Source organism: bacterium (assembly GCA_024228115.1).
GTDB lineage: Bacteria > Myxococcota_A > UBA9160 > UBA9160 > UBA6930.
Genome location: JAAETT010000465.1, coordinates 1 through 44,715, shown reverse-complemented (window position 1 = coordinate 44,715; position 44,715 = coordinate 1). Strand labels below are relative to the sequence as shown.

The 44,715-nt window shown below is 53.1% G+C and carries 55 protein-coding genes; 40 read left to right on the top strand and 15 right to left on the bottom strand.

Going from position 1 to position 44,715, the window contains the following annotated elements; genetic code table 11:
* The first annotated feature begins 376 nt into the window (after positions 1-376).
* The 15 genes from GY937_20205 (at position 377) to GY937_20135 (ending at position 20,403) form a co-directional block, all read left to right on the top strand.
* Positions 377-826, top strand: a complete 450-nt coding sequence (locus GY937_20205; GenBank protein MCP5059034.1) for a hypothetical protein — start codon at positions 377-379, stop codon at positions 824-826.
* 1 nt (position 827) lies between these two features.
* The gene (locus tag GY937_20200) at positions 828-1,268 is read left to right on the top strand and encodes a hypothetical protein (GenBank protein MCP5059033.1); all 441 of its coding nucleotides are present in this window, start codon (positions 828-830) and stop codon (positions 1,266-1,268) included.
* 289 nt (positions 1,269-1,557) lie between these two features.
* A complete protein-coding gene (locus GY937_20195; GenBank protein ID MCP5059032.1) occupies positions 1,558-3,726 on the top strand; it encodes a hypothetical protein in 2,169 nt (722 codons plus the stop codon).
* 83 nt (positions 3,727-3,809) lie between these two features.
* Positions 3,810-4,685: a hypothetical protein gene (locus GY937_20190; GenBank protein ID MCP5059031.1), complete on the top strand. Its 876-nt coding sequence runs from the start codon at positions 3,810-3,812 to the stop codon at positions 4,683-4,685.
* Positions 4,686-4,712: 27 nt separating this feature from the next.
* Positions 4,713-6,008 carry a phage major capsid protein gene (locus GY937_20185; GenBank protein MCP5059030.1) on the top strand — a complete coding sequence of 432 codons (1,296 nt, stop codon included), beginning with the start codon at positions 4,713-4,715 and terminating at the stop codon, positions 6,006-6,008.
* A gap of 11 nt (positions 6,009-6,019) precedes the next feature.
* Positions 6,020-6,409: a hypothetical protein gene (locus GY937_20180; protein MCP5059029.1), complete on the top strand. Its 390-nt coding sequence runs from the start codon at positions 6,020-6,022 to the stop codon at positions 6,407-6,409.
* A 117-nt stretch (positions 6,410-6,526) separates the two neighbouring features.
* A complete protein-coding gene (locus GY937_20175; GenBank protein MCP5059028.1) occupies positions 6,527-6,883 on the top strand; it encodes a hypothetical protein in 357 nt (118 codons plus the stop codon).
* Positions 6,880-7,578, top strand: a complete 699-nt coding sequence (locus tag GY937_20170; GenBank protein MCP5059027.1) for a hypothetical protein — start codon at positions 6,880-6,882, stop codon at positions 7,576-7,578. The genes GY937_20175 and GY937_20170 overlap by 4 nt, the downstream gene beginning before the upstream one ends.
* A gap of 12 nt (positions 7,579-7,590) precedes the next feature.
* The gene (locus GY937_20165; GenBank protein ID MCP5059026.1) at positions 7,591-8,067 is read left to right on the top strand and encodes a hypothetical protein; all 477 of its coding nucleotides are present in this window, start codon (positions 7,591-7,593) and stop codon (positions 8,065-8,067) included.
* A 619-nt stretch (positions 8,068-8,686) separates the two neighbouring features.
* Positions 8,687-12,910, top strand: a complete 4,224-nt coding sequence (locus GY937_20160) for a hypothetical protein (protein MCP5059025.1) — start codon at positions 8,687-8,689, stop codon at positions 12,908-12,910.
* A 74-nt stretch (positions 12,911-12,984) separates the two neighbouring features.
* Complete coding sequence (locus GY937_20155; protein ID MCP5059024.1) at positions 12,985-13,464, top strand: hypothetical protein; 480 nt, start codon at positions 12,985-12,987, stop codon at positions 13,462-13,464.
* A 9-nt stretch (positions 13,465-13,473) separates the two neighbouring features.
* On the top strand, positions 13,474-14,187 hold the full coding sequence (locus tag GY937_20150; GenBank protein MCP5059023.1) for a hypothetical protein: 714 nt from the start codon (positions 13,474-13,476) through the stop codon (positions 14,185-14,187).
* A 10-nt stretch (positions 14,188-14,197) separates the two neighbouring features.
* Positions 14,198-15,265, top strand: a complete 1,068-nt coding sequence (locus GY937_20145) for a hypothetical protein (GenBank protein ID MCP5059022.1) — start codon at positions 14,198-14,200, stop codon at positions 15,263-15,265.
* 3 nt (positions 15,266-15,268) lie between these two features.
* Positions 15,269-20,050, top strand: coding sequence for a hypothetical protein (locus GY937_20140; GenBank protein MCP5059021.1), 4,782 nt, complete (start codon positions 15,269-15,271; stop codon positions 20,048-20,050).
* Between the two features lie 80 nt (positions 20,051-20,130).
* Positions 20,131-20,403 (top strand): hypothetical protein, encoded by a 273-nt coding sequence (locus tag GY937_20135; protein ID MCP5059020.1) that lies wholly within the window; start codon positions 20,131-20,133, stop codon positions 20,401-20,403.
* Positions 20,404-20,779: 376 nt separating this feature from the next.
* Here GY937_20135 and GY937_20130 read toward each other — a convergent pair whose 3' ends face one another.
* The 15 genes from GY937_20130 to GY937_20060 all read right to left on the bottom strand — a co-directional run bounded on the left by GY937_20130 (position 20,780) and on the right by GY937_20060 (position 29,132).
* On the bottom strand, positions 20,780-21,250 hold the full coding sequence (locus tag GY937_20130; protein ID MCP5059019.1) for a hypothetical protein: 471 nt from the start codon (positions 21,248-21,250) through the stop codon (positions 20,780-20,782).
* 78 nt (positions 21,251-21,328) lie between these two features.
* Positions 21,329-21,856, bottom strand: coding sequence for a hypothetical protein (locus tag GY937_20125; GenBank protein ID MCP5059018.1), 528 nt, complete (start codon positions 21,854-21,856; stop codon positions 21,329-21,331).
* Complete coding sequence (locus GY937_20120; protein ID MCP5059017.1) at positions 21,853-23,004, bottom strand: hypothetical protein; 1,152 nt, start codon at positions 23,002-23,004, stop codon at positions 21,853-21,855. The genes GY937_20125 and GY937_20120 overlap by 4 nt, the downstream gene beginning before the upstream one ends.
* A gap of 138 nt (positions 23,005-23,142) precedes the next feature.
* On the bottom strand, positions 23,143-23,691 hold the full coding sequence (locus GY937_20115; GenBank protein MCP5059016.1) for a hypothetical protein: 549 nt from the start codon (positions 23,689-23,691) through the stop codon (positions 23,143-23,145).
* Entirely contained in the window at positions 23,688-24,905 is a 1,218-nt protein-coding gene (locus GY937_20110) for a hypothetical protein (protein ID MCP5059015.1), read from the bottom strand. The genes GY937_20115 and GY937_20110 overlap by 4 nt, the downstream gene beginning before the upstream one ends.
* A 10-nt stretch (positions 24,906-24,915) precedes the next feature.
* Positions 24,916-25,797 (bottom strand): PD-(D/E)XK nuclease family protein, encoded by an 882-nt coding sequence (locus GY937_20105; GenBank protein MCP5059014.1) that lies wholly within the window; start codon positions 25,795-25,797, stop codon positions 24,916-24,918.
* Positions 25,798-25,799: 2 nt separating this feature from the next.
* Complete coding sequence (locus GY937_20100; GenBank protein MCP5059013.1) at positions 25,800-26,006, bottom strand: hypothetical protein; 207 nt, start codon at positions 26,004-26,006, stop codon at positions 25,800-25,802.
* A 137-nt stretch (positions 26,007-26,143) separates the two neighbouring features.
* Positions 26,144-26,470, bottom strand: a complete 327-nt coding sequence (locus GY937_20095) for a hypothetical protein (GenBank protein MCP5059012.1) — start codon at positions 26,468-26,470, stop codon at positions 26,144-26,146.
* 373 nt (positions 26,471-26,843) lie between these two features.
* Positions 26,844-27,143 (bottom strand): hypothetical protein, encoded by a 300-nt coding sequence (locus GY937_20090; protein MCP5059011.1) that lies wholly within the window; start codon positions 27,141-27,143, stop codon positions 26,844-26,846.
* On the bottom strand, positions 27,140-27,280 hold the full coding sequence (locus tag GY937_20085; protein MCP5059010.1) for a hypothetical protein: 141 nt from the start codon (positions 27,278-27,280) through the stop codon (positions 27,140-27,142). Before GY937_20085 ends, GY937_20090 begins: the two co-directional genes overlap by 4 nt.
* Complete coding sequence (locus GY937_20080) at positions 27,277-27,504, bottom strand: hypothetical protein (protein ID MCP5059009.1); 228 nt, start codon at positions 27,502-27,504, stop codon at positions 27,277-27,279. The genes GY937_20085 and GY937_20080 overlap by 4 nt, the downstream gene beginning before the upstream one ends.
* Positions 27,497-27,745, bottom strand: a complete 249-nt coding sequence (locus GY937_20075; GenBank protein ID MCP5059008.1) for a hypothetical protein — start codon at positions 27,743-27,745, stop codon at positions 27,497-27,499. The genes GY937_20080 and GY937_20075 overlap by 8 nt, the downstream gene beginning before the upstream one ends.
* Positions 27,746-27,955: 210 nt before the next feature.
* Positions 27,956-28,183 carry a hypothetical protein gene (locus GY937_20070; GenBank protein ID MCP5059007.1) on the bottom strand — a complete coding sequence of 76 codons (228 nt, stop codon included), beginning with the start codon at positions 28,181-28,183 and terminating at the stop codon, positions 27,956-27,958.
* 303 nt (positions 28,184-28,486) lie between these two features.
* Positions 28,487-28,777 (bottom strand): hypothetical protein, encoded by a 291-nt coding sequence (locus tag GY937_20065; protein MCP5059006.1) that lies wholly within the window; start codon positions 28,775-28,777, stop codon positions 28,487-28,489.
* A gap of 19 nt (positions 28,778-28,796) precedes the next feature.
* Positions 28,797-29,132, bottom strand: a complete 336-nt coding sequence (locus tag GY937_20060) for a hypothetical protein (protein MCP5059005.1) — start codon at positions 29,130-29,132, stop codon at positions 28,797-28,799.
* Between the two features lie 2,367 nt (positions 29,133-31,499).
* On the opposite strand from GY937_20060, the gene GY937_20055 reads away from it, so the two are divergent.
* The 25 genes from GY937_20055 to GY937_19935 form a co-directional block, all read left to right on the top strand.
* Positions 31,500-31,784 carry a hypothetical protein gene (locus GY937_20055; GenBank protein ID MCP5059004.1) on the top strand — a complete coding sequence of 95 codons (285 nt, stop codon included), beginning with the start codon at positions 31,500-31,502 and terminating at the stop codon, positions 31,782-31,784.
* A gap of 214 nt (positions 31,785-31,998) precedes the next feature.
* Positions 31,999-32,208, top strand: a complete 210-nt coding sequence (locus GY937_20050) for a hypothetical protein (protein ID MCP5059003.1) — start codon at positions 31,999-32,001, stop codon at positions 32,206-32,208.
* 194 nt (positions 32,209-32,402) lie between these two features.
* Positions 32,403-32,678, top strand: a complete 276-nt coding sequence (locus GY937_20045; protein MCP5059002.1) for a hypothetical protein — start codon at positions 32,403-32,405, stop codon at positions 32,676-32,678.
* Positions 32,679-32,874: 196 nt separating this feature from the next.
* A complete protein-coding gene (locus GY937_20040; GenBank protein MCP5059001.1) occupies positions 32,875-33,294 on the top strand; it encodes a hypothetical protein in 420 nt (139 codons plus the stop codon).
* Complete coding sequence (locus GY937_20035) at positions 33,291-33,668, top strand: hypothetical protein (GenBank protein MCP5059000.1); 378 nt, start codon at positions 33,291-33,293, stop codon at positions 33,666-33,668. Before GY937_20040 ends, GY937_20035 begins: the two co-directional genes overlap by 4 nt.
* Before the next feature lie 4 nt (positions 33,669-33,672).
* A complete protein-coding gene (locus GY937_20030; protein MCP5058999.1) occupies positions 33,673-33,891 on the top strand; it encodes a hypothetical protein in 219 nt (72 codons plus the stop codon).
* Positions 33,892-34,215: 324 nt separating this feature from the next.
* On the top strand, positions 34,216-34,401 hold the full coding sequence (locus tag GY937_20025) for a hypothetical protein (protein MCP5058998.1): 186 nt from the start codon (positions 34,216-34,218) through the stop codon (positions 34,399-34,401).
* Between the two features lie 403 nt (positions 34,402-34,804).
* Positions 34,805-35,248: a hypothetical protein gene (locus GY937_20020; GenBank protein ID MCP5058997.1), complete on the top strand. Its 444-nt coding sequence runs from the start codon at positions 34,805-34,807 to the stop codon at positions 35,246-35,248.
* Entirely contained in the window at positions 35,226-35,480 is a 255-nt protein-coding gene (locus tag GY937_20015) for a hypothetical protein (protein ID MCP5058996.1), read from the top strand. Before GY937_20020 ends, GY937_20015 begins: the two co-directional genes overlap by 23 nt.
* Positions 35,452-35,811: a hypothetical protein gene (locus GY937_20010; protein MCP5058995.1), complete on the top strand. Its 360-nt coding sequence runs from the start codon at positions 35,452-35,454 to the stop codon at positions 35,809-35,811. Before GY937_20015 ends, GY937_20010 begins: the two co-directional genes overlap by 29 nt.
* 1 nt (position 35,812) lies before the next feature.
* On the top strand, positions 35,813-36,355 hold the full coding sequence (locus GY937_20005; GenBank protein ID MCP5058994.1) for a class I SAM-dependent methyltransferase: 543 nt from the start codon (positions 35,813-35,815) through the stop codon (positions 36,353-36,355).
* A 670-nt stretch (positions 36,356-37,025) separates the two neighbouring features.
* Entirely contained in the window at positions 37,026-37,352 is a 327-nt protein-coding gene (locus GY937_20000; GenBank protein ID MCP5058993.1) for a hypothetical protein, read from the top strand.
* Positions 37,312-37,701, top strand: coding sequence for a hypothetical protein (locus tag GY937_19995; protein MCP5058992.1), 390 nt, complete (start codon positions 37,312-37,314; stop codon positions 37,699-37,701). The genes GY937_20000 and GY937_19995 overlap by 41 nt, the downstream gene beginning before the upstream one ends.
* A gap of 455 nt (positions 37,702-38,156) precedes the next feature.
* Positions 38,157-38,474 carry a helix-turn-helix transcriptional regulator gene (locus GY937_19990; protein MCP5058991.1) on the top strand — a complete coding sequence of 106 codons (318 nt, stop codon included), beginning with the start codon at positions 38,157-38,159 and terminating at the stop codon, positions 38,472-38,474.
* Positions 38,471-38,824, top strand: a complete 354-nt coding sequence (locus GY937_19985; GenBank protein ID MCP5058990.1) for a hypothetical protein — start codon at positions 38,471-38,473, stop codon at positions 38,822-38,824. Before GY937_19990 ends, GY937_19985 begins: the two co-directional genes overlap by 4 nt.
* Positions 38,825-38,860: 36 nt before the next feature.
* Complete coding sequence (locus tag GY937_19980) at positions 38,861-39,484, top strand: hypothetical protein (protein MCP5058989.1); 624 nt, start codon at positions 38,861-38,863, stop codon at positions 39,482-39,484.
* A gap of 9 nt (positions 39,485-39,493) precedes the next feature.
* On the top strand, positions 39,494-39,736 hold the full coding sequence (locus GY937_19975; protein ID MCP5058988.1) for a hypothetical protein: 243 nt from the start codon (positions 39,494-39,496) through the stop codon (positions 39,734-39,736).
* 180 nt (positions 39,737-39,916) lie between these two features.
* Entirely contained in the window at positions 39,917-40,102 is a 186-nt protein-coding gene (locus GY937_19970) for a hypothetical protein (protein MCP5058987.1), read from the top strand.
* Positions 40,095-40,964 carry a hypothetical protein gene (locus GY937_19965; GenBank protein ID MCP5058986.1) on the top strand — a complete coding sequence of 290 codons (870 nt, stop codon included), beginning with the start codon at positions 40,095-40,097 and terminating at the stop codon, positions 40,962-40,964. Before GY937_19970 ends, GY937_19965 begins: the two co-directional genes overlap by 8 nt.
* Positions 40,961-41,968: a hypothetical protein gene (locus GY937_19960; protein MCP5058985.1), complete on the top strand. Its 1,008-nt coding sequence runs from the start codon at positions 40,961-40,963 to the stop codon at positions 41,966-41,968. The genes GY937_19965 and GY937_19960 overlap by 4 nt, the downstream gene beginning before the upstream one ends.
* Before the next feature lie 40 nt (positions 41,969-42,008).
* Positions 42,009-42,941, top strand: coding sequence for a hypothetical protein (locus tag GY937_19955; protein MCP5058984.1), 933 nt, complete (start codon positions 42,009-42,011; stop codon positions 42,939-42,941).
* Positions 42,942-42,962: 21 nt separating this feature from the next.
* Positions 42,963-43,316: a hypothetical protein gene (locus GY937_19950; protein ID MCP5058983.1), complete on the top strand. Its 354-nt coding sequence runs from the start codon at positions 42,963-42,965 to the stop codon at positions 43,314-43,316.
* Between the two features lie 2 nt (positions 43,317-43,318).
* Complete coding sequence (locus GY937_19945; GenBank protein MCP5058982.1) at positions 43,319-43,516, top strand: hypothetical protein; 198 nt, start codon at positions 43,319-43,321, stop codon at positions 43,514-43,516.
* A gap of 145 nt (positions 43,517-43,661) precedes the next feature.
* Positions 43,662-44,234: a hypothetical protein gene (locus GY937_19940; GenBank protein MCP5058981.1), complete on the top strand. Its 573-nt coding sequence runs from the start codon at positions 43,662-43,664 to the stop codon at positions 44,232-44,234.
* A partial coding sequence (locus tag GY937_19935) for a hypothetical protein (protein ID MCP5058980.1) occupies positions 44,235-44,715 on the top strand: 481 nt, incomplete at its 3' end.

Below are 44,715 nucleotides of genomic sequence, written 5' to 3'. Positions count from 1 at the left end.
TCTTTTTTCTGATGGACGGGGTTGAGTATAACATCCATCGGATAGCGGACGATACAGAGGTTCAGAGTCATGCGGATGTTCTTACCCATGGATGGGAAATCTTGAAGGGACCTACGGTGGATTGGCATTCCTCTAACTTTGACTATGTCTTCTACAGATACACATTGCCAACCCCGATGTTTCTGTTTCCAGGAGACAAGGTGGTGTGGAGAGTCAACGACGCGCTATCCGCCCTCGTGTATAAAGACCACCGAGTTTCGCTAAGGGGATGGGTGGAGGATTTCAAGTAGTGCCAACCCTCGGAACCACACACAGGCTCAGATATTTTCTGGTTGTGAATGGACGGGGCCGAGCTGGTGAGCGTGTCTACTTCAAGATGCGTAGGAACACCGATGGGAAGTTTCTCGCGTTGGACGGTCAGTCCTTCGTATCCGCACCCCAGAGCGTTCTGATGAGCGAGTTGGATCGTTCAGGATTGCCAGGAATCTACTACTACGACTTTGATCATGCCACCGCAGACAACACAGCAGATACCTACGTGGTTGTCTACGAGGTGGAGAATGATCTGATCGAATCCACATGGGAGGAAGTGGACTACTTTGGAGGGGTCAACACAGAAACGGTCATTGACGTGGAGGACTTTGGAGGCGTGCAAGAAAGACGAATTTACGACCGGCGTAACCGGGCCTTCAAGCCCCTCTATGCTGCTGCTTTTGGACTGAACAGGTTGCCCAAAACTAGGCGAATCCTGTCAGAAAAGAACAAGAGTACTAACCCAGTGTCCGGGGCTCAGTCCCAGGCCACCAAACAGAATCAGAGCTTCTAACATGGAACTCACAGATATCCTTGTGGCTTACTTACCTGCGGGGATTCTGGCCCTCATCCTGGGCATCTTGGCATGGAGGAATTCACGCCAGACAGAAGCCATCCTCAAGCACTACGGGAGAGAGATGGACGCAGAGCGTCAGGATAGACGCGCTTTGGTTGGGAGTCATCAGAACGATACGAAGGCTCTCCAGCGTGTCATCGAGAACCTTGCGTCTCAGACCACCACTACTCAACAGCTCTTTGCCATGAGGGGTGCGCAAGAGCCTGTGGAGATGCCTCCTAATGGAAGAGATCCAGAACTCGAGGACATGATTGCTATGGAGAAAGCTCGGGTCATGGCTCAGGAGACAGCAGATCACCGTGGCTGGCCCGTGGGAGGAAACCCGGAGACTCTAGCACCTGCGGATATGAGTTCTGCTGAGTACACGGGAGGAGATTAATGGCAGCCGTTACCATCGGAGCGCGTGACGGGCTTAGGGGAAACCAATACTACTACGAGCACATTGATGTGGCCATTGCGTCTAACTCGGGTGCTCAGTCCGTCACCTTCTCAACAGCCTTCACGAAGCTCCCCCACGCCTCTGTGATTGTTCCAAGGGGGGCAGCGGGAAGTTACTTCTATTCGTCTCTGTCAACGACTGGAATAGTTCTGAGGGTGAGCGGAGAGTCCGATTCGGACTACAACGGTCACACAATTCCGATCTTCTTGTTCGTGCATGAGAGATAACCATGGCTTTTGTCAGTCCGCTCCAGGCACGAGAGAACGCACGCCAGCGCAAGCTAGCGAGGAAACAAGCGCACACTGTCACACCAGAAGAAGCGGAGGCATACAACTTTGTTGAAGAGAGATGGAGGCCAACGGATACAGCCAAGCGAGCCCTTGAGAAGCAGTGGTTCATTAACATCGGATTTTTGGCAGGCTACCATTATCACTACTGGTCAGACCACTACGGTGGATTGGTATACCGTTCCGATGTACCAAGGTGGCGGATACGTCAGCCCTTTAACAAAATCATTGAGTATGTCGAGCAACGACACTCCACACTTCTCACTTCCACCCCTGAACTCAGGGTACGACCCAAGACTGCAGACGAGGACGATTTTCGTGCTGCCAACCTAGGAGACAAAGTCCTCAGGCACTATTGGGAATTCTCTGATATGGACTCCCAGCGCCAGGAGTTCGTGCGCTGGCTAGTCACCTGCGGGACAGCCTTCTACAAGGTAACGTGGGATGCCTCAGTCGGGGACATGGTGGATGTCCCTCAGTTCGATCAGAAAACCGAACTCCCTCTCTATGATCGAGATGGAACACCTATCACGAAGGCATACCATCAGGGGGATATTCGTACCGAGGTAGTCTCACCCTTCCAAATGTACATCCCGAACGCTGCCACCTGGGAGGATACCGAGTGGGCTATCCAGGTTACTGAGAGACCACTGGAGTGGGTCTACCGTCAGTACCCTGACAAGGCTGACCTGATTGAGAGAGAAAACGTCTCGAACATAGATGAGGCCCGTCACTACGAGAGAACTCTTCTCAACCTGATCGGACCTTCTGGGTTCAGGCACGGAGTAGAGAGTACCCCAGGAAAGGGAGAATTCGTCACCGTCAAGGAGATGTGGCTTAGGGCTGGAGGCTCCGAAGAATTCGAGGAGGGGCGCAAGGTAGTCATCGCGGGCTCTACAGTCTGTGAGAATGATGAGAATCCCTACGGAGAAGAACTCCCGTTCTGCATGGCCAAGGACATTATGATCCCGGGGAGGCTCTGGGGACAGTCGGTCATCGATCACCTCATCCCCGAGCAAAGGGTCTACAACAGGGTCATCGGAAAGTTCCTTGAGTGTCTCATCCTGCATGGTCATCCAAAGGTTCTCATCAACCGTCAGTCCAATGTGCCTGACTCAGCCCTCACTTCAGAGCCAGGAGAGAGAGTTGAGTACAACGGAGCCATGCCTCCCTCTTACATGAACCCCCCTGCGTTCGCGGAGTCTGCCTACAGGTTCCTCCTCGAGACCGTTGAGAGGGCCATGGACCATACTTCGGTGTCCTTCTCAGCCTCTCGAGGGATGGCCTCTCAGAGGATGAGTGGGATTGCCCTGGCTCAGCTCATCGAACAAGACGTGCGGGACATGACACCTCCTACCAAGCGGGTAGCCTACGCACACAAGGACTGGGGTAGGCAAGTCCTGAAGGTTGTTCATCCCATGGTGGGAGAGAACCGTATCCTACGGCTCTTCGGGACAGACAAGCGGTGGGAGGTTACTGAGTGGACGGGGGCGGATCTGAGAGGACACTCAGACGTATACGTGGACCCCTCATCCGCCATTCCCAAGAACAAAGCTCTCGCTCTTCAGATATCCGAGGTACTGGTCAAGAGCGGGATCAAGAACCCGATGGACCCTGCGGATAGAGCGTGGCTCCATCACTACCTTGAACTAGAAGATACTGCTCTGGCGTTCGATACGTCAGAGGTTGACGATAGATTGGCACGCCAAGAGAATTTGGCTGCGAAAAGAGGCTTCCCCTTACCGATGCCAAGGTGGCATGAGAACCACATCATCCATGTGGCTCTTCACCGAGAAGCCCTTCAGACTGATACCTTCCGGGATGACCCTCAACTCACGGCATTCCTTGAGCAGCATTTGCAGCTTCATCACATGATGATGATGGGGATGCAGCAGGCTCAGGGTAAGCCTGGAGAGAACGGAAAAGAGGAATCTCAGGAAGGTTCTTCAGCACCCTCTAGGGATTTGCGCGATCGAGGTGATACCAATCGTCAAACGAATCCTGATGGGGGTGCCCCTGGAGCAGCCCCGGCGCCGTACCCGGCAGGGCCTACGGCACCCATGGGGCCAATGCAGGGCATGGATACAGCTACCCGTACGGCTTTCCAGTAACGGGCGTGGGACCAACCGAGTGGCGTCCCTGAGTGACATACGTAAATTCTGACCAACCGATTGGTGTCAGGAGAATCTCAGTCATGGGTTTAGGAAACAGTAAAGAGATCGATCAAAAGATCGAAGAACTCGAGAAGCGTGTGGAGTCCGGAGAAGACGTATCTGAAGAGACCGAAGAGTCTTCCGAAGAAACTGAGAGTAATAACGAACCTCAGGGAGAAGAAACGCCTGAGGAACTCGATGTCTTTGGCAGGAAGGTCACTCGTGAGCAATGGGACAAGATGCTTGAGAACGATGAGAACGTGAGTGGCATGGTGGCTGCTCACACTCGTAGATCTCAGGATTTATCTCAGCGCGAGCGCGATCTCGAGAGGGCACGTTCTGACCTGGAGAACAAGCTACGAGAATTCGAGCATGTCAGGAGTCTTGCTTCGAACGATCCTGAAGCAGCCACGAGATATCTCGCGGGAGACCCTGAGGCAGCCACAGAGAAACAAGAATCTGATCTTCGGAATGAAGTCCGAGAGGTGAAGGAGACTCTTCAGGCGGAGCAGAAGCGCCGTGCGATGGCAGCCCTTCAAGGGACTGTCATCAAGAAATTGAAGAAGACCACTCACCTCAAGGATGATCCCGAGGAGCATGTAGAGGAAGTCTTGAAAGGGCTGTTCACTGATCGGTCTGTGAGCCTGGATAACTATACCCGGAAGGCTGATGAGCTTATTGAATCTCTGAACGAGAAGCAGAAGAAGCGAGAGGCTCGTATTCTCGCGAAGTACGCTGAATCCAAGGAGAAAGGTAAGCGCATGACGGTCCCGAAGACGGCTGATGCACGCAGTCCTACCCCCAAGGCTAAGGCTGCGGAGCGCATCTCCCCGAGACGGGATGGTTCAGTAGACTGGGACGCCGTGGACGAGAAAGCTGTAGCTTTCCTGGAAGAAAGAAACAGGAGAGAAGGCTGATGTCCATGGCCATTCAGGAGCAAAAGATTGGCAACTACCCTCAGCACGTTCGATGCTGTGCTGAAGGAAGTCTACCTTGGTCCGATCCGGGATGAGCTGAACTCCAAAGACACCGTCTACGGAATCCTTGATAAGAAGGATGATGAGGGCGGTCGTGAGATGGTCATTCCGGTACGCAAGACGCGAAACCAAGGGTTTGGCTTCATTGGAAGCACAGCGAACGTACCTGTTGCCGGGGCTCAAGGATACGAGGACCTGAAGATTCCCCCGAAGTACTACTACGGGCAACTGAAGGTCAGACAAGAAGTCATCAGTCAGTCTCGTTCATCCGCTGGTGCGTTTGCTCGGGCGATTCGCACAGAGGTGGAGGGACTTCCGATTGACATGAAGGATGACCTGAACAGGGTTATCCTTGGCAATGGTGACTGTGACTTGGCCCCCAGCGGTATCGCATCACATTCTACTACAACGATGACTCTCAGTGTTGCAGCAGAAGCCCGCCGGTTTGGTGAGCAGATGTTATGTGACGTCTGGGATGACAACGCAACGACTTCACACACAGATCCTACTGGCGTGTCTACGGATGACTCGATTCTCTATCAAGGGATAAGAGTTACAAATGTGGCAACGAACACTGGGATCATCACGTTTAACCAAGACGTGACTGTTGGTACTGCTACTCAGTACATGGTCGGTCGTGCGGGTGCGAGAACCCGAGATCAACGTCACGAGATGATGGGTCTCGATGGTGTTATCGCGGAAACGAACCCGTATCTCTACACGACTGCTGGTGTCACGAATCTCCAGAACATCGATAGAACCGCGAATGCTTGGTTCAACTCCACGATTCTGGGGAACGGTGGGACCAACCGTACTGTCTCTACTACCTTGCTTCAGCAGTCCATTGATGCTGCGAACATCAAGGCCGGTGGGAAGATCAATTGTTTCGTGACGACCTTCGGTGTTAGGGATGCCTTCGAGCAACAGCAGCTACTTCAGAAGCGCTATCCCAACACGATGAGGCTTCCTGCGGGCTACGCTGAGAACGATGATGCCATGGACTTCATCGAGTACAACGGCATCCCGATTGTTCCAGATAAGTTCGCGCCTCAGAACTCCATTCTTGCCTTGGACAAGCGTCTCGTTTATATCGCGCGCTTGGCTGACTTTGACTGGATGGACGAAGATGGCTCCATCCTCCACCTGGCTCCTACAGGTGAACCCGCCTATATCGCGATCATCTTCTTCTTCGGTGAGCTGGTGACTACAAAGCCAGGTGGCTGTTCGAAGATCGATGACGTTGAAGGCACGGACGTGGTCTAAGGAGGTGACCCATGGCTGATAATACTCCCTTTGCGATCAAGATCACTGGTTCTGGCAACTTCGTGAATCTTCGATTCGTTGAAGTTGTTATGAGCTGCGCTTCATCTGGAGGGGTTCTCGCTAGTGGGGGGGACCACGTTAGGCTCTTGGCAACTTCCTTTGGCCTTAACGATATCCAGTTGGTAGTGTCTGGTGGGCTCTTTGTCAGCAAAGCAGCTTATCAGGAGAGCCATGATATGTGCTTCATGGCTACGTACGAAGAGATATACAGTGGCACAACCAAGGTTGCTGATGCGTACCTGACGATCTGGGATGGTGGCGCTGCTGCTGGCCTGCCAACCTCGCAGTCAATGCTTGACAACGTGAAGGTGCTGGTTTTCGGTAACCCTGCAACTGGTTAGCTAGGAGATCTTCTCCCGCCCCTTCGGGGGCGGGGGAGGATTTTTACAACAATGCTCAGTGTCCAAACTCTTCTGTTCTATGAGAGTAATCATCCTTTCCAGTGGGTTCAGGATGAGATGCAACGCTACGACGAGGAACTACGTCTGGTCTTTGATCAACCTGATGAGCGCTGGAAGGTTGTCCGTCACGCTGGCAACAACCTTTGGTTTCCCGTCAGGGTCTGTCAGTGGGAAGACCGAGACTCCACCTACCGCCCTCCAGGACAGTGGCTCCTTCACTCGCTCTTCGATGGGCGTATCAAGGTGAAGACTCCCGAGGAGGCTGCCAAGTGGGTTCAAGCTCGCAGGAAGCGTGAGAAGGAAGCCAAGGCCAAGAAGGACGAGAAACGTGGTCAGACTATCGAGGAGATGGCAAAACACCACTATCCCTCCATGGAGAAGACTGTGGTCACTCATCCGGGGATGCCGTCATGAAGTTCTCTGAGATCGTCACCGAGGTGAACAGCTATCTTGGGCGTTCCTCCACGGTGAAAGGTTCCTGGGAAGATGACGAGATCAAGAATGCAATCAACTCAGCCCAAGGTGATGCTGAAAGGATCATAGACGGGGTCTACGAGTACTACTTCTTTGGGTGGAAGACCATTCAGGAGACGGATGATCAGACTGTCTACAACCTTCCTGAGGACTGTAAGAAGGTAGTTTCGCTCGAGCGTATCACGGACGATGCTTCAGCAAACCCTATCCCTTTCTTCTTGACAAAGATCCAACATACGCAGGCTGATCGGGAGTTCTATCAGTTCATCACGTCTCAGACTCCTTGGAGGAGATTCTCACCTCAAGCGTACCAACAGATGGGTCAGAGTCAGATTCGTCTGATGGTCCCGAGTGACTCTTCTAAGGGAGCTACTCTCCTTCTCACGTATGTTAGGATGCTCCAGAAGCTTGTGAGTGACAACGATGTGAGTGGGATCCCTGTCAATAACCACAAGTACCTGAAGTGGGCAGCCCTAGAGGAGCTTCTATCGAAAGAAGAGGAGGGTGGTGCGCGGATGGCCTACGTGACACGAAAAGTCCAGAAGGAAGAGACTCTTCTTGAGGAGCACGTCCGAAGGGTCAACATACAGGCACCGAAAACAATCAACTTCGTTGAGCCCTGGACGGCTCTCTAGGAGGTTCTTGGTATGGGTGTTATTGACGTCGTTCCAGACTACTTCACGCAGTCCGGGGCCATCATAGATGGTAGCGTAACTCCTGAGCTGATTATCTCTGGGAGAGGGGTCACGCACGTTGCCTTCGGTGTGAGCGTGACTGTTAACCCAAACGTGGCTTTCAATATGCACGTCCAGGCCAAGTACTCTCGTTCCAACACCGCATGGTACTACGGCGTGAGCCACAACGATGGTGGGAGCGTGGTGAATCACCTGATGAAGTTCACCACTACCAGCTTGGCTACCACGGTGCCAAACTACATCACGCCTACTCCTGACCCTGAGAGTGGGGCAGGGTCTGCGTACCCTCTTCAGTGGCAGTTATACCCGGTATGGGGGCTTCACTCGATGAGGTTTGAGTTTGCCAACGTGGGAGGTCTAGGCACCTTGAACGGAGCTACTGTCTTGAACCTGGACGCTGTCCTTCTTCGCTTGCCGTGGGGAGGTTGAGATGGCAGGAGAGATCACACCCATTGAGTCTTACTTTGTACAAAGTGGCACTACAGCTAATGCTGTCCATACCGATGACATCAGCGTTGCGAAGTATGGAGCCACTCATCTCCTTCTCGCAGCCCAGGTGACAGGTACGGATGGAAGCTCAGAACCCAATACTCCCATCTCTCTCTACATTGAGGGAAAGTACTCAACGAGTCAGACGGTTTACTACAATCCCGCGGTGACTGAGGACCCTGTGAACGTAGGTCTGATCAGGCATCGGTGGGGTCCTTATACTGCTACGATTCTCCAGGGAAGTGCTGCCTCGAGTGTTGGTGGTGCTTCTCACGGACCGAGTAGACTGATTGCTACCTTCAAGCCCATCACGACTCTGGGACTTGGAGGTTCTTTTCCTAGGCAGTGGGAGCCATATCCGATCTATCCTTTCCAGATTGTTCGCTTCGAGTTTTTTCTCAGTACGACCCTCAACGATATTGGTCTTGAGTTGACTCCTATCCTGATCCGTCTTCCTTGGGGTGGTTAAGTGGGTAACTGGATTCTTCATCCTCCAATCTCTCTCACGGGTGGGCTCAAGACTGTAGGGCCTGATGATTTGGTAGCCCCGGGTCAGGGAGTGGTCTACCAGAACATTGATACCTCCGATCAGACCTTCAAGAAGAGAGGGGGTCTCACGAGGATCAACACCACGGCCATACCCAAGTCTGCTCTGAAGATCAATCAGTTTTCTCCTCTGCTCATCTCTCATGACCCTATCGGTGACAAGGCTAGTACGGGTGACTTGAGCCTGGGGAACTTCTACACGATCGAACTGGTCTTCAAGCTAGAAGCGGACGTCAATCCATACGGGCGTGATTCCCTTGGTCTAAGTCAATTTGTGCTTCTCCAGAAGAGCGGGTACAAAGATGACCAAACATTCATCAACCACTTGAACCTGTTCATCACGGACTCGAATAATGGGAGTGCAGCAGAAGACCAACCTCCTGGAGCACAGGCAAGTGAGGGAATTTACAAAGTCTGGTTCTGGCAGACTATCAACGGGAATGCGGTCTATGTGAGCCCCTCGGATGCGGGGGGCTCTACCTATGTGGAGATTGTTCCGGGAGAAACGTATCACGTACTCGTAACTCGGTTCGAGGAAGCTGCTTCAAATGAGAAGATCCAGATTTATATCAATGGCAGTATCAGTGGGAGTACACTTCTCACGGGGACAGAAAGGACGAACGCTCCCGATGACAACGGGTTTCCTCTTCATGTGGGGTGGAACAACCACATCGAGGGGTGGCATGACAAGACGGGAGCCTCGAGCAAGGTACGTTCAGACATTCCCTTTGTCGGGAAGATTAACGAACTGCGGATCAGGAACGCGAAGGGCATCTACGGGCTCGATGCTTCCCCATCGAACTACTATGACGAGTATGGTGATAGGCTCATTCGTTCGGGGGATGGGACAGACGTGAACGTACAGGACGAGACGGGTGGATCAGACTTGAACATCTACGGGAGTCTTACTTTCTACTCTCAGATGAATGATGGGTCTGGGCTTCCCTCGATCACCAAGTCAGACAGTGGCCGGGCAGCTGACTACCGCTTGAAGAGTGGAATCAAGAGCTGTTCGTGGGACGATGCTTTTGATGCCTCAGACTCATGCGTTCGATTCGATGTGAACGATATGATCATCGTTCCCAATGCCTATCTCTATCGGACATCGGTGGAAGAAGCTACTCCCACTTTGGATGTCCAGGAGTTAGATAAAGCTACGTATCGGTTACGTTTTCAAACTCCCGCAAGCTTCATGGAAGACTCAGGGGCGGGAGCGGATGACCCCAATCCTCACTCAACGCTTCTCTATATTGCTGGGACGGTTGCTGATCTGGGTGGAGGTTCATACTGGGGAGGCCAGAAGAACAGAGCACCGAACACCGTGGCTGACACAGGGACCCAGTATCTTCAGGTGTGGCTGAGACTCCTCAGGCATGATGGGGTAGGGGCTCTCAGGCTGTGGTGGGGAGATGAGTCCAATGGTAGAGCCTTTGGTCTGACCAGTACTGCATTGGTTGAGGATACGGAGTACTGTGTATTCATCACGAAGGACTTTTCAAGTTTTCCTGCAACTATCAAGATGATCGTGGTGACAGATCCTGATGGGACTCCCACAGTTGAGACTCTGAGTAACACCGTAGCCACAGACGCGAAGTCAACTCCCAACGAATCTGAAGGAAACCTTCGGTACGTGTTCACTATCGGAGATGCTCCTGACTGGACGGACATCAAGGCTCCTGCTCTTACGAAGGATGAGGTGGTTGCTGCGGATGGATTTACTGTTCCGGACGTGGAGTCTGTTTCAAAGACAGACCCTAATGGGATAGTTCTTGAGAACAGATATCTCGAATCCGCAAGATATCCATTCTATGTGGATGAGGTCTCAGTCTTCAGTGACATCGTGGTGAACAACGACGATCAAGCAAAAGCACTTGGGATTCCTCTTCCAGCTACGAGGCTCAGTGCCTTTGGCAGGATTCTCTTATCGCACTGGAACTTCAATGCCGGGTCTGGAGACTTCGTAGAAGACCAAGGATCCTTGGGTAATCATCTCACCACGGAGGCCGTGTTTGATGACCTGACGGCTGGGTTCGCTGCTACCTTCATTGGTGGCGTCAAGTCTTCTATCAAGTATCAGTGGCCATACAGACCATCCTTCAAGGCAACAGACGATGTTCTCTATGGGGAAGCGCTGGTCACGTACGATGGGGGATCCCCCATCAAGTTCATTGCTGAGTACAGACGGGAGAATGCGGACAGTCTTATCCTCGTGGGAGTTCCTGGGGCCATCTACAAGCTCACGAGTTCGGACACCTTCGAGCTGATCAAAGAAGGGTTTGAGGGTTCCTCGGATCACTGGAAGGCTTTCGTCTATCTGGACTTTATGTTCATCATGATTCCAGGTGCTCCCATGCTGAAGTTCGTAGGGGAGAGAGGATTCTCAGCGGGGCTTGAAGCTCCTATCTACTCTACGGATTCTGCCTTTACCTTTGTGGACCATGCTCAAAATGCAACAGCTCAAGTATTTGGGCATAGGCGCATCAATCACTTTGAGGCGGATCATCCAACGGATGAAGGATTGGTTGCTGGGTCTACCTACAAGTTTGTCCTGACGTACTTTTCCGCTACTACCTCAGTGGAGAGTGCCCCGGGTCCCATATGTACGATCACGACTCAGGGGACCTCTGGAGATGCTACGAGAACGATAGTCCTGGCTCCTGGGGATCTCTCAACGAACGTCAACTACAACTACCGTTATCTTCCTGTGCCTCGAGACGAGCAGGTTACTCACTATAGGATCTACCGAACTGTTGCCAACGGAGGGACTTTTTTCTACGAAGACCAATTCCCGATTGGGTCAGATGTTCTCTACCTTCAGAGAGCAGATGGAGAGCTTGGGGAGAACCTGGACAGCTTCTTCAACAACAAGCCCCCTCAGGAGATCAAGGATGGGGTCCTTTACAAAGGAAGGGCTTTTTACACTGACGGGCAAAGAGTTTTTCTCTCACGCATCGGATTCCCTGAGTATGTTCCGACCACCTACCTGCTAGATATTGCGGATGACCGAGGCTCTGGCGTATCTATCAGGGGGCTCAAGTCCTACCGAGATAGGGTAATTGGTTGGACTGATCAAGGTTCTTCACTGTTCGTTGATCAGGGTTTCGATATCTCTTTGGATAGTCCTCAGGATCCTCCAGTCTCTCAAACACCCATGCAAGCAGATGACGGACTTGCCGGAAGATCCGCCATCACAGAGGTCACCGGAGTCGGAGTCATCGTAGCGGGTCAGAAGGGGCTGTACGCTACGACTGGAGAAGCTCCCCAATACTTCTCTGAGAACATCGAGCCTACGTATCAGGCTCTTGATCTGACCGAGGCTGATGGGTGGCAGATGATTCACTGGCTCAAGAAGAACATGATCTTGTTGGGTATCCCGGACTCGAGTGCGGATGCCACGAATCAGATCATCGTGTGGGATTATTCGCTTCCCCAGAGACCTTTCGGTATCTGGACTGTACCCAAGTTCTCTACGCTCCAGAAGATCAGAGACAATGCGGGTTCCGAGGAAGTTTGGGTGGGAGATGATTCTGGGTTCGTCTCGAGGTTTGATCAGGATGAGGACTGGGATGGTCTTCCCCTTGCTACTTGGAACGCTGGAACTACTCCTGTAGATCAGCCACTCACAGGAACATTATCAGTTGATGGTATTGAGGATGCTACCACGTCCACGTTTCAATTGGACTACAAATCAACTGGTCTTCCTGGAGGAGACCGCACAGGCAAAGGTGTGGGATTTCTGATCACTCTTATTGCTGGTTCGAACAGTGCAGCTGCCCTTGGAACTGTTTCTACCCGGTTGTGTACTTACTGGAATACGAGTGACATTACTCCGCCTCTCTACACATATCCGGTTGTCTCTCCCAAGTTTGACTTTCTCCCGAAGGCAGGAGATACCTACATCATCGGTGGAATTGACCTGAAGTACGAGTCCGGGAACCTCATCCTCGGGGATTCCTTCCGGATAAAGAAAAACCATCACATCAACTTTGAGCAGGTTGTCCAGTCTACCCTCACTGGAACGTACAACTTCCTCTACAAGTGGATCGAGGATTCTGGGTATCAGACCCTCACGGTGGACAATACTTCTCTTCGTGTATCACCGGGACCGCTTCTAGGGTCAGGTTCTAAGTTCAAGTTCAAGATAGAGGACAACAACGCGGTCAGGGGTGTGGAGATCCAGTATCTTGGGATCGGTTACTTCAGGAAGGCACGCCGGCCATATGTGGTTCCGACATGACAGTTTCAGAGACTATCCCTCGCATCAAGCCTATTGTCCCGAGCATTCCTCCAGGACCGAAGGGAGGACGCCCCTTGGCCATCACTGACATCATCTCACGGGTGCCATCCTTTGGACGTTCGTTTGTACGTGACAACGTCCCTCGTCATGATGATCCGATCGAGGCTCGCAGGCATGGGGACCTGCGGGAAGACCTCTCAGCCATGCAGCAAGCTGTGGATACGGTGAACAATCTGGGGATGCCGGCTGCTCCTTCCTTTCAGTTCATAATGCACACTGATGGGACTGGTACGGGAGAGACTGATGAATACTACAAGAGCATCACTCATGATCTTGGATTCACTCCCACCCGGTGGGCTTTTGTGTGGGATAACGAGTATCCTAAGTCTGTATCAACCATAGGCAATGGGAGACTTCTTGGGTGGCCCATTCCTCACGGGAGTCTCGGGGCGGGTGACCCTGACAATCTGTGGACTGATTCTACGGTGGCATTCAAGTATCTTGCGGACGGACAGCATCAGAGGACGGTGAGGATTGTTCTCTTCAGAGTATGAGGTTGTATCATGCCAAACGGCTGGATAGACGAGAAACGCGAAGAGAAGGACAAGCAGGGCAGATACGATGAGATGTTCGGTCCTGACTGGAGAAACTGGGGTGCTGAGAACTACTTGAGTGCTCTAGGAGAAGGTGAGTGGGGAGCTGGAGCAGAGAAAGGATCACGCGCTAAGAGGAGAATGGGTGGAGCTTCTGAAGAACTCCATGATTTCTGGGAGGAGTTCAAGGGTAGGCATGGGGGCATGGAACCCAGGCCCCACCACTTCGCTTATGCTGGCCTGAAGGAGTATCAACAGAATCCTCTCATCCGACAGATCTCTCGGTATCTTCGCGGAGATGAGATGAGGGACACTCTCACTGCCATGGGCACTGAGCAGGTGCGTAGGGCTGGCACTGAGAGGCGGAGGAGAACGGGTGAGGGTATCGCGAGGGCTGGCCTCGAGGGGACTGGAATGGGGACCGCTTTACAACATCTTGGTTCTTTCCAGGAAGCCCAACAGTTAGGGGACGTCTTTCAGCAAGCGGAGATGGCTCAGCTTTCAGCGAGACAGAATTGGGGTTTAGCTACTGCTCGGGATATGTCTGACCTCTGGGCTCGGTTGGCTAACACCTTTCTGTCTGAGGAAGGTTTGGCTGCTGGTGGTGAGGGAAGTGAAGGTTGGGCTGAGTTTGGTTCGAAGGCAGCAGAAGGCGCCATTGCTGCCTTGATTTCAGCTCTCTGAGGATAGAAGAATGACGAGTAAGAACTGGCGAGAGTTTCTGATGGGTGCTGCCTCAGGTGCTATTGGGGGTGGTGTGCAATATCTCCGAGACAAGCCCAGGCGGGACTACTACGAACTCATGACCCAGCTTACAGAGGAGAGGCTCGGTCGGAGCAGAGCAGCGGGTGAGCCTGTATCTCCCGAGGAAACCGAGTGGATGGATGAAGACCTTCGTCCTCTCTTTGGTGATGAAGTGAGTCAAGAGGAGCTGAAAGAAGCTCGAGATTATGAACTCAGAGCAAGACCTGGAAGACGGAAACAAGAGGCTGCCACTGAGCAGAAACAAGCACAGTACGATGCTTTGAAGCAGCAGTATCTTTCCCTTGGGTATACCGAAGAGGCAGCGGATATTCTTACTTCTCGTCTCTTGATGGGCGAACCAGTCAAAGGCGCAGAAGAAATGGGTATCTTGTTTGGTGAGCGAGATCCTGAAACTGGTCGTTTGCCATGGATGAGAGAGGCAGAGAAAACGAAGACGGAGGAAGGTGGCTTCCTTGATAGTGTTGGAGAAGCTCTCCGTTCTGCTGCGGATGCTGTGCTCCCTGAAGGAAGGTCAGTAGAAGATCAGATTGTAGAACTCGAGGGTAAGGTTGAGTTAGCTCTGAACAATCTTCTCGAAGGGGAGAAGAGTCCTGAAGAAATACAGCAAAGGTGGGCAGAGCAACAAGAGAAGATGAAGGAGATGTTACCCTACGAGAAACTTGAAACCCTCAGGAACTTCGAGAGGAGGCTTCGAACTTTTGGTACACGGACGTCTGAGGAATACATTCCAGGAGAGGATCAGACTGAAGTAGAGAGAGAGATGTTTGAGGCGTGGTCTGAACGTAATCCGCCATTGGGAGAGGAAAACCTTCCTTCGGTTCTTGATCGTGTAGGACCCTACGGACGAGGTGCTATTGAGCAATACAGGGAACTTCTTCGGAAACAACTTGGAAGAGAACCAACAGACTACGAGATCTGGGATGCTCTAGTGGAGGCTGGTATTGCGAGTAGAGAGGAGCAACCTCCACCACGATCCAAAACACGCCCACAGAGGTAGGCCATGGCTCAGGAAGACACTGGACTCGCTGCTCTCTTCGATGAGACAGACCCCCGCAAAAAGAGGCTTCTCGGGGAAGGGGAGGAGATGCACGATCTCTTCGGGAGTTCGTACGTCCCCGACAGAGAATCAGAAGCATTGATGTACAACTTCCTCAGGCTGGGTGGCCTGACCGATCCCTTCGTGACTGAGGAACACAAGGAACACCTTCGCCTCCTCGAGGAGAAACACCCAACCCTCTCCAAGGTGGGAGGGGTGGCAGGATTCGCTGCCTCCCTCGTCCCCTTCGTGAGAGGAGCGGGGATCCTCAGTAAGATCCCCGTAGCGGGACAAGCACTCTTCGGGGCAGGGAAGGCTGGACGAACGATTGCAGGAGCGGGAGGGTTCGGAGCAGCGGAGGCGGGAGCCCGTTACCTGGGCAGGGAGATTGAGGCTGAGCAATTACCCTCCGAGATGTTGACAGGGGCAGCCCGAGAGGCGGGCACCATGGCAGCCTTTTTGGGAGGCCACAGGCTCCTGGGGGCAGGAGCACGACGCGCTGTTGGCCGTCTCCCTGCAACTGCTGAGAGGCTCGCCTACAAGGCTGTCCCTGGCCCAGCTCGAGAGGCTGCGCTCGGTGGAACTCTCTTCGGGACCGCGGAGGCGGTCATGGGAGGAGACATCGAGTCCGGGATGGCAGCAGGGGCCATCTTTGGAGCCGTGACGCGCGGTGCCCGCTTCACCCGGGGGAACGCTCGTCAGGGTCAGGTGAAGGCTGCTGTCAATGAAGCTGTGGCTGAAGGTCTCACCCCCGAGAGCCCAGGTTGGATGAAGTTCCTCAAGGGACGGATGACAGTGGGTCCTCGCAAGTCCTTCTCGCCCCAGGAGATGAAGGACATCGCTGGCCACTACGATGCTGCCAACCGCATGATGAGCCAAGCTAAGGTAGCTGATCTCTCCATCCGGATGAAGGATGAGGAGGGTCTCTGGCAGGAGCGTGATAATGAGCTAAAGGCTGCCAGGGTAGCTATTTCCAAGCACGGACAGACGGACCAAGGCAAGAGAGGATCCAAGGATCGGAAGAATTGGGAAACCAAGCGGGATGAGCTAGACGCGGAGAGAGTTCGCTTAACATCCGAGGTTGAAGCGCTAGCCAAGCGGGCGGGGGAGGTGAACACTGAACTGAACGCAGCCCGGGCAATCCTCGGGAGAGATCCTATCCCTGGCCCCGAGGCTGTCAGGACCCCCTCAGAAGTGACCGAAGATGAGTGGGTCTCAGCAGTTATGGCTCGTGAGGATCTTCCTCCCGGAGAGATGAAGCCCTCCATCAGGGAGTTTGATCTACGCAAGGAGCACGCCAAGGAGATCTACGAAGCTCTCAGGCGCGGAGAGGAGGTCCCTGAGGCTGTCATCCGCTCGAGCACGGACCCTCGAGTACGCGGGTATGTGGAGGAGCTAGACCGTCTAGGACGTCCTGAGCGTGCCCCAGAGGAGCGCAAGGAACCCCTGGGTGTGGAAGAGGAGTACCGTCAGTGGCTTCTCTCGCAGCGAGAGGGGCGTGCCACTGAGGCTCTGGCAGTGGAGCAGGCGGAGCGCACCCGGAGGTTCCAAGAGGAATGGCTCGAGGCGGAGACTCGCAGGGGTCAGGAGGTACGCCAGGAGGCCAAGCGAGCCAAGGAGCGAGAAGTCTTTGAGAGGGTGGCTGGTAGGGAACGCCAAGAGCAGGTACGAGAGGAACTCCGCCGGGCTGGGGCTGAGAAGAAACCCCTCGAGGTTGTCACCGAGCTGGAGCCCCCAGGAAAGCTTCCTGTTCCGCTCCAAGCCCTTACCGACAACCTGATTAGAGATGCGAGCGGAGCCAAGAGATTCGGGCTAGAGTGGTTAGCTCCAGAGCCTCCTCCCGTGGGAGCTGAGGTCCAGTACAAGCGCACCCGCTTGAAGGGGGTGGAGTACGAGATTCTTCAGTCCCGGATGCCAGGTGGAGAGTGGCAGGACTTCGCGGTCTTCAACCCCCGGGCTCCCGAGTACAGACCCCACGGCACCACGATGGAGGATTGGCGCAGACATCTTCCACCCGAGAGGCTCTGGGACAATTTGTCCCAGTATCGGTATGCCCAGATTGCGGGTGGATTCCCGGTAGAAGAGAGATTCGCCATGGACCACTTCAAGGACATGGCCAAGCGTAGGAGATCCCAGGGAGTGGGGGCGGAGGATCTCCTTCACGGTCCTGTGGCGGACTACATCGAAGTGGCCTCAGGGTCCAGGTTCGAGATGCTGGGGGCTGGAGGTGGGGGCATCACCCGGGCCATGAGGGACTTCATCCGGAGGATGAGATCTCTTCGCCGGTGGGACTTGGACCTAGGTAAGGGACTTGTCACCGCTGAGGAGATCAAGGCAGCTCGCACAGCTCGCCACGAAGCCCTCGAGGCATCTCTCGGGAAGAACTCGGAGATTCCCCCTGCCAGAGATCTTCCTCCGCCCAAGGCTAGTTTCCTCGATCAACTCAAGCAGATCCACGAGGTGGCCTACCGCCAGGAGAATCGTGGGCAACCTGACCCGGGCTACTACCACATCTTCACTAGGGTCTACAACCCAGTCCGTACAGCCTTGGATCTATCAGTGCCCTACTTCAAGAAGACCATGAAGGGCATCACGAACAGACTTCATGCGGTGGGAGCTGTTCGGAAGAATTCCATATTCGGAGTCTTCGAGCGCGGAGTGGGGATGACCCGCCAGGAGAGTACCTGGGTTTACGATGTCCTCGATGGAGTTCCAGTCTCATCGGTCCCATCAGAGATCCGACCCAAGGTAGAAAGAATCTCGAAGGTCTTTCGGGAGATCTTCGATGAACTATTCACTGAGTTCGGAGTCAAGCGCTACCGAAAGAACTACATCTCCCACCTGAATGAGACTCTCAACCGCATGGCTGCGGACGTGGGTGAACGCCTCGAGGACATAGACGTCTGGTATGAGAAGCCACGTAAGGGCAAGCCTGACGCCAAGCAACAGCTCATCAAGGATCCTCTCATCCTTCTTGAGAAGTACGTCAGTGCTGGCACCAAGAAGAAGTTCTTGAAGGGGCCCGTGGAGCAGGCTAAGGAACAGCTTCTTTTCATCCGGAACAACTACGGTGAGTCCTCACAGGGCGTGTTGGATATGTGGACCACCTTCATCCAACGCGCGCTAGGACGCCCTACCAAGAAGGAAAGGTTCATCAAGGATAGCGCGAATAACTTTGCGCGTATGATGCACCAGATGACGGGCTCGGAGTACTTCCAGCGAGCCATGGGTGATCCTTTTTTTGGTGATAAGATTTCAGGCGTACTAACGTCTGGTGCCTATATGCACTATGTGGGTCTCAAGCCCATGAACATGCTCAGGGATATGTTCCAGACGAACATCGCACTCTCTGAGCTGGGCATGTACCACGGTGTCAAAGCAGCTCAAAAGCTATTCAGTAGGGGACATCAGAGTTTCATTGATGAAGTGAAGAGGCTCCAGGATAAGGGACTGATTGATCAGTTCGAACCTGCCCTGACCAGTGAACCATCGATGCTCCGCTCTCGAGTGGGAGACGTCTACCAGAAGGCCACGGACACCTCGATGGTCATGATCCGGATCTCGGATATGTTCAACCGGGCCATGACAAACGCAGCTGCTGAGTCACGCTTCGATACTACCCTCGAGAGACACGCTGAAGGAGTCATGCGGGGGGATAAGGGAGCCATCCAAAAGTTCCGTAATGGTATCCTTGCTGCGCAACAGGCCCCGGCCATTGGGAATACCGTCCTTGGACTCGTGAAAAGTGGAGCCATCGATGAAGCCAGATTCATGTATGCCAGACACTTCGTTGACAAGTGGCAATTCAAGTACGGTAAAATGGGTACTCCGATGGCGATCCAAGGAGGCCCTTTGTCACGAATGGTTGGAATGCTCGCTACCTGGCCACTCAATATCACTCACTCAATGGTTGGTACCGTCGGAAATGCCTTTCGATATGGTGGCGTCGGAGCTGGAGTCAAGTCCCTCAGCGTTCCCCTCAGACTGACCATCCAGGCCAACCTTGCAGTCTTCACCATGGGTCAGCTCTTGGGCATAGACATCATGAACTGGTTCGCAGGCCCTGAGATGTCCGAAGAGGTGGAGATTGCAGGTCGGAGAATGATCTGGACTCCTTATCCTTCAGCGATGCACGCATTCGGACCCGGCCCCTTCGCCCAGCAAGCTATGGATGTCTTCGAGCTGGGCCAGTCCACCCTGGAAGGTAACGAGTACGCCCGTGACAAGGCCCTAGCGGACGTCAAGAGAAACTTCAAGGGGCCTCTGTACGAGAAGCTGGCACCTATCGGGCTACTGAACTTCGTGAACAGCACTGTTTCCCTCATGTCAGGAGGGGTCTTCAGGGACAGAGACACCGGGGAACTCATCGATGACGGGGACATCACCCTTCACCTGAAGAAGGCAGTAGGAGCGAAGGATCTGAACACTCAGCTCTACCGCAGGGAGACTGCCAGACTCAGGGATGTGGGAGGCGAGGAGTCATCTCGGAGACAGCAGATCACGAACGACGCGCAGAAAGCCCTTGCTGAAGAGAAGTGGGTCATGAGTTCCAACCCTGGAACCATTGTTCTTTGGTTGATGAAGAACTACCCCACGGAGACGTGGCTGTGGGGACGTGCGAAAGCTATCCACGGAAGACTCACCAAGACCCGATGGGAGCGCAGGAGAGGGAGCGCGAGAAGGGGACTAGAAAGCCAGGGTCTTTTTGCTGCGGGGGCTTATGACGACGCATTCCCCTCGAGGTAGGATTTCAAAATAGTTTGCCCCGTAAGGAAGGAGGATACGCTTTGGCCACTGCGGGAAGTGGACAAACAGGAGCCAAGAAAGTGAATGAGAAGTCTCCTCCTTCTCGCGTCTGGGACATTCTCTCCAAGGTGGCGTTCTATCTGGCGTGTGTACTCGGGGCCACCGCAGTGGCTCACGAGGTGCGTCTCAGCACCATCGAGAACAACCGTTTCACGGACAAGGATGGGATGGAACTCGAGCGAAGGATCATGCAAGGGGTTCCGCCCGAATGGTTCCGTGAGGATGTGAGTGAGATCAAGACTCGTCTGGACTCGATTGACTCACGCCTTCGGAAGATCGAGACTGGGAAGTAGGCTAGCTTTTCTGAAACATAACCCCATGGAGATCGGTTTTTGAGTTCAGAAACTCTCGGATGGGTTCTATGTATGCTTCCTTCAAGATCTCATCGAACTGCTCAAGAGGGGTAAGCTTAGGAGCGTGATACCCTTCCCATCCCCACATCGGAGCTACTGAGAAGAGAATAGCTCCCAGACAGGACTTGAGGAAAGACCTCCGTCTCACCAGTTCGGATCCTTCCCCATCACGCAGCTAGCGCACATCTCCATGCTCTTTGGGATCAGAGCCTTGCACGAGGGACAGGCGTGCATATCCTTCGGTACGGGACGTCCTGCCTTACGTGACTCGGTCTCCTCCACATGCTTGGCTTTCTCGAGGGACTTGAGGGTCTCCTCAATCAACAGGTCCGAGGAGGAGGGCGTCTCTCTCTCTTTCTTGCTGGGCATGATAAACTCCGTCGTATTTCTTGCGTAACCAACCAGTATCTCGAAAGATGACATTCTCTGTCAAGTCAACAGGGCTGGTGATGATAGCCAAAAGATCCTCGAGGTTCATCACCACGAGGCTCTCGGTGGCGTGAGCCCTCGAGAGCTTCACCACGAGGAGGGGGACTTTTCCTTCATCCTTGCACTCCCCCTTTAGCTTGTTCCACCAAGCGGGGATGGCCCATCGGTCTCGGTTCTTGCACTCGATGTGGAAGGGTGGGGTCCCTTCAACGTCACCCGCCTCATCTCCTCCAGCTCTCGATTGAATGCCTCTTCGTGTGGAGTGCCACCAGATACGAAAGATTCTGGAGATGGCTCGCTCGAAGTTGTGTCCTTTTCTCCGGGCTCGCTTCCCTTGACGGCTCTTACTCCCAGACATGCAATCTGCTCCTGTACCCAGTATAGGGTTCTTTCTACGTAAGCATATTTGACAGCAGTGTCATTATTTGCAGCGTGGTCAAATAGTTCCCCTATCTCTTTCTTCTTCTTTTCCAGGATCCCAAAGAGTTCCAGCAGCGGGTTCATCGTACATCCTCCTCACTATGCTTTCGTCTTGTACCTCCGTCCATCTTTCTCCAAGAAAGGCAATCTCTCGGAGATCCTTCAAGTGGTCCTTTAGCAAAGCCCAGCATGTTGGACGACCATTTCCAAAGTCTGTTTCCTTTCCGTGGTCCATGATGTAGTGACCAGTTTGCCATCCGTGAAAAACAAACCTGTCATAGTATCCCCATGCAAAGATGAAGATACTGTTCTCCTTTCCTTCATCATCCTTTGGTCTGAACTCAAGCTGATAGTTTTCGCCTGCGTGGTTCCTCACTTCAAAGTGAAAGCCAGCATCAGGAGCACACGCAGAACCTAGACCACTCCAATAGAGATTAGCCCACTTGCAAAAGGCCATCTCTGCGAGAGCCCCACGGATAGCTCGTCCACACCACTGTGGCCCTTTGTTCTTTCCTCTGTTGTTCATTCTGATATGCCAGATCATTCCTGCGTGCGATCCGTAGGCAATTTCTTCTGGCGTGAGGAACTCTTGGTAAACGTTGTACGCCACTTCATACCTCCCTTGAACTTGGTTTCCTTCTCAGCTCCCACCCGCTTCTCGCCATGACCATCCTCATCCGTCAGGTCAAATAATGAGGGGTTTTCGATTGTCTTCGGGGCTTCCTTGATAACCCCGTTCACCCGGTTACTGATATGCTCTGGCACACCTCCCAGTCCCGCTTCCTGAGGGCTGAACTCTAACCCGTGAATCTCCTTCGCCAGGGCCATAGCCTCCTTCAAGTCAACCTCCGCTAGCTGATAGAGACCACGGCACTCCTCGAACGTGAGCTTGCCTTCCCACCAGTTCTTGTAGAATTCTTCCATGACTCCGGTCACCCGGAACTGCTGGAAGGTAGTCACTCGATGCAAAAGAAGCTTGGCACCCTCGAGCCACGCGCGGATAGTGCGCTGACCTGCCAGCCACCAAGGACGTCCCTTCTGGTCATTCCACCCAGATGTTTCTCCCTTGAGCACAGCCTTGGCTGCTCTCCACACGATCTCATCATCCATGGTGACTAGCTCGGAGATGTAGGCGAGATCTTGATCAAAGGATCTCTCAGCCTTGTAGTCCACCCGCTTGCCTAGGATCTGCTCGTGGTACTGCTTGAACTTGTCCCGCCACCATTCCCAGTAGTGTCTAACCTTATCGGATGTAGGGGCGCGTGTGGCAGCTTCAGGGTCAAGTACATCCAGCTTGGCCATATACTTCTTGTAGGCGTGTTGGAAGGGGTCTGGGGTTCGTTTGCGCTCGTTGCCAAACCATGCAGGATGCTTAACGAGTACCACGTTGACATGGGTTACTTCCTCGAAGGGATCCCCGAACAGATCCGCTACCGCTTTACGGGACTTACGCTTCTTATTCAGCTCACGAAAGGCCACGCACCCTCCCTCCTCAAGTGCCTCGAGAAGGTGAAGAATAGACGTCCACCCAGAGTATCCGAGGGCCTTCATCAAGAGACGGGCAGAGGTGGTGAGAACCTTGTCAGGGTAAGCCTTCGCTGCTAGGTAGGTGATGAGGTAGAGCGCGTCCTTCTGCTCTGGGATGTTCAAGCCACAATTCTGGATGTCCATCAACAGGTTGGACGGCTTCACCCTTCTCTCCGTCTATGTAAATGCCCCCTCCCAGGCAGCAGGCTCCAGGAGGGGGCTGGGAGGTGGTGACACCGTGTCGTGGTAAGAGATGGTTGATGTGAGATGGGGAAGACCGACATCGGTGTCACCTCGCGCATGTCAGAAAGGGAGTTCGTTTAGAGGGATCTCCTTCTGTTGTGGGGGTGCGAGATCACCTGGATTACCGAAGATACCGGGACTCCCGGCCTTGGTTTCTGATCGTTCCTGAGCCCCCTCGTTCGTCATCCGGTAACCATCAAAGGTTACTCGGTTGCACCTTACCGTCTTTCCATTCTTCTCGTAGCTATCCTGAAAGACCTCTATGTGCACAGTCTTCCCGACCAAGAAGTTAGAGTATCGAGAATGGAAGGTGTCATCCGCCACGGTCTCATCGCACTCCCAAGCTGTGAGCCCAGGACATCCGAGGCGGGTTAGGACTGTCTTGCACCTGCCAAGTCCCTTGGGTGAGAAGGCGATCGAGTCTCGGATCTTCTGACCTACGTACTTGTGTGCCCGGTCATCTGGTTGAATCACGTACCAAAAGATCCACATTTCATCCTGAGCAGAAGACCACCCAAGGTCTATGTTCTGCACCTTCACCAGATACCAGCCATCAGGCACGATGACATTTCCACCACCCTCGGGAATGTCTCCCCAGTTGACCTTCACTTTTCACCTCCCTCAGATACCTTCTGGACTTCTGACTTGATGGCCTTGACCATCTTCTCTGCTGTCTCCTTGGGGAGATCCTCTGCGCGCTCTACCCCGTGTCTCTCGAGAGCTTTCTTTTCACCCTCCTTACCAGTGAACCCTCGGAACTGAAGGAAGGTTTGGATGTAGGCTGCATCATCAGAACTAGCCTTCTCATATGGAGTTTCGGACTCGGGTTCTTTTGGTTTGAACCCGGGTTCAGTCTCACCACCTGAAGTCTCGGGCGGAAGCGTAACGGAGACTTTCGGGTCTACCGCAGCTCGGGGTCCGTTGTCAAGGTCCCTCTGACGTCCTTCATCGGGCTCTTGCGCGAACATACTGCTGTATCCCAAGTTGAGGTTGGCATCAATGTGTGAGCTTTTTTGTCCCATCTTCACGGCTGAGTTCGTGTTTCTTTTCGCGTCTGCAATACCCACCCCCCGGCCTGTACTCACTACCTCCCCGAGGCTGTTGGTAAGTGTGGTGATGAAGGGGAAATGTCCCTTCAACCCTGCTTTCTCAAGCACGCTTTGAACTCCGTAGTCCACTTCTGTCTTGGCTTGGAGTCCATGGACGTTGCGGATCTTCTCTGCGCCCCCCTTCATCAGGATCTTCTCATCCACCTTCTTGGGACGTTGGCCAGGCTTCTCTACCACCTTGAGGCGAACGTAGTAGTCCACGTCCTCCACGAGAATATGTTTCACGATGTAGTCCATGATCTCGAGGTTTCTCAGGTGCCTACGTTCCATCTCTGAGATGTAGGTCTTGTGAAGGGAGGCTTCATCCCCGTCCTTGTCCCTGATGAGGTGACCTGGACGGAGGACCCTGTTGTAGGGAAAATCTCCTCCTGTGAGAGGGACTTTTTTGGCTTCAAAGATTCGCTGGGCTTTATCTGAGAGTTCTTTGAGTTCTTTGTTTCTCTCCCGTTGGATCTTAAGAAAATCTGGGTCCTCGAGAGATGACGTTCCGAAGATCTCCCCTGTCCGCGGATCCACCTCCTCACCTGAGGCGGGTAAACTGAGTGTGTCTTTTGGTGGTGGCATGTTTACCTCCCTGCTGGGGATTCTCTCCCCTGTCTCTTTCAACGTAATCTTGGTATGTCCTAACAAATCAAGATCACTGTATGTAGCCTTGGATCGTGCTGCTTTGAGACTTCTTGTCTCAAGAACAGTGCCTTCTCCTTCGTATTCCACCTGATATGTCTTAGAACCCATAGCTACCCATGCAGGTGCGCCAGTACCCGCACTGCCCTTCACTGCAACGATAGTGAGTTGGATCCGGAACCGCGTCCTCTTCCTTTTCCATCCGGAGAATCTTGCGGGTGGCTCCCTCCACTATCTGGAAAAAGAACTCGATCTCCTGATTGGTTCGCTCGATTGGGATCATCAGTGAGTAAGGCTTTTTCGTCTTGATCACGCAGTCCAGCCTACACATGGTTTCTCGCTTTCCTCGCTCAATACGATACGCAGCAGCATAGGCTGTACTCTGAAGATCCTTGCGAATCTCCAAGTCAGTAGGTTTTTTGCTCATGAACTTGGTGTCTGCGATGATGACTCCATTCTGTCCATCAAGAAGATCGATATAGCCATGGAGCAGGAAGGGAAAATCATCGCCTAGCTTGACACGAAATGGAAGCTCTACCTCGAGCGGACGAATACTTGGCTCTATCTGAGAGAAGTAAATCTTGCTGAAGGTTGTTCCATCATCCAAGGTTCTCTCGTAGCTACTACCTGCCCAGTCAATTTCTTCACGCTCACAAGCTTCTTTCAGGTAGTACTCGTAAGCTGCTCTCGCATCGTTGGGGTTCACGAACCCCGAATACCCTGCGATTCTTGAGCGGTAGTGGATTTCCTGGACCTTGTGAAGGTTACTTCCTTGGATCAAGTAAGCTGGGGGAGGGGTTTTGATTCCTTCCTTGTAGCGATGCCAGTACTGGCGTTCGCACCTGAGGACCATCTTAATCTGGGACCATGAGATGTAATCTCTCTCCTTTCCTGGAGGAAGAGGCTGGCCCCGTCTTTCCGTCAGGTGTGAAACATCCACCCCGAGAGGGGAAAACCAGTTCGGTACGGTTAATTCACTCATGATCATTTCCCCTGATTGGCTACCTTCACACATTGCAGCAGGCCACTTAGGGTATTGCTTGCAAGGTAACCACCAGCTTGATGATTCCAAATCTCTGCCCAGAAGAGCAGGAATTGCAAACAATCTTGCTTATCCCACTGCAACACAGGTTTGCGGGGCTGCGAACCCCAACCTAGGGGCAAACTCATTGGACCTTCTAATTCGGACATAGCGGTCTCCTTATTGACTGTGGGAGAAGACCGAGGTAGGGTGGATCTCACGACTCACCTCACTTCGGTGAGAGTCTCCTCTTTCGATTGCCCCGGTGTCTTTCCGATGCTTCCTCGCCATGATGCCGGGGCTCTTTTCATGCCTTGGGAGGAGCATCCGTCTTCCTCTCCAGTGCCTTCTTACGGGTGTAGTTCCGACCACCCCAGATACCTCCCGCGATGATGGCCACGTCTATCAGCCTCGTCCAATCGAAGTCTCCCCCGTCTGTGGCGTCCCTCACGATGCTCTTGGAAGCGTCCACGACCTGGGATGCCTGATCAGACGTGAGGCCCTCACGCTCAAGTCTGGGCTGCGCCAGACCACCTCCAGTGTCCAGGAGCTGATCTCGCCTATCCGGGGTCATGTCACACCTACCCACCATCAGGAGGGCTAGAACCATTGTCACGAAGATGAAACGTTTCATCGGACTCTCCTTTTTGGCGTCTTTCTTGACCTCGAAGCAGGGCCTTGGCACCCTGGGCGTGGGTCCTCCTTCATGGTAACCGAACACGGGACCCAGCCTTCGCGTTGAGAAACCTCCCGGTCATTCCAGGGGCGAACTGGGGGGTTTCTCTATTCCCGGACTCTTCCCTTGAGGAAAGACTCGCCAGACTAGCCCGCACGTTGGACAAGCAAAGACGAGATCATGATCGTTGGGAAGGAGGTTCCTAGCGATAACGTTCATCTCGAGGTCACCGTAGTACACGGCCCTAGCTGGCCGTCCACAATGAGTCTGACAATGCCCGATTGTCTTTTCCTCTTCGGGCACTGCTACTGCAAAGCCAATGATCACGGGCTCAGAAGGGTAGTTCGTCACCGTCCCACTCCTCCATAGCATCTCGCTCACGACACTCCTCAACATGCTTCAGCTTTTGATGTCTCCAGCACACGAGGCACTCACCGTGAACTAGCTGGTCTCGGGTCATCATCTCCCCACACTTTCTACACGTAAGCTGACACACCACACACTCTCCCTCGAAGAGATCCTTCTCAAGCATCTCGTGTCCGCACCTGTCACACTTCGCAGGCTCCAAGCCAGGGTTGTCCAGCTCGCGCTGGTCATCGGGGGAACGGGTCTTCCAGGCGTCATAGCTCATTTCTTCTTCTCCTGATTCTCGAGCCATTGGATCGTCATGGCGTGGTTTGTCTTGGGGCGCTTGGTTGGCATCACCCGACCGATGAAGAACCCGAACATGAAGATGAACAGGTTGATCAGAATCTCTCCAGCACTCATTCCTCATTCCTCCTCGCAATGACCATCCACACATCACGCTCCGCACCAAAACCCTTCACCGTGCGCTTGATCACCCGTACGAGTACCTTCTCACCCCTTGCTTTGTATTGGTTCTTCACGCAAGCTTTGAAGTCTTTGGCTGACTCCTCATTGAACTGAAGCCAGCACCCCTCTAGCGGGAGCCTGATGAACTTCGCGTTACTGGTTTCCTCCTTGTCACTCATCTGTCAACTCCTTTGAACAGCAAGCTAAAGCCCGCTCTCGATCAATCCAAAGTTTTCCACAAATTGGACAAGCAAGATCTGGGTCAACACCAAGTTTAATGGGTGTTGTCATTGCAATACTCAAACTTTCCAGTTGCCTAGCAATCTCAAGGATCGAGAATGCTATTGCCCAATATCCTTCGCGGTCTGTCGTTATGTCCAATGTGTCCACATCTTCAACAAGTGTTTGATTCTTAATCACCTCTCACCTCCTTGGATTCAATACGGGTTTGTGTGGTCTGCGTATGCTTCACAGCCATCGCACCTAATCCTCACTGCACAGCTCTCAGCTACGCCATCGTGGGCAGGCTGTGGAACGTAGTAGACACCACATTCAGGACACTTGCGCTGTGTCATGTAGTGCTTGCGAGCACAACGAGAACACCATTCAAGCCATACTGGACTTGGCTCATCACTCACCTTTCACCTCCCGTTCCATACTCGTGAGAGCCTCCATTCCCTTCTCACACTCACAGAACACGTCATCCGAGAGCCTGCCCGTGTCCATGCACTTCTTGCAGTCCACGAGGTAGCTCAAGGCTTCCTGGCAATCGAAAATGGCCTTCTTCACGTTAGCTGCGATGTACTGTGCTTGTTCCATGAAGAGTCCATTCAACAGACTCTCGCAAGCCCATTTCATACGCAGTTTTCCATGGGGGATGTCCTTCACAACTCATCTCCTAGCAATACTCTGGGGGAATCTCGATTGACGAACCTGGCTCAGGTATTCCCTTCAAAGCACCATCCTGGTAACCTGTCACATAGGCATTAAGGGCTAAATCAGGACTCTTGCCAATGAAGAGACCTTTCATGATCCAACCACTTACAAACCCCGCTACGATGCACACAATACCTTCGAGCATCTCTCACCTCCTAGCTCGCCAGCAGGATCCACAGAATGATCAGCAGGAGAGCCACGTACTCTCCCCATAGATGGGCTCTCTCAGTCCTTTCCATCATAGACCTCAAGATCTTTCCATCGGGGAATGTCAAACTGACAATCCTCGGAAAGCTCCTTGTTGCGTCTTGCGCGAAAGATCATCAGCTCAATTTGTTCGTCCGTCATCCGAGAGAATACATCGATCCCGTACTCTCTCTTGTCCTGTATGATCACAGCATCCTTGCCCACACACCAAAGCTCCAGACCCCAATCGTCCACCGTAGGGTGTTGGGTGATCCAATAGACTTGAGCCCTATTCCCTAGAGCTTTGCGGAGCTTCTCACGCTCACTCATCTCTCACCTCCAAATGAGACTAGTCCTGTAAGACGATACGTCCCTCTTCAGGCTTCACGGGCCAGGGATCATCGGGCTTATCCACCTGCCAGCTCCTCCACTTGTAGTACAGTTTTCCCTCTATGTCCCTCAAAGGACCAAAGTACAGAATGAGCTGAATGTTCTCCTCGGTATCCGTGGGATGATGGTAGTGAGCGTATGAGTAGTCATACTCGAAGTCCCTCTCATCGCCACCCGTACCCTTCCAGTCAGCATCGTCACCGCCATTTGTGACCATGAGCGTCCCGATCTTGTCCCCGTATCCTCCATTGGTCTTTGGGTAGGAATCGTATGTTCCTTCTGCTAGCCTTGTCATTCTTTTGCCCTCCTGTGTCCGTTCACGCGATGTGAGACCAGCTCCAAATCAGCAAGATAACACCAGGCAGAGCCTACGCTCCACTGCACCTGGGCCACTGTAGTAGACTCCAATACTTCAATCGTGCCCACATGACCTAGCTCGCCCTTGACCCTGTCCCCTAGCTGAAAGACTCGCCCGTCGTAGGTCGTGACTGATGTCGTTGTGGTCTTCAGACTCATCTCTCACCTCCACTAAGCAACCACCCAACCGCTACGTGCCAGGCATTTTTCCCACCGGCCCATCAAATACCGAGTAGCCACCCGTGTCCGAGGAGGAGAAATCTCCTCGCGCTCTGTCTTGATAGGCTTTGTACTTCCGCCATCCTTTAGGCGGAGGTCAATTGGACTCTTGCAAGAGCCCCGATGCTGGCGATAGAGACCGTCCATACCCAGATCAAAAACCTCACCCCCCAGCTCGAGACCACGATACTCAATGTCCGCCTCACTCATCTTGGCCACCGGCCAGTAGCGGGTTACACGCACAGGCTCTGCCCACGCGTTCTCCTCGTAGACCACGCAAAGCCATCCGTCACATAGTCCTAGTGTCTGTCTCATCTCTCACCTCCACTAAGCTATGTGCCAGACCTCAGGCACGATCACTTCCTGATAGCGCTCGAAATGCTCGCTCGAACACTCCCACCGTCCGATACGCTGATGAGTCCTCACGTCAAACACGTTATCCAGAGGAGCCCTGTAGACCTCCCCACCAGACTCGTAGAACTCATGAGTGCGCGTGAAGCAGATGTGCCCCTTGCTCTTCTCATACATGACTCTCACCTCCTCAGATACTCGCTATGTCCATGTGAAGAGTCCAACCAGCATCGTCCCAAGCTGCGAGAATCCTCTTCGCCCGGGCCCAAGCATCCCCCTTAGTACAAGCCCCAATCTGGAAGGAAGGAAGTCCGTGGTGGCATTCCCAACCTTCAGAGTCCACGCGAGAAGCCTGCACAACGATCACCCAATCCCCGACCCTGTTCGTCTCACGCAACCGCCCGAGCGTTCTCTCTCTGTCCATCTCTCTACTCTCCATCTCAAAAAACCTCGCGTTTCTTACCTCACCCACAGAAACGTATTCACTCTCCATCCGCAACAAACAAAATACTCGTCTGAGACAAATTGACCCTACTTTCTCTCCATGAGAAATTCCTGCACAGTACACGCCCCTCTCTGGCTAAATACTCGGTGTTAGGTAGTACCCTAACAAGATGTGACAAAGATGTGACAATGTGCCTTTCTCATATTTTGTGGTGGTTTTGTCTCCGAAAAGTGACAACTTCTATTCCTATTCTCCGGTCACATACGAAGTCTGTGGTAGACTGGGGGCGGTCCGGGAGGGCCCGGTCCGGAGCCAGGATTATCCTGGCGGTCCTACCCAACCTTTACCATATACCAATCCCGAGCGCGCTCTCGAGTACCCCCTCACGAACTTCGTACGTCCCTAAGGAGATGCGCTCCTTAGCGCGCTCGCTTCTTCACCTTCCTGACTACCTGACACTTTGGACAAGCACTCAGATGGATGCATGGAAATTGCTCCGGGCGTTAGTCTATCTAGAGTTTAGCGAACACACACGAGTACGAACTACCTATCCTACGCGCGCGCGTGAGAGATGGTTGTCCCTGGGGTATACCACCGCGTCCAATGGATCGTTCCACCCGGGTAGGGGAGGGATGCTTACGCTGGTTGAAGTGCGTGTGTAGTGTAGATGGTACGTGTTTGGTTGCAGTTGAGTGGGAGTGTGTGTTACTCGTGGATAGTGACAACGAGTGCGTAGTACGTGTTTGGTAGCAGTTGAGTGTTATCGGTAGAGAGTGATAGGAAGTTTGTCCTAGGGTCCCCCGAGCAAGGGTGGTATTAGTACGAGGTAGTCAACTAGTTGAGGTTCAAGTGCGCGTAGTTAAGCCGTACCCTATCGGGTGTGTGCGTGGGATTATGTTTTCACAGAAGTACGCAAGCGTTCTCACGAGGTGAGGGTATGAGTTACGTAGGGATGCCAGGGGGTTTTCGTTGGTTTCGATGTGTAGGTTGTGGGTGGGTGTTTTTGTTAATGGATTTGATGGATGGCAGATGTAAAGAGTGTTGGGTAGAGGAAAAGGCTTCATCCAGCTAGCGCTGGTTGGTTGATAGAAGACGAGAACGGTGCAGGTGGGTACTCGTCCCTGATCGTCGTGAGGCGTTGGCAGTTCCTGCACCGGCCTTCCTTTCTCTAGGGGGATGAGCGGGGGGTACGTAAGTAGTAGTGGCAGTGGGGCATTATGTCCTGTTTGTCAACTGGGGGTTGACAGGGGGGTAAGGGGGGTGGTAGTGGTGGGAATGGAGGTCAGACAGATGAGTTTCGATGGTCTCGTGGAGGTTGTGTACATGGAGATCAGCAAGCGAGAGTGCGAGCAGCGGGAGCGGATACGGACGCAGCAGGCGGTACGGGAGGTGTGTGAGAAGCTTCTGGAGGCTGCGTTTGAAGGTGCACGTCAGTTTACTGGCCATGGTGAGAGTGCTGAGGAGTTCATGAGGGAAGCACGGATGAGGATGTTCTTTGGGATGACGGCACGCTTCGAGGAGTTACGTAGAGAGGGCTTGATGGAGTTTCCCCCTGACCCTCCTGAAGGGATGTGATGATCAAGCATGAGTGTCCTTGTTGCGGAGACCCGGCGTGGGACTTTTGTCCTGGGTGCGGTCGTGCTGTGAAGGAGTGTCCTGAGTGTCACCGGGAGCTTGCGCATGGTGTGATACCTCGTGGGACGCTTCACTTTGTGGGGAATGGTGTGACGGACTACCGTAACACCATTGATGGTGATGTGGATGCGTATGCTCCTTCTTGGAGGTATGCGTGATGGGTGAAGAGCCAAGAAAGCCAAGTGAGGATCCCTTCATTCTCCAGAGGGAGTTGAAGGCTCGTATGCGCGAGGAAGGACCGCGGGAGGTCTGGAAGATGTTCAGCGAGTTGTTTGGAGGTGAGGCGGAGAGTTACGAGGAGTACGAGAAGAGACTTGCTAAGAGGCTGAAGGAACAGTGGGGATGGGGAGATGGATCGGACTGAGCGGTTAGCTGAGGCTTTCAACCTTCTTCAGGACCTGAAGGAGAGGGGGTACGTGGTGAATGGAGAGAGTGGTCGTTTGTGCGTGCGTGATCCTACGAACTATGGGTTACCTGGGATAGAGCTGGGTGAGTGGACGATGGCTCAGTTGCGTGAGTTTGGTCCTGAGATCTGGAAGCTGGTAGCAGGTGAGGTGGGTGATGAAGCCTGAGCATTGCTTGGAGCATAGTGCGAAGTTCCCCTACGATGCGAGTGACGCTTGGTGGAAGGATCGTGAGAAGGCACCATATCCTGAAGGAGCTTCTTGGTGGTACAAGGCAGCACGGGGGGTCATAGCGGACTTATGGGATAGACACACGATTAAGTGGGGTTTCAACAACGTGGAGGAGAAGACGCGGGTGGATATAGTGGATAGCTTGGCGGAGATCGTACGGTTGGCCTGGGAGAGGGAGCAAGATGGAAAGGCTAGGTGAGAAGTGACGGTTGCTGAACTGATAGAGAAGCTGAAGGAGATGCCCAAGGATTCACTGGTGGCAATGTGTAGGAGTAATACGTACTCATCCCCTCATGTGGTGAGATTTCGCAAGGAGCCTCTTCCTGGCTATGTGATTGAGGAGGAGTTTGCTGGCCGTAGAGACGTGGTGATCATTGAGCCCTAGGGGGTGAGAGATGAGGCTCATCGAGATAGAGGCGTTTGACCTTCAGGTGGTGCCCGTGTGGGAGGCGGAGATTCGGGTAAGGGATCACAAGCCTTTGTGGTCCTTCACGGGTGATTTTGAGGACAAGATGTATCAAGTAGGTTACCTTGCTACGGGTCCTCTCATCTCAGCGATCGGGCACTGGGTAGTGGTGTTCGAGACGCTGGACGGCACAGGCGAGCCGGCGGTGCTGTACCTGGGGAATATTCAGCTCTGTCCGCTGCAAGCAGACGAGCTCCCGCAAGGTCCCTTCGAGGTTCCCAGGCGAAGGAACTACAAGCTTCCTCCGGGGTGGCACTGGGCGAAGTTCGATGAGGTTTGGCTCAAGAGGCGGGGTGGAGCTGGATACATGAGAGAACTTTTCATGAAGGTAAGGGAGCGGAGGATATGAGCAGTATCTCAAACTGGATTCTCTCCTTTTCTGGGCTCGAGACCCTGGGTGTGGAAGACTTCCGCGGAGAAGAACCTCCTTTCGTGGTGAGACAAGTGAACAATGCTCTTCAGGATGCCTATGAGGCTTGGGAGAAGGATACATCACAGGAATCGATCTGTCAGAATAGACCATGGTTCAACCTCGTGGATAGGTATGCAGGCGGGAGCTATGCCTTTGAGGCTACGGTGGCCATGGCTGCTATCAACCATGCGGACATCCCTCGGATCGTGGACATCATCAAGGGAATGAACTGGCGGTGCCCTGAGGAGTTCCAGCTCTTCGTGAAGGATCAGGAGGCCACATGGTTCTCCTTGTACACCATAGTGAGGTAAAGGAATGAACTGGCTCATCTACATGATCATCGTCTTCTCGTTCTGGTGGTCACATGAAGAGGAGCGAAAATGTCCAGGGGCGGGTGTGGTGCGCTGGTACTATCGCCCAGCACCTCCACCTGATTGTCCGAAGCCCAACCCCAGAAACTTCAGCAGTGGCCTCTACGACCAGAAGAAGTACTGGTACGAGAACCCCGTGGAGTTTCCCTGGCCGAGGAGGTGAGGGTCATGGACATGACTGGATTCTGGAGTCGTTTACTAGCTTTGTCTCCTCTTGGTATTTGCGGTGTCGGACACTTGAACGAGAAACTTCAGAAGAAGTATGAGACGGCTAGCGAGGAGACGCACGGACCTGTGAGTGCCTTCTACGTCTATGTACACGAGGGTGGTTTGTACTTCTATGGAGATACGCCTATTGAGGCGCTTGAACGTGCTGAGACTTGCTTGAGGAGGTGAGTCATGATCTGGTTCATTGCTTGTGCCTTCGTGAGTGGCGTCCTTGGGTATTTAGGGGGCTACTACGTTGGGAGACAAGAGGAGATCGTAAATGCCTCGAGAACCTACAAGGACGGATTCAGAGACGGGAAAGAAAGTAGCAGTGACCTTGGAGCTGCGCACGGATGCAGACCTCGCTCTCTTGGACAGTCATGAGTGGTGGGATCTGGCCTTGAACGTGATCCCGCGGGACTTCAAGGTGAAGGTGCTGCGGGCCAAGGCTATCAACATCAAGTGAGGTGAGAAAGTGGAAATACAGGACATCGAAAAAAGGTTTACGTATCATCCTCCCAAGGAGGGACAGCCTGAGATCTATACGATGATCAGGAACACTGCAAAGAGCTTGGCACTTCTTCTCAATGACAACTGCCCGGATAGCCGGGAAAAGTCCCTCGCGGTAACCAAGCTTGAAGAGGCTGTCATGTGGGCAAACGCGAGTATCGCAAGGCAAGACTGATGGGACGTTGTGAGGTCTGCTTGGAGAAGCCAACACACACCTGTGTGTATGACGGACAACCAATGCTCGATTTCTGCGAAGAGCATTATGTGGAACATCTCAGGGAAGCTCATCATGTACCGGCTAGCGAGATCCGAAAGCTTGTGAGATCAGAGCGTCATCGTCCGCTTGAGGAGATAGAAGAATGAAGTCCGCTCAGTCTGTATGTTTACTTGAATGTGTCCCATGGCGTGTCAAGGAAACAGTCTCCCAGGTCTCCTGGCTGGTACTTGGGTGCAGCCTGGGTGGACTTTTTCTATACGCATGTGAATCTCATCCCCCAGAACGGGAAGAGATCCCAGGGCTGGTCACTCTCGAGGAGTTCATTGAGACATCACAGGAGGTGCCCGAAGACTATGAGTCATTCAAGCAAGCCTTAATCCTTAATCCCCTTGACTCTTCGTTGATCGCTAGAGAGAACCTCGAGGGTGATCCGCCCGCCTTTGTGGATGTGGACCCGATCGTGTTCTTTGTACTCCTGGAGTACATGATGCCTGACATCCCACGAGAGAGACGTGTGAAGCTTTGGCAGAACTGGTTCACGGCCTACTTCAGGATGAAGGAAGATGGACACGAACAGGCTCCTTGACGCAGCAGAAGGAAAATTCAGGCTCGGGTTCTTTCAGGACCTGAACATGAGGAGAGGAAACAATGAAATTGTCTCTGACGTTCCTAGTGACACTAGGATTGATTCAAGCTGGAATGAGTGGATTGAAGCATACTCAATCGAACTCTACTGGCTCTTGGGGAGCCAACAATACGATATCCTCAGAGGACAACAGGAGAAGCGTAATGCAATGGAACGTAACCCTGAAGGTTAGGGGACAGGCCACAGTCATCGCAGAAGCGGACGTCCGTGAACTGGACAACTGGGTGACCTGGAAGTGGACCTCCTCGGTGGCTGGATGGGGTACTACACTTGATGGGCAGGGGCTCAAGACTCGTGCTACCTGTGTCCTCCTTCAGGGAGATCTGGTGGGCACTCACTCCCCTCGCGAGGAGGAATCCATCAAGGTGGGTGTCTTCTACATGGATGGACTTCAAGGATTCAGTGCAGGTTCGGGAGAGGAAGAGGTGAGTTTGGAGTGGGCTGGCGTGATCGATACTCCCCCGGTGGACCTGGATCTCTACTACGAGGAGGTAAGTGAGTAGCATGGTCCTCATCACTGAAGAGTACCTCGAGCTGAACCGTCAGAAGCATCTGGCGGATGAGAAGTGGGGCTCCACGGCCCCGCGGTATGCGCAGGCCATTGGTGAGTTAATCAAGGCTTATGAGTGCTCTTCGGTACTGGACTACGGGTGTGGCAAGGGAGACCTCCGACTTGCCATGCCTACCGGGGTTACGGAGAAGGTTTCTTGGTGGGAGTATGATCCTGCCATTGATGGAAAAGCACTCCCCCTCAGGGATGAAGATCCGTTTGCTTGCGAACTTGTGGCCTGTATAGACGTGCTCGAGCACATAGAGCCGGAGTGTTTCACTGAGGTCTTTGAGCATATCAAGCTGTGTACGCGCAAGGTGGTGTTCTTCGTGATTTCCGCAAGAGAAGCAATCCACAAGCTCCCAGATGGAAGCAACTGTCATCGCATCATCCAGGAGCCAGAGAAGTGGCTTGGGTGTCTGATGGATAGGTGGAAAATCCGAAGCTACAACCTCCTCGGGGATACCGAGGTGGTGGCTGTTTGTGAGAAGGAGTAACAAAGTGGAAGTATTCAATCATGACGTGGTAGGGCTTCATGCCCGCTTGAATCGATTCCTGACAGAACTCCAAAAGTCTGCATCCTCAAACACAGCGGTTGTCTCAATCTTCGATGCAGACAGACTCCAGTCGTATATGAGCGCTGTTCATCGCTACCATGACTGGGTTGTTGCTCAGCCTCAACTGGACCTCCCTGAGTCCGCACCTCGTAAGTGGGTTCTCGAAGAGAACACAGAACTCGTGGACACGGAAAACGAGTCTGTGAACGATGTGTGCCGGATGCTGGACATCTGTCGGTTTGAATTGACGAACTCTCAATCCGCAAGGATGCCGTCCGGTCTCCTGAGCTTTGATTCCGCGCGTCTGATCGCAACCGTTGTGAAGTGTGAGAAGTTCTTGGCTGACTATATCAGGCCCACGACACCCCTGGACCTTCCTGAGTCTACTCCGAGAGAGATGGATACGGGTAGTGGTCAACTCGGTGTTAACCCCGGAGCATAGGAGGTAACAATGCCCAAGGGTACGAAAGTACATCGTTGTGTTCAGAAGCTCAAGAAGAAGCCAGGGGTGAACCCCTACGCAGTCTGTCAAGACTCAACGGGCCAAAGTTACAAGACCGGGAAGCCTCTCAAAAAGAAGTCTTCCCCCAAGAAGAAGTAGGAGGGACCGATGGATCCAACTGACAACGTTGTGGCGAGGTTTCTCAAAGCTCTTGGATACCCAGGTATTCAAGGTGTTCAGGTGCAACTCTCCACGGGTGACAGGCGTTGGATATCCAAGCCTGAAGCGTTCTCTTGTCTTGAGCAACTGCATGAGATCTTTGTGAAAGCTGAGATCACTTTGAAGGTGACAGAAGAAGAAGTGGTGGAGCTGGGCCCTGAGATCTCAAAGGGGCCTCTTCTGGATGCGCTAGATCCGTCCCTTGTGAATCCCAAGAGGGAACAAGAGGTGATCGATGAAGGGAGAGAACTCCCAGACCAAGCCCTCGAAGAGTGACGCTGCCCAGATGGCCTATCCGGGACCGCGGTGCGAGCGGTGCGTAGAGCTGGAGAGAGCCCTCCGTGCGCGTATCGTGGATTGTAGCTTCTCGTTCCTACTCGTGAGGTTCCCAGATGGGACTCCTCGAGACGATCAAACAAAGGCATTGTGGACTCTTCATGATGTTGTGGCGGATATCAATCCGGCTATGTCGGTGATAGGGGATGATTCTGGAATAGAAGTGAAGGAGATGACTGCTGATGAGTTCAGGGAACGTGTAGATAGCATCGTGAGAGAAATGGGAAAGCTATACCTCGAAGGAAAGAAACGTGAGCAACCCACCGAAGAAACCACACCCGAGGGTTGAGAAGTGGACAGAGACCCCGGATGGGGGACTCCTGGGTGAGAGAATCACTAAGCGGGACACTACCTCCTTCATCCACATAGATGGAGACTACTATCGTAACAAGGCGAAGTTCAAGAACCTGCAAACGAAGATGGAGTTTCGTAGAGCCCTCAAAGATCGTCTCATGCAAGCCCTGGATGCCCTCCCAGAAAATACTCCCATTGAGGTGGAGCTTCAATATCTCACAGCGCTCACGGTGATTGAGAATCCCGAGGCTACTCCTCACATGATCACTATGGCCATGAAGAACGTGGGCGAAGTGAGAGGTCTCTACAAGAAGGTGGTGGACCTTACAGCCCACCAAGGAGGGCCCAAGGAAGAAGGTAGTATCGTGGAGTTCATCAAGTCCTTCCCTGATGAGCTGAAGAGACAGATTGCGGAGGAGATTGGCGTTGGGCACGCAAGGATAGAGGAACATGAACAAGATGAATCAGAGGACGGTGACTCTGGGACAAGCGATCAAGTACTTTCGGACGCGGAAGAAGGGGATGTCCCTCAGAGCAGTGGCAAGGGAATGCGAAATCAGTCACGAGTACCTGAACCAGATCGAGAGGGACAACTCGGAACCGAGTCAGGACTTGATTCGCTCTCTAGGGATCTCTTTGGGAGTGGACCCTGAATGGCTGATGCTTCTGAGTGGGATAATCCCTGACACCTTCAAGGAGACCATCCGTCAAAATCCGAAGGATGTACTGAACTTCTTGGAGAAGCTTGGTGAGGAGGGAAACAAGTGAAGACAGTTAAGGTTGAGAAAATTGGTCTTAAAAGAGCACTAGAGCAGAATCTTCGTAAGCATCGAAGTGACTTTGAGGATGCTCTCGAGGGTTACAAAAAGAGAGCGGTGGAATTGCTTGAAGAGCATATTGAGAGAATTCGTAATGGGAAAGTGGAAGAAGTGTATGTTCAACTACCACGTCCAGTTGATCATACGCCTGAGTATAAGCGTGCCTTGGCTATGGTTGGAGCAAGCGTTGATGATCAGATTGAGTTATCTAAAGATGAGTTCGCTCAGTTGTGGCTTGATGATTGGAGTTGGAAGCGAGAGTTTCTTGAGACATCACGCATGTACACTCAGAGAAGATGAGTGATGGCTAGGCCATCCGAAGAAGCTATTCAGCGTATGGCGTGGGCTCATGCCAAGGATGATGCCATTCTCTTCCTCAAGTCCTTCGTGTACACGATGGATGAGCACGATGAGAAGGACCCCGTCAAGCGGTTCCGAGTGATTGAACCCATCGAGGTGATCGCGAAGCTCTGGCAGGATTTGCCAGCGAACGAGCACATAGTGATCAACAAGTCTAGGCAGTTGATGTGTTCATGGCTAGCGGTGGCTATGGTGATGTGGGAGTGCCTACGCAAACCTGGGAGGTTGTGGGGTATCGTGAGCAAGAAAGAAGATGATGCAGCAAAGCTCATCGGGGAGACAAGGATGGGCCTTTGTTACCACTATCTTCCTTCCTGGATGAAGAATGAGCACCGCCTGAGACCTACTGAGGTGAGGAACACGTTCGAACATCCGAATGGTCCTGTGTCTCAGGTAATGGCTATGCCTCAGGGATCAAACCAAGCGCGGATGCACACGTTCTCGGGCATGGTGTTCGATGAGGCTGCGTTCCAGGATGCTCTGGGTCAGACGATCGTAGGAGCCAAGCCCACGCTTCACGGGGGCGGTAAGCTTATCTTGATATCCAGTCCTGCTCCTGGGGAATTCCAAAGTATCTTCGAGGGGAGGTGGTCAGCATAGGAGGTTGTCATGGAGATAGCCAAGTGCCCGGTGTGCAAGAGAGAGATGCTCAGGAGACGTGAGAGAGACTGGTGGGCCTACTATGACGTGAGTGAGAAGACGGGCGATATCATCCAACACAGACATCGGTGGGGTCAGATCACGGAGACAATCATGCCATGGGAGGATCCTCTCTTGGTGAGAGTCCATTCTAAGCCACCAGTGAGGGACAATAGTGTTATCTGGGTCAAAAGGAAAAGGAGAAAGAGGTGAGTAGGGCATGGATTGATCCTAAGGTAGATGGAATTCCTCCAATGGAACCAGAGACTCTCGAAGGGCTGGCAAAGATTGTTCGTATCTTGCATTCGGGTGGCACTTCTGGTGTGTATGGGTGGGTTCCTAGTAAATTGCATGAATTAGCGGATTACTTGGATAAGAGTGGGGAGGGAAAAGGTGAGTGAGAAAGTTTACAAGTACTTCGATATAGAGATCCATGGTGATGCGAGACTTAGTGCTAACGTGAGGATCTGTATGGAGTGTGAAGGGAAGCTTGAGATGGATCATGCTCATGGGTGGTTGTTTGGATTCTGTAAGAAGTGTAGCAAGCTCTACGTTCTTGAGGAGGGAAGAGGTGAGTGAGAACTGGGTCTTCGAGAACTTCTCGATCACGAAGCCAGAAGTCCATATCAACGCAAAGGAGGAGTCCCGTGCGATACTACTTCGGGCAGGGGCCTCTGCTCTGGAACAGGCTACCGGGGTATACAAAGGACGTCCATGTCTCATTATCGGGTCTGGGCCAACCTACGACGCGATCCGTCCTGACACCTTTGATGGTCTGGTCATGGCCTGCAACGCAGCAGCCATCGAAGAACATTGTGACTTCGCGGTCATTGGGGATCCACCAGCAGCGAATGAACTCCTCAAAGACTTGAAGGTCCCTACTATCTTAAGGACAGATGACAAGCACGCTAAAGAAGCCTCGGAGACCATAGCCTCCCGAAGGGAGAAGGAAGACTACGAGGTCTACGTGATGTTACCACCGTCTGACATGGTCCAGATGACCGACGTGAAAGGAACTCCCTGTCTTTACTCCGTGAGGATGACAGGCACCGTGGCCTGTCTAGCAGCGGGGATGATGGGGTGTTCTCCGATCATCCTGGCGGGTCTGGACTATCTTCCGTATTCGCTCACGAAGATCTCGAGATACGACGTCACCAAGTGGTACAAGCCCGCTCCTATCTATGAGGCCAACCTGGCTCCCTGCCGGAGGTGTCTGATACCGCACCACTGGATGATGGAGATCTCGATCACGGAGACCTGGGCTCGGGAGGTGATCTTCAATGGGGGTCTGGTGTTCAGGGCTTCGAAGGAGGGCCTGATGAAGAATATTCCCGTGCTTCCTGAATGCCTGAAGAAGGGTCTGAGAAAGGGTGGGACGTGGATGACAGAGGTAGGTACTGGGAGAAAGAAGTGGCTTGAGTACCCGAAGGAGGAGTCATGAGTAGGAAGATCATCCACATCGCGCTGAGTCCGCACGCGGGATACCCCTGGGTCCTCCAAGAGATCCTCAACACATACACGAATGACGAGCACATCTTGGTGGCAGGAAGATGCGAGGAAGCAGACGGAAGAACCTTCCCTAAGCCTGAGGAGGCACTCGGGAAGATCCACCTCTGGGATAAAGTGGACCGGCTACTCTACGATCAGGCGGACGCCTTCATTCTCCACGGGAACGGGCCACACCTCAGGATGGACGTGGGCTGGGAGGATGGAGTTTTCGATGAGAAGGACGACCGGCCCAAGGCGTGGCTCGTCTACGAACCCTACTGGGGCTGGCAGCCGTGGTCCTGGGGACCGTTCAAGAACAGGAGACTAGCCACCTTCCTGGGGCTGAAGTCCCAGATCTGGGATCAGGCCATGGACGTCCCGGTCTCAAGGATCCCCTACCTCGTCCAGCTCCAGGAATGGAAGCCCTTCAATGAGCGGGCTCAGGTGGTCTCCACGTCCTTCGCGGTGAGAGGCTTCACAGATTATATAGGGGCCAAGGGAGTCCCGATCATCCGCAAGGGGTTCGAGCACGCCCAGAAGGAGGTCACTAGTGACGAGGGTGCTAACGGGTGGAAACTTGAGGAACTTGAGAAGGAACCTCTCTGGGAGGCCATCGAGAAGAAGCGGTCAGTCCAGGTGGGAGTGGATGAGGTGGTCACGGGAGGGTTCCACCGCTCAGGGCTGGAGTACATGGCTGCGGGCTGTGTTGTCATTCACGGGTTGACAGAGAACGTTGAATATCAAATAAGGAAAGCCTTTGTAGAGAAAGACTTTACGTGTGAGAGGATGCCTACGATGAGGTTGATTGCAAAGAACTTCAGGTATGAACTCGCGAAGATTCTTCAATGGAACCCGAAAGAGCTTGAGGAAATTGGGACAAAATGTCACAAATGGGTATCCGATATGTGGCACCCCGGCCGGCTGACTGAGGCGTTCTACCTCCCCCTTCTCACCTGACCCTCGGATCCGCCCAGCCGGCCGGGGAGGGGCCGGCTGAATGGCAGAAGCAGACTCTGAACTCCTCATCGAGAGACCAGGCATCAAAGTCCAGCGGTACTACAACGGCTGGAACGCGGTCTCCTACCATTACTCTTCACACCCTGAGAAGACCACTGAGTGGGCTGAGCACGAGGCTCTGTCCTACCCTGGGGGTATCCGTGGGGCTGCGTGGCGGGCGGAGATGGAGCTGGACTTTGGGGCTCGCCAGGGTGAGAAGGTCTACATGCCCCCATGGGACCCCGCGGTCCACATCATCGATCCCATCGAACTGGACCCCTCCTGGGCTAGATTCAGAACTATTGACCTGGGTTACGCAAACCCCACAGCTTGTTTATGGGGATGTCTGAGCCCGGAAGGGGTTCTCTACCTCTACAAGGAATACTACCACTCCAGAAAGACCGTCCCTGAGAACTCAGGAGCCATCCGGTCTCTCTCAGCTCGAGAGCGCTATGACTGGACCCTGATGGATCCCTCTGCGTTCTCCCAGCGTCCAGAATCTCCCGAACCTCTCTCATCCCAGTACGCAGAAGAAGGAATCTTCGCGGGTCCCGCTGATAACCGGGTAGAGGACGGGATCGCAAACGTCCTGAAGTGGCTTCACATCCAGGATGACGGAAAACCTTCTCTCTTCGTGTTTCGCACGATGCGGAACTTTATCTTTGAAGTGGAGAAGTATCGTTACAAGAAGATTGATCCCGCCAAACAAGATGAGACCGAGATCCGTGAGCGTCCTATTGCAGTGGACGATCACCTACTGGACTGTCTGAGGTACATGATCCAGGGCTGTCCGGATCTTTCAGAGACAGCAAGGAAGATGGGATTCAACCGACCTAGCATCCAGGAGAGGTGTTGGGCTTCTTATAGAAACACGGTGATGATTGGTGCGGACTCCGAGGATTTATCTGGCGGGGTCTCGGATAACATTTTCTGATTCTTTGCTAGGAGAAGAACATTGGCCGTTACCTGGGCTTTCTCGAAGACCGTGGAAAGTGTGATGGGCAACAAGAGAGTCATTGTTGGGACTCTTTCAACGACTGGTAACGCATCATATACCAGTGGTGGAGATACCTTCAATGCTGCCACTCTCTTGGGTTTGACGAACGTGGATCATGTGATTGGTGGGCGTGGGTATTACTTCGAGGTGGACAACGCGAACAACAAGCTTCTTGTATACGCGCACCTCCATACTCAGGTATCAGGAAATGCCACTGCCGTCCCAGAACCTACGGGTAGTCAACACGCAGCACTTACAGCTTCCACTGTCCTGACCACGTTCACGACAGACGTTATCTTTGTGGGGTTCTGATCATGGCAAAGAAGAAGATGAGCTACGGGAAGTCCTGTGCGGACTACGCGAACAGCACAGAGTACACCATGGACATGGTAGGGGCCTTCAAGAAGAACCTGCCAGGTGGAACTTTCATGCCCAAGATGCCCGCGCATAAGGCAGGGGCAAGTACGGAGCCTAACAACCCACAGAAGAATACAGCGTTCAAGGACTACTGAAAGAATCACGGGTGATGAGCAACCCTGAGAGTCAGGTTGACTCCAACCTGCTACCTGTTGTCATTCGCTTGCTCGAGGAGATTCTTGAGCAACTGAAAGAGATCCGTGAGCACTTGGATCACGGGTTCAGTGAGGATACGCAATCATGAGTGCTCTGGATAATGTCAAGGTGACCGATGGGAGGCTTCTGGTAGATGCTGCCCCGCTCAGTCAATGGACTGCGAAGGGTGATCGGTCCTTCATTGCTACCACGAATCAGGGGTCAGGCTCGAGGACTCTTCTTACGCTGACGGCAACTCTCGGACACATGCTTCTCCTCAAGAATGGATCCTCGAAATATGACTGGGTCATAGAACGTTTTTCGTTCTATATCGAGAACTCAACCACCATCGTATATGTGGACCTCAACCCAGTTCTTGGAACCATCACAAACAACGTGAGTGATCAAGTCTACAGTACTCGTTCGGGATCTTCTGTGAAACCTGATTCTACGTATGTCGTGGACTCCTGGGAAGAAACTGGGACTGGAATGGGAGGAGTCACGGAGGGTCAGTTTATTCAACAGGTAAGAGGTATTGGTGGAAGTGGTGGATTTGAACCCTGGGAAACCAAGGGTTCTTTGATTCTTCCCTCGGGGACGTCTTTAGGAATAGCTGCGATTGATAGTGGAACCGGAGAGTTTGGATGCTCAATCGAGTTCTCTGAGGTGGAGCGGTAGATGTTCCCTGTTTCCATCCAGGACAAGCTGTCAAAGACTCCTCTTATCATCACGAAGAGGAGACAGGCAGCAGTAGCAACCGTGGACGGAAACGCTCGAGAACTGGGAATGACCACGGCTGTTCGAAAGCCTTTCCATGACTACCTCAGGGATTCAAGTGATGATGAACAAGGAGCAGGAGCGAGCGCAGATACGGACTACACGCTCTCTCCACCTGCCAACAAGATCCTTGCAGCTACCCATCTCTTCATGTGTCTTGCTGCTGGGGCCATAGATGACGCAACAGCTACTGCGGGTACGGAATGGGCTGGAGGATCTGCACTCACAAACGGACACGAGTTCTTTTTTCTGATGGACGGGGTTGAGTATAACATCCATCGGATAGCGGACGATACAGAGGTTCAGAGTCATGCGGATGTTCTTACCCATGGATGGGAAATCTTGAAGGGACCTACGGTGGATTGGCATTCCTCTAACTTTG

Excerpts from the sequence above, each read along its gene's own strand:
- GY937_20180 (MCP5059029.1), top strand. The coding sequence starts at position 6,020 with ATGGCTGATAATACTCCCTTTGCGATCAAGATCACTGGTTCTGGCAAC.
- GY937_20000 (MCP5058993.1), top strand. The coding sequence starts at position 37,026 with ATGGATCCAACTGACAACGTTGTGGCGAGGTTTCTCAAAGCTCTTGGA.
- GY937_20090 (MCP5059011.1), bottom strand. The coding sequence starts at position 27,143 with ATGAGCTATGACGCCTGGAAGACCCGTTCCCCCGATGACCAGCGCGAG.
- GY937_19995 (MCP5058992.1), top strand. The coding sequence starts at position 37,312 with ATGAAGGGAGAGAACTCCCAGACCAAGCCCTCGAAGAGTGACGCTGCC.
- GY937_20005 (MCP5058994.1), top strand. The coding sequence starts at position 35,813 with ATGGTCCTCATCACTGAAGAGTACCTCGAGCTGAACCGTCAGAAGCAT.
- GY937_20205 (MCP5059034.1), top strand. The coding sequence starts at position 377 with ATGCGTAGGAACACCGATGGGAAGTTTCTCGCGTTGGACGGTCAGTCC.
- GY937_19940 (MCP5058981.1), top strand. The coding sequence starts at position 43,662 with ATGAGTGCTCTGGATAATGTCAAGGTGACCGATGGGAGGCTTCTGGTA.
- GY937_20020 (MCP5058997.1), top strand. The coding sequence starts at position 34,805 with ATGAAGTCCGCTCAGTCTGTATGTTTACTTGAATGTGTCCCATGGCGT.
- GY937_20140 (MCP5059021.1), top strand. The coding sequence starts at position 15,269 with ATGGCTCAGGAAGACACTGGACTCGCTGCTCTCTTCGATGAGACAGAC.
- GY937_20130 (MCP5059019.1), bottom strand. The coding sequence starts at position 21,250 with ATGTCTGGGAGTAAGAGCCGTCAAGGGAAGCGAGCCCGGAGAAAAGGA.
- GY937_19980 (MCP5058989.1), top strand. The coding sequence starts at position 38,861 with ATGGCGTGGGCTCATGCCAAGGATGATGCCATTCTCTTCCTCAAGTCC.
- GY937_20055 (MCP5059004.1), top strand. The coding sequence starts at position 31,500 with ATGAGTTTCGATGGTCTCGTGGAGGTTGTGTACATGGAGATCAGCAAG.
- GY937_20040 (MCP5059001.1), top strand. The coding sequence starts at position 32,875 with ATGAGGCTCATCGAGATAGAGGCGTTTGACCTTCAGGTGGTGCCCGTG.
- GY937_20070 (MCP5059007.1), bottom strand. The coding sequence starts at position 28,183 with ATGAAATGGGCTTGCGAGAGTCTGTTGAATGGACTCTTCATGGAACAA.
- GY937_20105 (MCP5059014.1), bottom strand. The coding sequence starts at position 25,797 with ATGAGTGAATTAACCGTACCGAACTGGTTTTCCCCTCTCGGGGTGGAT.
- GY937_20060 (MCP5059005.1), bottom strand. The coding sequence starts at position 29,132 with ATGACAAGGCTAGCAGAAGGAACATACGATTCCTACCCAAAGACCAAT.
- GY937_20015 (MCP5058996.1), top strand. The coding sequence starts at position 35,226 with ATGGACACGAACAGGCTCCTTGACGCAGCAGAAGGAAAATTCAGGCTC.
- GY937_20150 (MCP5059023.1), top strand. The coding sequence starts at position 13,474 with ATGCCAAACGGCTGGATAGACGAGAAACGCGAAGAGAAGGACAAGCAG.
- GY937_20035 (MCP5059000.1), top strand. The coding sequence starts at position 33,291 with ATGAGCAGTATCTCAAACTGGATTCTCTCCTTTTCTGGGCTCGAGACC.
- GY937_20095 (MCP5059012.1), bottom strand. The coding sequence starts at position 26,470 with ATGAAACGTTTCATCTTCGTGACAATGGTTCTAGCCCTCCTGATGGTG.
- GY937_20080 (MCP5059009.1), bottom strand. The coding sequence starts at position 27,504 with ATGAGTGACAAGGAGGAAACCAGTAACGCGAAGTTCATCAGGCTCCCG.
- GY937_19960 (MCP5058985.1), top strand. The coding sequence starts at position 40,961 with ATGAGTAGGAAGATCATCCACATCGCGCTGAGTCCGCACGCGGGATAC.
- GY937_20195 (MCP5059032.1), top strand. The coding sequence starts at position 1,558 with ATGGCTTTTGTCAGTCCGCTCCAGGCACGAGAGAACGCACGCCAGCGC.
- GY937_19955 (MCP5058984.1), top strand. The coding sequence starts at position 42,009 with ATGGCAGAAGCAGACTCTGAACTCCTCATCGAGAGACCAGGCATCAAA.
- GY937_20065 (MCP5059006.1), bottom strand. The coding sequence starts at position 28,777 with ATGAGTGAGCGTGAGAAGCTCCGCAAAGCTCTAGGGAATAGGGCTCAA.
- GY937_20175 (MCP5059028.1), top strand. The coding sequence starts at position 6,527 with ATGCAACGCTACGACGAGGAACTACGTCTGGTCTTTGATCAACCTGAT.
- GY937_20165 (MCP5059026.1), top strand. The coding sequence starts at position 7,591 with ATGGGTGTTATTGACGTCGTTCCAGACTACTTCACGCAGTCCGGGGCC.
- GY937_20025 (MCP5058998.1), top strand. The coding sequence starts at position 34,216 with ATGCCTCGAGAACCTACAAGGACGGATTCAGAGACGGGAAAGAAAGTA.
- GY937_20170 (MCP5059027.1), top strand. The coding sequence starts at position 6,880 with ATGAAGTTCTCTGAGATCGTCACCGAGGTGAACAGCTATCTTGGGCGT.
- GY937_20010 (MCP5058995.1), top strand. The coding sequence starts at position 35,452 with ATGCAATGGAACGTAACCCTGAAGGTTAGGGGACAGGCCACAGTCATC.
- GY937_20085 (MCP5059010.1), bottom strand. The coding sequence starts at position 27,280 with ATGAGTGCTGGAGAGATTCTGATCAACCTGTTCATCTTCATGTTCGGG.
- GY937_20200 (MCP5059033.1), top strand. The coding sequence starts at position 828 with ATGGAACTCACAGATATCCTTGTGGCTTACTTACCTGCGGGGATTCTG.
- GY937_19990 (MCP5058991.1), top strand. The coding sequence starts at position 38,157 with ATGAACAAGATGAATCAGAGGACGGTGACTCTGGGACAAGCGATCAAG.
- GY937_20125 (MCP5059018.1), bottom strand. The coding sequence starts at position 21,856 with ATGATCTGGCATATCAGAATGAACAACAGAGGAAAGAACAAAGGGCCA.
- GY937_20145 (MCP5059022.1), top strand. The coding sequence starts at position 14,198 with ATGACGAGTAAGAACTGGCGAGAGTTTCTGATGGGTGCTGCCTCAGGT.
- GY937_19945 (MCP5058982.1), top strand. The coding sequence starts at position 43,319 with ATGGCAAAGAAGAAGATGAGCTACGGGAAGTCCTGTGCGGACTACGCG.
- GY937_20030 (MCP5058999.1), top strand. The coding sequence starts at position 33,673 with ATGAACTGGCTCATCTACATGATCATCGTCTTCTCGTTCTGGTGGTCA.
- GY937_20100 (MCP5059013.1), bottom strand. The coding sequence starts at position 26,006 with ATGTCCGAATTAGAAGGTCCAATGAGTTTGCCCCTAGGTTGGGGTTCG.
- GY937_19975 (MCP5058988.1), top strand. The coding sequence starts at position 39,494 with ATGGAGATAGCCAAGTGCCCGGTGTGCAAGAGAGAGATGCTCAGGAGA.
- GY937_20190 (MCP5059031.1), top strand. The coding sequence starts at position 3,810 with ATGGGTTTAGGAAACAGTAAAGAGATCGATCAAAAGATCGAAGAACTC.